This window comes from Paenibacillus sp. GCM10027628 (genome assembly GCF_042676385.1).
GTDB lineage: Bacteria > Bacillota > Bacilli > Paenibacillales > NBRC-103111 > Paenibacillus_E.
Genome location: NZ_JBHTHA010000005.1, coordinates 1 through 57,671, shown reverse-complemented (window position 1 = coordinate 57,671; position 57,671 = coordinate 1). Strand labels below are relative to the sequence as shown.

At 48.5% G+C, this 57,671-nt stretch carries 55 protein-coding genes and 1 other annotated feature (1 of these 56 running past the window's edge); of the genes, 48 read left to right on the top strand and 7 right to left on the bottom strand.

The features are described 5' to 3' along the window. From ACFQZT_RS08445 to ACFQZT_RS08425, 5 genes are all read left to right on the top strand, one after another. On the top strand, window positions 1–356 hold the final stretch of the coding sequence (locus ACFQZT_RS08445; protein ID WP_379298606.1) for a LysM peptidoglycan-binding domain-containing protein. The gene continues 715 nt to the left of window position 1, outside the view; the window shows 356 of its 1,071 coding nt (coding positions 716–1,071); the start codon falls outside the window, past its left edge; its stop codon occupies window positions 354–356. Between the two features lie 598 nt (window positions 357–954). Then, on the top strand, window positions 955–3,624 hold the full coding sequence (locus ACFQZT_RS08440; protein WP_379298604.1) for a valine--tRNA ligase: 2,670 nt from the start codon (window positions 955–957) through the stop codon (window positions 3,622–3,624). Between the two features lie 70 nt (window positions 3,625–3,694). Continuing rightward, window positions 3,695–5,071 (top strand): bifunctional folylpolyglutamate synthase/dihydrofolate synthase, encoded by a 1,377-nt coding sequence (locus tag ACFQZT_RS08435; protein ID WP_379298602.1) that lies wholly within the window; start codon window positions 3,695–3,697, stop codon window positions 5,069–5,071. A gap of 7 nt (window positions 5,072–5,078) precedes the next feature. Further along, a complete protein-coding gene (gene murC / locus ACFQZT_RS08430; RefSeq protein ID WP_379298600.1) occupies window positions 5,079–6,467 on the top strand; it encodes a UDP-N-acetylmuramate--L-alanine ligase in 1,389 nt (462 codons plus the stop codon). 300 nt (window positions 6,468–6,767) lie between these two features. Continuing rightward, a complete protein-coding gene (locus ACFQZT_RS08425) occupies window positions 6,768–8,141 on the top strand; it encodes an SPOR domain-containing protein (RefSeq protein WP_379298598.1) in 1,374 nt (457 codons plus the stop codon). A 99-nt stretch (window positions 8,142–8,240) separates the two neighbouring features. On the opposite strand, the gene ACFQZT_RS08420 is transcribed toward ACFQZT_RS08425, so the two are convergent. Further along, window positions 8,241–9,503 (bottom strand): N-acetylmuramoyl-L-alanine amidase, encoded by a 1,263-nt coding sequence (locus ACFQZT_RS08420; RefSeq protein ID WP_379298596.1) that lies wholly within the window; start codon window positions 9,501–9,503, stop codon window positions 8,241–8,243. A 145-nt stretch (window positions 9,504–9,648) separates the two neighbouring features. Here ACFQZT_RS08420 and ACFQZT_RS08415 point away from each other — a divergent pair, with 145 nt between their 5' ends. The 20 genes from ACFQZT_RS08415 to ACFQZT_RS08320 all read left to right on the top strand — a co-directional run bounded on the left by ACFQZT_RS08415 (window position 9,649) and on the right by ACFQZT_RS08320 (window position 26,937). Beyond that, window positions 9,649–9,891: a DUF4321 domain-containing protein gene (locus ACFQZT_RS08415; RefSeq protein ID WP_379298594.1), complete on the top strand. Its 243-nt coding sequence runs from the start codon at window positions 9,649–9,651 to the stop codon at window positions 9,889–9,891. Window positions 9,892–9,944: 53 nt separating this feature from the next. Next, window positions 9,945–10,547 (top strand): Maf family protein, encoded by a 603-nt coding sequence (locus ACFQZT_RS08410; protein WP_379298592.1) that lies wholly within the window; start codon window positions 9,945–9,947, stop codon window positions 10,545–10,547. Between the two features lie 120 nt (window positions 10,548–10,667). Continuing rightward, window positions 10,668–11,117, top strand: coding sequence for an RrF2 family transcriptional regulator (locus tag ACFQZT_RS08405; RefSeq protein WP_379298590.1), 450 nt, complete (start codon window positions 10,668–10,670; stop codon window positions 11,115–11,117). Window positions 11,118–11,295: 178 nt separating this feature from the next. Continuing rightward, complete coding sequence (radC, locus tag ACFQZT_RS08400) at window positions 11,296–11,985, top strand: RadC family protein (protein WP_379298588.1); 690 nt, start codon at window positions 11,296–11,298, stop codon at window positions 11,983–11,985. A gap of 238 nt (window positions 11,986–12,223) precedes the next feature. Then, entirely contained in the window at window positions 12,224–13,258 is a 1,035-nt protein-coding gene (locus ACFQZT_RS08395) for a rod shape-determining protein (protein ID WP_379298586.1), read from the top strand. Between the two features lie 15 nt (window positions 13,259–13,273). After that, window positions 13,274–14,146: a rod shape-determining protein MreC gene (gene mreC, locus ACFQZT_RS08390; protein WP_379298584.1), complete on the top strand. Its 873-nt coding sequence runs from the start codon at window positions 13,274–13,276 to the stop codon at window positions 14,144–14,146. Between the two features lie 13 nt (window positions 14,147–14,159). Continuing rightward, complete coding sequence (gene mreD / locus ACFQZT_RS08385) at window positions 14,160–14,687, top strand: rod shape-determining protein MreD (RefSeq protein ID WP_379298582.1); 528 nt, start codon at window positions 14,160–14,162, stop codon at window positions 14,685–14,687. A gap of 85 nt (window positions 14,688–14,772) precedes the next feature. Further along, window positions 14,773–15,432 (top strand): septum site-determining protein MinC, encoded by a 660-nt coding sequence (minC, locus tag ACFQZT_RS08380; RefSeq protein ID WP_379298580.1) that lies wholly within the window; start codon window positions 14,773–14,775, stop codon window positions 15,430–15,432. Between the two features lie 40 nt (window positions 15,433–15,472). Further along, window positions 15,473–16,267 carry a septum site-determining protein MinD gene (minD, locus tag ACFQZT_RS08375; RefSeq protein WP_379298578.1) on the top strand — a complete coding sequence of 265 codons (795 nt, stop codon included), beginning with the start codon at window positions 15,473–15,475 and terminating at the stop codon, window positions 16,265–16,267. A 6-nt stretch (window positions 16,268–16,273) separates the two neighbouring features. Further along, complete coding sequence (locus tag ACFQZT_RS08370; protein WP_379298576.1) at window positions 16,274–17,422, top strand: FtsW/RodA/SpoVE family cell cycle protein; 1,149 nt, start codon at window positions 16,274–16,276, stop codon at window positions 17,420–17,422. A 114-nt stretch (window positions 17,423–17,536) separates the two neighbouring features. Further along, a complete protein-coding gene (locus ACFQZT_RS08365; RefSeq protein ID WP_379298574.1) occupies window positions 17,537–18,436 on the top strand; it encodes a peptidoglycan DD-metalloendopeptidase family protein in 900 nt (299 codons plus the stop codon). After that, window positions 18,429–19,304, top strand: coding sequence for a M50 family metallopeptidase (locus ACFQZT_RS08360; RefSeq protein WP_379298572.1), 876 nt, complete (start codon window positions 18,429–18,431; stop codon window positions 19,302–19,304). The genes ACFQZT_RS08365 and ACFQZT_RS08360 overlap by 8 nt, the downstream gene beginning before the upstream one ends. A 21-nt stretch (window positions 19,305–19,325) precedes the next feature. Further along, window positions 19,326–20,489 carry an Rne/Rng family ribonuclease gene (locus ACFQZT_RS08355; RefSeq protein ID WP_379298570.1) on the top strand — a complete coding sequence of 388 codons (1,164 nt, stop codon included), beginning with the start codon at window positions 19,326–19,328 and terminating at the stop codon, window positions 20,487–20,489. Window positions 20,490–20,542: 53 nt separating this feature from the next. Then, window positions 20,543–20,630 (top strand) — a sequence feature (ribosomal protein L21 leader region). A gap of 12 nt (window positions 20,631–20,642) precedes the next feature. Further along, the gene (gene rplU / locus ACFQZT_RS08350) at window positions 20,643–20,954 is read left to right on the top strand and encodes a 50S ribosomal protein L21 (RefSeq protein ID WP_379298568.1); all 312 of its coding nucleotides are present in this window, start codon (window positions 20,643–20,645) and stop codon (window positions 20,952–20,954) included. Window positions 20,955–20,965: 11 nt separating this feature from the next. Next, window positions 20,966–21,319 carry a ribosomal-processing cysteine protease Prp gene (locus ACFQZT_RS08345; protein ID WP_379298566.1) on the top strand — a complete coding sequence of 118 codons (354 nt, stop codon included), beginning with the start codon at window positions 20,966–20,968 and terminating at the stop codon, window positions 21,317–21,319. A gap of 4 nt (window positions 21,320–21,323) precedes the next feature. Next, window positions 21,324–21,635, top strand: a complete 312-nt coding sequence (rpmA, locus tag ACFQZT_RS08340) for a 50S ribosomal protein L27 (RefSeq protein WP_379298564.1) — start codon at window positions 21,324–21,326, stop codon at window positions 21,633–21,635. A 149-nt stretch (window positions 21,636–21,784) separates the two neighbouring features. After that, complete coding sequence (locus tag ACFQZT_RS08335) at window positions 21,785–22,540, top strand: Spo0B domain-containing protein (RefSeq protein ID WP_379298562.1); 756 nt, start codon at window positions 21,785–21,787, stop codon at window positions 22,538–22,540. A gap of 127 nt (window positions 22,541–22,667) precedes the next feature. Then, window positions 22,668–23,969, top strand: coding sequence for a GTPase ObgE (gene obgE / locus ACFQZT_RS08330; protein ID WP_379298560.1), 1,302 nt, complete (start codon window positions 22,668–22,670; stop codon window positions 23,967–23,969). A 587-nt stretch (window positions 23,970–24,556) separates the two neighbouring features. Then, complete coding sequence (locus ACFQZT_RS08325) at window positions 24,557–25,627, top strand: anthranilate phosphoribosyltransferase (protein ID WP_379298558.1); 1,071 nt, start codon at window positions 24,557–24,559, stop codon at window positions 25,625–25,627. Window positions 25,628–25,881: 254 nt separating this feature from the next. Further along, window positions 25,882–26,937 (top strand): C40 family peptidase, encoded by a 1,056-nt coding sequence (locus ACFQZT_RS08320; protein WP_379298556.1) that lies wholly within the window; start codon window positions 25,882–25,884, stop codon window positions 26,935–26,937. 58 nt (window positions 26,938–26,995) lie between these two features. On the opposite strand, the gene ACFQZT_RS08315 is transcribed toward ACFQZT_RS08320, so the two are convergent. Next, the gene (locus ACFQZT_RS08315) at window positions 26,996–27,505 is read right to left on the bottom strand and encodes an NUDIX hydrolase (RefSeq protein WP_379298554.1); all 510 of its coding nucleotides are present in this window, start codon (window positions 27,503–27,505) and stop codon (window positions 26,996–26,998) included. Between the two features lie 166 nt (window positions 27,506–27,671). Here ACFQZT_RS08315 and ACFQZT_RS08310 point away from each other — a divergent pair, with 166 nt between their 5' ends. From ACFQZT_RS08310 to ACFQZT_RS08280, 7 genes are all read left to right on the top strand, one after another. Continuing rightward, on the top strand, window positions 27,672–28,157 hold the full coding sequence (locus ACFQZT_RS08310) for an ACT domain-containing protein (protein ID WP_379298552.1): 486 nt from the start codon (window positions 27,672–27,674) through the stop codon (window positions 28,155–28,157). 63 nt (window positions 28,158–28,220) lie between these two features. Further along, window positions 28,221–29,507, top strand: coding sequence for a homoserine dehydrogenase (locus ACFQZT_RS08305; RefSeq protein WP_379298550.1), 1,287 nt, complete (start codon window positions 28,221–28,223; stop codon window positions 29,505–29,507). Between the two features lie 27 nt (window positions 29,508–29,534). Next, the gene (gene thrC, locus ACFQZT_RS08300) at window positions 29,535–30,599 is read left to right on the top strand and encodes a threonine synthase (protein WP_379298548.1); all 1,065 of its coding nucleotides are present in this window, start codon (window positions 29,535–29,537) and stop codon (window positions 30,597–30,599) included. A gap of 7 nt (window positions 30,600–30,606) precedes the next feature. Continuing rightward, window positions 30,607–31,575, top strand: coding sequence for a homoserine kinase (gene thrB / locus ACFQZT_RS08295; protein WP_379298546.1), 969 nt, complete (start codon window positions 30,607–30,609; stop codon window positions 31,573–31,575). Continuing rightward, window positions 31,572–32,459 carry a prephenate dehydratase gene (pheA, locus tag ACFQZT_RS08290; protein WP_379298544.1) on the top strand — a complete coding sequence of 296 codons (888 nt, stop codon included), beginning with the start codon at window positions 31,572–31,574 and terminating at the stop codon, window positions 32,457–32,459. The genes thrB and pheA overlap by 4 nt, the downstream gene beginning before the upstream one ends. An 8-nt stretch (window positions 32,460–32,467) precedes the next feature. Next, window positions 32,468–33,346 (top strand): branched-chain-amino-acid transaminase, encoded by an 879-nt coding sequence (gene ilvE / locus ACFQZT_RS08285; protein WP_379298542.1) that lies wholly within the window; start codon window positions 32,468–32,470, stop codon window positions 33,344–33,346. Between the two features lie 219 nt (window positions 33,347–33,565). Then, window positions 33,566–35,131 carry a LysM peptidoglycan-binding domain-containing protein gene (locus tag ACFQZT_RS08280; RefSeq protein WP_460871834.1) on the top strand — a complete coding sequence of 522 codons (1,566 nt, stop codon included), beginning with the start codon at window positions 33,566–33,568 and terminating at the stop codon, window positions 35,129–35,131. Between the two features lie 60 nt (window positions 35,132–35,191). Here the strand turns inward: ACFQZT_RS08280 and sigW are convergent, their stop codons facing one another. Both sigW and ACFQZT_RS08270 read right to left on the bottom strand, forming a co-directional pair. After that, a complete protein-coding gene (gene sigW / locus ACFQZT_RS08275; protein ID WP_379298538.1) occupies window positions 35,192–35,803 on the bottom strand; it encodes an RNA polymerase sigma factor SigW in 612 nt (203 codons plus the stop codon). A 144-nt stretch (window positions 35,804–35,947) separates the two neighbouring features. Beyond that, window positions 35,948–36,163 (bottom strand): hypothetical protein, encoded by a 216-nt coding sequence (locus ACFQZT_RS08270; protein WP_379298536.1) that lies wholly within the window; start codon window positions 36,161–36,163, stop codon window positions 35,948–35,950. Window positions 36,164–36,279: 116 nt separating this feature from the next. Between ACFQZT_RS08270 and ACFQZT_RS08265 the strand changes: the two genes are divergently transcribed. From ACFQZT_RS08265 to yajC, 8 genes are all read left to right on the top strand, one after another. Further along, complete coding sequence (locus ACFQZT_RS08265) at window positions 36,280–36,954, top strand: BofC C-terminal domain-containing protein (RefSeq protein WP_379298534.1); 675 nt, start codon at window positions 36,280–36,282, stop codon at window positions 36,952–36,954. A 147-nt stretch (window positions 36,955–37,101) separates the two neighbouring features. Beyond that, on the top strand, window positions 37,102–37,605 hold the full coding sequence (gene ruvC / locus ACFQZT_RS08260) for a crossover junction endodeoxyribonuclease RuvC (protein ID WP_379298864.1): 504 nt from the start codon (window positions 37,102–37,104) through the stop codon (window positions 37,603–37,605). Further along, entirely contained in the window at window positions 37,602–38,231 is a 630-nt protein-coding gene (gene ruvA, locus ACFQZT_RS08255) for a Holliday junction branch migration protein RuvA (protein ID WP_379298532.1), read from the top strand. The genes ruvC and ruvA overlap by 4 nt, the downstream gene beginning before the upstream one ends. 1,050 nt (window positions 38,232–39,281) lie before the next feature. Further along, entirely contained in the window at window positions 39,282–40,289 is a 1,008-nt protein-coding gene (gene ruvB / locus ACFQZT_RS08250) for a Holliday junction branch migration DNA helicase RuvB (RefSeq protein ID WP_379298530.1), read from the top strand. A 135-nt stretch (window positions 40,290–40,424) separates the two neighbouring features. Beyond that, window positions 40,425–42,614, top strand: a complete 2,190-nt coding sequence (locus tag ACFQZT_RS08245; protein ID WP_379298528.1) for a SpoIID/LytB domain-containing protein — start codon at window positions 40,425–40,427, stop codon at window positions 42,612–42,614. 9 nt (window positions 42,615–42,623) lie between these two features. Beyond that, window positions 42,624–43,676, top strand: coding sequence for a tRNA preQ1(34) S-adenosylmethionine ribosyltransferase-isomerase QueA (gene queA / locus ACFQZT_RS08240; protein WP_379298526.1), 1,053 nt, complete (start codon window positions 42,624–42,626; stop codon window positions 43,674–43,676). A 17-nt stretch (window positions 43,677–43,693) separates the two neighbouring features. Next, window positions 43,694–44,833, top strand: coding sequence for a tRNA guanosine(34) transglycosylase Tgt (gene tgt, locus ACFQZT_RS08235; RefSeq protein WP_379298524.1), 1,140 nt, complete (start codon window positions 43,694–43,696; stop codon window positions 44,831–44,833). Between the two features lie 15 nt (window positions 44,834–44,848). After that, complete coding sequence (gene yajC, locus ACFQZT_RS08230) at window positions 44,849–45,163, top strand: preprotein translocase subunit YajC (RefSeq protein WP_379298522.1); 315 nt, start codon at window positions 44,849–44,851, stop codon at window positions 45,161–45,163. A gap of 53 nt (window positions 45,164–45,216) precedes the next feature. On the opposite strand, the gene ACFQZT_RS08225 is transcribed toward yajC, so the two are convergent. After that, window positions 45,217–46,053, bottom strand: coding sequence for a phosphatase PAP2 family protein (locus ACFQZT_RS08225; RefSeq protein ID WP_379298520.1), 837 nt, complete (start codon window positions 46,051–46,053; stop codon window positions 45,217–45,219). 95 nt (window positions 46,054–46,148) lie between these two features. Further along, the gene (locus tag ACFQZT_RS08220) at window positions 46,149–46,538 is read right to left on the bottom strand and encodes a TIGR04086 family membrane protein (protein ID WP_379298518.1); all 390 of its coding nucleotides are present in this window, start codon (window positions 46,536–46,538) and stop codon (window positions 46,149–46,151) included. A gap of 97 nt (window positions 46,539–46,635) precedes the next feature. Here ACFQZT_RS08220 and ACFQZT_RS08215 point away from each other — a divergent pair, with 97 nt between their 5' ends. Together ACFQZT_RS08215 and ACFQZT_RS08210 are read left to right on the top strand one after the other, a co-directional pair. Continuing rightward, a complete protein-coding gene (locus tag ACFQZT_RS08215) occupies window positions 46,636–47,976 on the top strand; it encodes an ArsB/NhaD family transporter (protein ID WP_379298516.1) in 1,341 nt (446 codons plus the stop codon). Between the two features lie 106 nt (window positions 47,977–48,082). Then, entirely contained in the window at window positions 48,083–48,763 is a 681-nt protein-coding gene (locus ACFQZT_RS08210) for a DUF421 domain-containing protein (RefSeq protein WP_379298514.1), read from the top strand. Between the two features lie 3 nt (window positions 48,764–48,766). On the opposite strand, the gene spoVB is transcribed toward ACFQZT_RS08210, so the two are convergent. Beyond that, window positions 48,767–50,332, bottom strand: a complete 1,566-nt coding sequence (spoVB, locus tag ACFQZT_RS08205; RefSeq protein WP_379298862.1) for a stage V sporulation protein B — start codon at window positions 50,330–50,332, stop codon at window positions 48,767–48,769. Window positions 50,333–50,630: 298 nt separating this feature from the next. Between spoVB and ACFQZT_RS08200 the strand changes: the two genes are divergently transcribed. The 6 genes from ACFQZT_RS08200 to ACFQZT_RS08175 all read left to right on the top strand — a co-directional run bounded on the left by ACFQZT_RS08200 (window position 50,631) and on the right by ACFQZT_RS08175 (window position 57,190). Then, window positions 50,631–50,855 (top strand): post-transcriptional regulator, encoded by a 225-nt coding sequence (locus ACFQZT_RS08200; protein WP_379298860.1) that lies wholly within the window; start codon window positions 50,631–50,633, stop codon window positions 50,853–50,855. Window positions 50,856–50,995: 140 nt separating this feature from the next. Next, a complete protein-coding gene (secD, locus tag ACFQZT_RS08195) occupies window positions 50,996–52,228 on the top strand; it encodes a protein translocase subunit SecD (RefSeq protein WP_379298857.1) in 1,233 nt (410 codons plus the stop codon). Continuing rightward, window positions 52,218–53,141 (top strand): protein translocase subunit SecF, encoded by a 924-nt coding sequence (gene secF / locus ACFQZT_RS08190; RefSeq protein WP_379298512.1) that lies wholly within the window; start codon window positions 52,218–52,220, stop codon window positions 53,139–53,141. The genes secD and secF overlap by 11 nt, the downstream gene beginning before the upstream one ends. A 67-nt stretch (window positions 53,142–53,208) precedes the next feature. Beyond that, the gene (locus ACFQZT_RS08185; protein WP_379298510.1) at window positions 53,209–54,162 is read left to right on the top strand and encodes a cation diffusion facilitator family transporter; all 954 of its coding nucleotides are present in this window, start codon (window positions 53,209–53,211) and stop codon (window positions 54,160–54,162) included. A gap of 65 nt (window positions 54,163–54,227) precedes the next feature. Further along, window positions 54,228–56,681, top strand: a complete 2,454-nt coding sequence (gene recJ / locus ACFQZT_RS08180; protein ID WP_379298508.1) for a single-stranded-DNA-specific exonuclease RecJ — start codon at window positions 54,228–54,230, stop codon at window positions 56,679–56,681. Further along, a complete protein-coding gene (locus tag ACFQZT_RS08175) occupies window positions 56,678–57,190 on the top strand; it encodes an adenine phosphoribosyltransferase (protein ID WP_379298506.1) in 513 nt (170 codons plus the stop codon). Before recJ ends, ACFQZT_RS08175 begins: the two co-directional genes overlap by 4 nt. Window positions 57,191–57,671 lie beyond the last annotated feature (481 nt).

The window sequence follows — 57,671 nt, the reverse complement described above, 5'->3', positions numbered from 1 at the left end:
TAGCCTTCGGGAAAAAGGCAAGTGAAGCGGTTGAAATCAGTCCTTACGGCATCAAATCGCTGTTGTCCAAAGCGAGTTCAATACTTCAAGACAAGAAGCGTGAAGAGGCGGAAGCGGAAGCTCAAGCTCAGCTCGCGGAGGAAACGAGAATTGATGCGGTAGAATGGAAACGCCTATTCCTGCAAAATAATTCAACTTCTCAAGAATTCCGCAAATTAAAAATGTGTATTGTACAAAAAGAAGAAACACTGGAATCCATCGCCAAGCGCTATCAAATCAATCCGCGCGAGATTCAGCTGCTGAACCGGCTAAGCGATCAAGAAGTTACGGTAGGTCAAGTGATTTATCTTCCTTAAATCTGTACATAGGCAAAAGCCTCTGGCTGCGTAGAAAGCGGCTGGGGGCTTTTTATGTATGTATAGGCAATTTATCTTAGCATCTTTTCAGTTGAAGCATAATTTACTCATAATCGGTAATAATGGAATGATATATTGACTCTGTTTCAAATGTTCGTTATCATATGATGTAAACCATTTTGAGCAATATTGCCAGTTTGATAAGCCAATATTGGAGACGTTGAAAGGGAGTAGTAGTCGGTAAGCCCTTCAGAGAGTGGAACTGCAGCGCTGAAAGGTTCCATAGGAAGCAGCCGATCGAAGTCGCCCCGGAGTTGTGAGCGTGATAGATGGATGTGAGTATTCATATTGTCTACAGCGTTTGCCGGCCACAGCCGTTATCTGTTTGAGAGCCGCGCGATTCGTGTATATCGAATTGTGTGGAATGAAGGTGGTACCACGGAAGCAAGCCTTTCGTCCTTTGCGGGCGAAGGGCTTTTTGTTTTGTGCGCACGGCCCCTGAAAGCCAAATTGGTTCCTGCTGACCGAAACGACCGAATTGGATGATTCACAGGTTTTCATGCCTGTTTACAGTGATAATAGCGATGGAGGTAATCCTATGACCGAAGCCAATGAAACCAAAGAGCAACTGCAAATGCCAACTACGTATGATCCGAAGGAAGCCGAACGCAAGTGGTACGACTATTGGATCAAGAATGAGTTTTTCAAAGCAGGCACCCGTCCCGATGCCGAGACGTACACGATTGTTATACCGCCTCCGAATGTAACGGGGATGCTGCATATCGGGCACGCGCTCGATTTTACACTGCAGGATATTTTGACGCGCACGAAGCGGATGCAGGGCTTTGACACCCTGTGGCTCCCTGGTTCGGACCACGCCGGTATCGCCACGCAAACGAAAGTGGAGCAGAAGCTTCGCGAGCAAGGCCAAAGCCGATATGATCTCGGCCGCGAGAAATTTTTGGAGAAAGTATGGGAATGGAAAGAGCAATACGCGGATACGATTCGCGAGCAATGGGCCAAAATGGGGTTCTCGCTCGATTATTCACGTGAGCGTTTCACGTTGGACGAAGGTCTTTCGCAAGCGGTTCGTGAAGTATTCGTAACCCTCTACAAAAAAGGTCTGATTTACCGGGGCAACTATATTATTAACTGGGATCCGGCAGCACGTACCGCGTTATCGGACATTGAGGTCGAATATAAAGAAGTGCAAGGCGCGCTTTATCATCTTGAATACAAGACGACAGACGGCACGGGCTCTATTGTTGTAGCGACAACACGTCCGGAAACGATGCTCGGCGATACGGCTGTTGCCGTTCATCCGAAAGATGAGCGCTATCAGCATTTGATCGGCAAAAAACTGCTTTTGCCTATCGTAAACCGCGAGATTCCGGTTATTGCTGACGAGTATGTTGAAAAAGAGTTCGGAAGCGGTGCCGTAAAAATTACGCCTGCTCACGATCCGAACGACTTTGAAGTCGGCAAACGCCATGACCTGCCGCAAATTCTCGTGATGGATGAATCCGGCACGATGAATGCGAACGCGGGTCCTTATCAAGGCAAAGACCGTTTCGAATGCCGCAAACAAATCGTCGCGGATCTTAAGGAACAAGGCGTATTGCTGAAAATTGAGGAGCACGTGCATCAAGTTGGCCATAGTGAGCGCAGCGGCGCTGTCATCGAGCCCTATTTGTCAACGCAATGGTTTGTTAAAATGCAGCCGCTCGCTGATCAAGCGATTGAAGCGCAAAAATCCGGCAAAGGCGTTAATTTTGTACCGGATCGTTTCGAAAAAATTTACCTGCACTGGATCGAGAATGTGCGCGACTGGTGTATTTCCCGCCAGCTCTGGTGGGGACATCGCATTCCGGCGTGGCACTGCGCGGATTGCGGCGGCGTGACCGTCGAACGCCAGGACGCTACGGCCTGCTCGCATTGCCAAAGCAGCAACATCAGTCAGGATAACGACGTACTCGATACGTGGTTCAGCTCGGCGTTATGGCCTTTTTCGACACTGGGCTGGCCTGGCGATACGGACGACATGAAGAGATTCTATCCGACGGATGTCCTTGTAACCGGGTACGATATCATTTATTTCTGGGTAGCCCGCATGATCTTCACTGCGCTGGAATTTACAGACCAAATTCCGTTCAAAGACGTATTGCTCCACGGACTGGTTCGCGACTCGGAAGGCCGCAAAATGTCCAAATCGCTAGGCAACGGAGTCGATCCGCTTGAAGTTATCGAAAAATACGGCGCCGATGCAATGCGTTATATGATATCCACCAGCAGCACGCCAGGACAGGATCTCCGGTTCCGCTGGGAACGTGTTGAGCAAGCGCGCAACTTTGCGAATAAAATTTGGAATGCCTCCCGTTTTGCATTGATGAATTTGGAGGGCGTAACCGCAAAAGATATCGATCTTTCAGGCCCTCTTGGTACAGCTGACCGCTGGATTCTTCACCGCTTAAACGAAACGGTTCGCGATGTTACACGTTTGATAGACAGCTATGAATTTGGGGAAACGGGCCGTTTGTTGTACAATTTTATTTGGGACGATCTCTGCGACTGGTACATCGAGTTCAGCAAATTGAGCTTGTACGGTACGGACGCTGCAGCGAAGAAAACAACGCAATCGGTTCTCGCGTATGTATTAGACCAAACGCAGCGGTTGATTCATCCTTTCATGCCGTTTATCTCCGAAGAGATTTGGCAGCACCTGCCGCATGAGGGTGAAACCATTACATTGGCAGCCTGGCCGAAAGAGAACCCGGCGTTCGAGTCTCCGGATGCTGTACGCGAGATGGAGCTTCTCATGGATGCGATTCGTTCAGTACGTAACATACGTGCGGAAGTGAATGTGCCGATGAGCAAAAAAGTGGAACTGCTCGTGAAGCCGGCGACAACCGATACGCAATCGATTCTTGACCGCAACGAAGAGTATTTGCGCCGCTTCTGCAACACCTCTCTGCTTCAGATTGATGCTGGGATGGCAGCGCCGGAGAAAGCCATGACTGCGGTAATCACAGGTGCAGAACTTTATTTGCCTCTGGCGGGATTGATCGATATCGCGCAAGAATTAGCCCGTCTGGATAAAGAGCTCCAAACCCTTCATGGAGAAGTCGAGCGTATTGAGAAAAAACTGTCCAATGAGGGCTTCGTTGCCAAGGCACCTGCCAAAGTCATCGAGGAAGAAAAAGCGAAGCTTGCCGATTACGCAGATAAACGGGACAAAGTGATTGCTCGATTAGCGGAATTAAAAGGGTAAACGCAAAAAATAAATCGATCGCCTAGTTACTTAGACGTGGTGATTCATATAGTAAATGAGGATGAAATCTATGAGTGGAATACAAGATTCCAATCCGGCCGCTTTTCAGTCGACGAAAGATGCTATAGCCTGGATCGTGGGCCGGATGGAAAAACTCGGAATGAAACCGGGTCTACAGCGCATGAACATGCTTATGGAAAAGCTGGGCCATCCAGAGCGTAAGCTCAAATTCATTCATGTGGCAGGAACGAACGGCAAAGGCTCTACCTGTGCATATTTGACCTCTGTACTGCAGACGTGCGGATACGATGTAGGTACGTTTACTTCTCCCTATCTGGAGAAGTATACGAACCGGATCCAAGTTAACGGTGCAGACATTGAAGATGAAGTACTGCTCCGCCTCGTTAATCAGATTAAGCCCATCGTGGACGAGATTGCGGGTACGGAGGTAGGGCCGCCATCGATGTTTGAAATCTCGACGGCTCTGGCCATTCTCTATTTCGCAACCGTCGCTTATCCGGACTATGTGGTATGGGAAACGGGCCTGGGGGGAAGGCTGGATAGCACGAATATTGTTAATCCCGTCGTCACCATCATTACCAATGTCGGGCATGACCATATGGAGATTCTTGGCGATACGTTGGAGCAGGTTGCCGCTGAGAAAGCGGGTATTATCAAGGCTGGCGTACCCGTTATTACAGCCGTAGAGCCGCACGAAGTATGGAGTGTAATTGAGAAAACGGCCAAGGAGAAGAAGGCGACGCTTTATTCCTTGGGCCAGCAATTCAATTTCTCGACGGTAGCAAGTGAGCTGGATCACCAGACTTTTGATTTTACGGGCCCATTCCGTCAGTTGAAAGAAGTACCGATTTCGCTGAATGGCCGGCATCAGTTAAAGAATGCAGCCGTTGCGGTGATGACGCTTGAAGTGCTTCGGCAGTATTATGCTTGTATCGTAGAAGATGAGGACCTTTACAAAGGACTCAAGGAAACCCGCTGGCCGGGAAGACTGGAGATGGTCTCTAACCATCCCCGTATCCTGCTGGACGGCGCGCACAACCCGGAAGGGGCGGAGACGCTGGCTGCAGCGCTGCAAAGCGTATACAGCTACCGCAAGCTTCATTTTATGGTAGGAATGCTCTCGACGAAGAATCATACGGGCTATCTCAGGCATATACTACCATTGGTGGATACTCTCATCCTTACCGAACCAGACTTTCATAAAAAAGGGGACGCCTCCATGCTAGCCGAACTTGCTCAGGAGCTGCTTCACGATATGGGCCGCAAGGTCGACATTATCGTTGAGCGCGATTGGAAGCGGGCTTTGGACACCCTTACAAGCAGAACTGAGCAGGATGATCTGGCGGTCGTATCTGGCACGCTGTATTTAATCTCCGATGTTCGTTCTTGGATTACCTATCAAACCGATTCTGAAAAAGGATGGTGAGAACGGCGTGAGTCAAGCAGAACACGTACATTTTATCGGTATCGGCGGATACGGAATGAGTGCCATTGCCAAAGTCATGCTTGAAATGGGTTATCGCATTTCCGGTTCCGATTTGGCCCAACAGGAGCTTACAGAAAAGTTGAAAGCCAAAGGAGCTCAGGTTTTTATAGGACATGAAGCACAGAATGTGTCTGGAGCGGATCTGGTTGTCTATTCTACGGCGTTAGCCAAAGATAACGTTGAGATACAAGCAGCCGAGGATTTAAAAATTCCGATTATTCATCGTTCCCAAATGCTGGCGCGTCTCATGAACGAGCGCAAGGGCATTGCGGTAGCGGGAGCGCACGGCAAAACAACGACATCTTCGATGATCGCGCTCGTTATGGAGACATGCGGTCTCGATCCGACATATATAATCGGCGGAGAAATTATGAACGTCGGCAGCAACGCTAAAGCAGGAAATGGTGAATTCGTTGTGGCGGAAGCGGACGAGAGCGATGGCACGTTTCTCCAGTATCATCCGACACTCGCGCTGGTCAACAATATTGAAGCGGATCACCTGGAAAATTATAACGGTGACTTTGAGAATTTGAAAAAAGCGTATGCCCAATTTCTTAGCCAAGTAAGACCTGGCGGGAAAGCAGTGGTTTGCCGGGACGACGCCTTCTTGAATGAAATGATTCCGCAGATTCAAAGTGATGTTATTACGTATGGAATTCATCGTGATGCAGATTTCATGGCTAGCGACATTACCTTAGGCGATCGCAAAGTAACCTTCACGGTCCATCATCAAGGATCAAAGCTTGGCCAGATCGCTCTTTCGGTTCCCGGGAAGCATAATGTTTATAACGCGCTGGCAACGCTTATCACTTGTTTGGAAGCCGGACTTTCCTTTGAGCAGATTGCCGAGGCCATTCAAGATTTTCGCGGGGCCAAGCGGAGATTCCAAGTGCTGGGCGAAGTCGAAAATATTTTGGTTATCGATGATTATGCTCACCACCCGACTGAGATTCAGGCGACGATTTCGGCTGCGAAGGCAACGGGCAAACGCATCGTAGCTGTATTTCAGCCCCAGCGTTATACGCGGACCTATTATTTATTCGAGCAGTTCAGCCGCTCATTTGAAGAGGCCGATGAGGTTATTATTACCGATATCTACTCTCCGGCGGGCGAAAAACGAATTGAAGGTGTGGATTCCGCCAAGCTGGTGGAGCTCATTCGGAGCAACAGCAACCCGAATGTTCAGCATATTCCGACGAGGGATGAAGTGCTCGAATATTTAATTCAGCATGTGGGGCAAGGGGATCTGGTGTTGACAATGGGTGCTGGCGATATCTGGAAGGCTGCTGAAGGCCTGGCCAAAGCGCTGCGCGCTCAGTATGGAACAAGCGTATAGAATGTAAAAGACCGCTGAAAGCCGAGCTAGGCTTACAGTGGTCTTTTTTTTTGCAATTAAAGCAGAGAAGCATGTCGATTGGAGCGCTGGGCGAGCCGTAAAGATGTTCTTCATCGTTGCCGAGGTGGCAGGTCGGCGAAACCGTGTTTATAACGATGTTTTTCATTTTTAACACGAAATCAAAATGGGGGGGATGTTGATAATCCCGAAGAATTTTCCTCGCTTCGTGGGGACTAAAGCATATTTGGATTCTCTCAATCATAATCTAGTAATACCAGATTAGGACAAGGAGATACCCTTATGAACAATAAAGCAAGGATTACATATCGTTTTGATCAAAAAGAGCAGCAAAACCAAAGCCGTAAGGCGGGCTCGGCTCAGGGCAATGAGGATAAGGTGATCCCCCTCTATCAAGAAGAATTCGAAGTCATAGAAACGTCTGCCGGCGAAGCGAACTCGGACCCGGACCCGGTTACGTCAGTGGAGAGAGCGGAGAGGCAGCAAGTAGAAAGTTTGTTCGAACCGCATGGACTGAATACGTTCACGACGGATTTCGGTAATTGGAATCGTTCGATCGAGACGGAAGGCGAGCGTGTGGAGCGCATTATTCGAGAGTCGCAAACGGCTAGAGAGAACCCGCCGGGCCACGAGAGGCCCTCGGATAGAACGATTCCGCCTGCAGAAGATGAACGTGATGTTTGGACAACCTGGACCGCGGGCAAAGGGCCTTGGGTAGAACCGGAGACGGGGGCCAGATATGCCAAGTCGTCTGGAGCACCGTGGATACGCATTGCCACTTCGGTCGCAGGTGCCATAATTACCGGAGTCGCCTTCGGCTTTTTCGTTTTATCGATGTTTACTTCGGAACATGAGTCTGGCTCGACGGCTGGGAAAACTACAGTGACTGTTCCTTCTCCTAGCGTCCAAGCCCAGGCTCCCGGCAAATCTGTGGCGGCAAACACAGGAGCAGCCGTACAAGATCCGCCTAAAGCTGCCGACACGGCGGCTGCGGTCTCATCTTCTACCGCTGGCGTCACACCCGTTCAAATCCCTGCCAAAACATATGCTTTCTTGCAAAATGGCGTGTTCAGTTCTTTGCAAAGCGCTCAAGCAGCGCAAGATGGCTTGAAGAAGAAAGGCTTAGCCTCCGCATTGGACGGTAGTGAAAAGCCGACTGTTTTTGTCGGCTTCGCATCATCCAGGGATGATGCGCTTGCTTTAAGCCAGCAGTTGCAGGTGCAGGATAAATCCTTGGAGGTTTATGTTAAAAATGTGGATATCCCCGCAACTGCAAGTATTCGCTGGAACGGCGCGAAACCGGAAGCCGTCGGGACTTTTATCATTGAGGGCGATAAGCTGGTGAAAACCATCAACGGTTTGTCTGTGGTCCATTTGGCTGAGACGAAACCAACAGCTTTGGCTGATTCTTCCTTGCAGGCCATTCGCACTTCCCATCAATCGATTACGGCAATGTCGTCTTCCGTTAATGAAGGGATCGGCGAGGACGCCAAGCCGCTTGTGCAGAAAATGACTACTGCTCTGAACAGCGCCGTGCAATCGATGGAAGAATACAAGAAATCACCGTCCACCGCTATGCTATGGCAGGCTCAAACTTCGATGATGCAGTACATCTTCGCGCAAAAAGAGCTGCTCAAGAAGATTAGCGTCTCCTAAGAATAAGCCAGCACAACAAATAAGCCCGCATCCGCTTTTTCAGCTGATGATGGGCTTATTTTGCATGATTATGGACTACCGGGCTCCAATTAGGCAGAATTATTTGGAAAGGTAACGATCCAGCATGGCGGCGATTTCCGCACGGGTTATGGATTGTTCCGGCTTAAACTCCGTATCCGTAATGCCATTAATAATGGATTGATTCTTTAACGCATATATCGCCTTTGCGCTCCATAATGAAGCAGGGACATCGCTAAAAGTCGGATTGTTTACAGCGGGTTTTTGGCTCACTGCCGACTGTTTGAGTTGCAGCAGTCGGTCGAAGAGAACCGCCACTTCGCCTCTTGTAATCGGTTTGTCCGGACGGATCGTCCCATCCTGGTACCCCTGTAACAGGTTCAAGGCATTCGCCTTAGTAAAAACATCGCTTGCCCAATGAGTGGCAGGCAGATCTTTGTAAGTTTTGTTTGCCGAAGATGCAGTATCGCTGCTGCAACCGTATACTGCAGTTGTTACAGAGCCCGTATTGCCTGTCCCGCATTGCTCCTTCAGCGTACTGAATGTAAACGTGCGATCCATTAAGGTCAGGAACTCAGCCCTTGTTAATGCGCGCTGGGGTTCATAGCGGTTGCCGATACCTTCGATCAGCCCTTTGCTTTTTAATCGCAGAACAGCATCCCGGGACCAATGTCCGAGCGTATCCGTAAAGACCGGGGGCTTATAGGCTTCGATTCCTCTTTCAATGCCGATAGCCATATTCGTTCGAACCGCATCGGTTGCGAGCTGAGCTGCATCTCCTGGATTGCTCAGGAAAGCTGTTTCTACCAGAATGCTCGGAATCGTTCCCATTCTTGCTACATAGACGGCACTTGGCACGAGACCCTGGTTAGTTGTACCTGCAGCAGAAACAAGCGAGTCCAGCACATGTTGTGCCAGGTCTTTGCTGTAAGGCGTCAGCAGCTTCATCGTATCGCTGGCCGGATAATCCTCCTGTGGGTATGCATCATCGTAGTAAAGTACCATTGAGCCGTTCGCCGCTGAGCTTGAGTGTGAATTGGCGTGGATGGACACGAACAAGTCTGCCTTTTGACTATTCGTCATTTCGACTCGCTCGGCCAGAGACCAAAAGCGGTCATCTGTTCTTGTCATAAAAACATCGTATCCCCTGCGTACGAGCTCGTCCCTCAGCTTCAGGGCGATATCCAGGTTGACGTCTTTTTCGTAGAGGCCGTTAATCCCAACGGCTCCAGAATCCATGCCGCCATGTCCGGGGTCAATAACAACTTTGTAAGCGAATGCTTGATAGGGAAATGCGAAAGTGAGTAAAAATGAAAGAATCAGGAGTTTCTTCAGTAAGTTCATGTGCGGCAGTACCTCCAGTAATTATCTTACTAGGATCAGCTCTCTGTGTAAGCAGGTAAGATACGCCATTTCATCATGTTGGTCATGGTAAATAAAAGCAGATGCAAGTATAATAGGCTTGTACATAATAGAGAGGATGGCAGCAATGAAAAAAGGCACCGTCACATTAGTCATATTTTTAATCGTCGGACTCATAACCGGAATCATCGTTGGCCAATTACTGGCCCCTGTGCCTGCTCTCGCTTTTTTAACCAAGTCCGCACAGATTAGCTGGGAGCCCAAGGCCGATTTACAAGTTTTGAAATATGAATTCCATCTTCAGGTCAAGCTAAACTTGTGCAGCATTCTCGGTTTAGTAGGCACTTACCTTCTGTACCGAAAGCTGTAAACATATGCTTAAGATTGTCCTTCCAGATTACACCATGTTAGGAGCTGTTTGCATTGAACCATACAAATCGTCAAACACTTATTCTTGCTTCTTCTTCGCCGCGGAGGCAGGAGCTGATCCAATCGCTCGGACTTCCCTATATCATTCGAGTCAGTGACGCGGATGAGACCGTCGAAGAGAAAATCACGCCAGCTGAATTAGTAGAGTTGTTATCTTTGCGCAAAGCGTCGACCGTACGCGAGATGCTTTCGGATTCGGAAAAGCAAGGTATTATCGTCGGATCCGATACGGTTGTGGCCTATCAAGGCGAAGTTCTCGGCAAGCCGGCAGACGAAGAGGATTCCTTTCGGATGCTAAAAGCGCTGCAAGGCACCACACATGAGGTTTACAGCGGAGTCGCGTGCGTGGATGCCGACACAGGTAAGCATGTCGTTTCTCATCGTGTGACACGAGTGACGATGAAACCTATGTCGGACGATCAAATTCGCCGATATATCGCAACAGGCGAGCCGAAAGATAAAGCAGGCTCCTATGGGATTCAAGGGCTTGGAGCGACGATTGTCGAGTCGATCGAAGGCGATTATTTTACAGTTGTGGGACTTCCCTTATCATTGCTCAGCGACCTGCTTCTCAACTTTGACATTCAGGTTCTTTAATAAGCTTTGAAAGAATGACGCGCTTCGGAATGTTGGTTACACGTTGACTGTACAATCTGTAACGAGTACAATGACAGTAAGCGACAAGACTTCGCATTCTTCCGGGAGGTCATCACTACCATGAACAGCGAGTTCACGATAGCCGTCCACAGTCTCGTATTTCTGGCTCATTTGCCTGATCATATGGCAACTAGCGAGGAAATTGCAGTGAATGTATCCACACACTCTGCTCGTATTCGCAAAGTCATGGGATTCCTTCGCAAAGCCGGATATGTGTCAACCAAGGAAGGTATTGGCGGCGGTTTTATTCTTAGCTGCGACCCGGATCAAGTGACACTTGGTGAAATATACCGGTTAACGTGTCATGGATCATTGAAGCCTAGCTGGTGCTCCGGCGATGAGAACAAATCCTGTATGATATCATCCAAGATGGATAAACTTATGGGCGTTGTGTTCTTCAATGCGGAGAAGCAGATGGAAATGTACTTTGACCAACATACGATTGGCAGCATGCTCAGACAAATTGTTCAAATCGAATGTCCGCAATTGAATAAAGAGCAACCGTCCTAGAAGCCCTCGGATCTAACAACCGGGGGCTTTATTTCGTTTTTATATGGGGGCTCCCCCAAAAGTAATAGGAATAGGCAACGAAGCTTCTCTTCACTTTTGGGGGAAATGTGGGCTTGTAGGTGATGAATGGGATGGCAGGAAGTAACACAATCTACATACGTATGAAAGAGGGGAATTCATGGAAGCCACAAGCTTAATGATTAAAGAGGTGCCGCAAGAGGAAAGACCAAGAGAGCGTATGCTTCAGTTCGGCGCGGGAGCGCTAAGCAACGCGGAGTTATTAGCTATTTTGCTTCGGACAGGAACCGTCTCGGAATCTGCGATACGTCTTGCAGGCCGAATTTTAAGCGAATGCGGCGGGTTGCGAAGTCTCGTTGACATGAGCAAGGATCAGCTTACTCAGATTAAAGGAATCGGTGATGCGAAGGCGCTGCAAATTCAAGCAGGGATTGAGCTGGGCCGCAGGCTGGCGAAGACATCGCTGACGGAACGAGTGACCATTCGTTCGCCCAAAGATGTATCCGATCTTTTAAGCGAAGATCTTCGTTATTTGCAAAAGGAGCATTTTGTTTGTTTATTTTTGAATACGAAGAATCATGTTCTTGCTCAAGAGACGCTGTCCATGGGCAGCCTCAATGCGTCCATCGTACATCCCCGTGAAGTGTTTCGCGCAGCGATCAAACGAAGCAGCGCTTCCATCGTTTGTGTGCACAATCATCCAAGCGGCGATCCGACGCCTAGTCCGGAAGACATTCAATTGACGAACCGGCTCATCGAAGCAGGCACGATTATTGGCATCGAAGTGCTCGATCATGTCATAATAGGTGATCAGAGATTCATAAGTTTGAAGGAACAAGGCTATATGTAATATAATAATATTTATGCTCGAAATGAAGTTTTAAAAGCCCACTTTGTCCACATCAGAATGATCAAGTCCTATACTGCGTATAGAATGGCATTCTGATTGGCGAATAAACCTTCCACTTATCGCGGTCGCCCATCGTCGAATGACTTCGATTGAGGTTTATCTCATAACGAAAGCGGACTTTTAAAACATGCCCCCAGATCAGACATCGACTAGACGTAACAGGAAAGGAGCAACTGCCATGTTTGGTGGTTTTACAAAAGATTTAGGGATTGATTTAGGTACGGCGAATACGCTTGTTTATGTGAAAGGCAGAGGAATTATCGTGAGGGAGCCTTCGGTGGTAGCCCTGCGTACTGATACAAAAACGATTGAGGCTGTCGGAGACGCCGCCAAAAAAATGATCGGACGCACCCCCGGCAATATTCGGGCGATCCGTCCGATGAAGGATGGCGTAATCGCCGATTTCGAGACGACATCGACGATGATCCGCTACTTCTTGAGACAAGCTCAGAAACAGCGCTGGCTGTTCCAGCGGCATCCCAATGTTATGGTGTGCGTACCATCCGGCATTACAGCGGTCGAGAAGCGCGCAGTGGAAGATGCTACGAAGCAAGCGGGTGCACGTGACGCTTACACGATTGAAGAACCGTTCGCGGCAGCGATCGGCGCCGATCTTCCGGTGTGGGAGCCGACGGGCAGCATGGTTGTCGATATCGGAGGCGGTACGACAGAAGTAGCGGTCATCTCGTTGGGAGGCATCGTGACAAGCCGCTCGATTCGCATTGCCGGCGATGAAATGGACGAAGCAATCATTCAATACATTAAACGAACTTACAATTTGATGATCGGTGAACGTACAGCCGAAACGTTGAAGATGGAAATCGGTTCGGCTTTGCCGACGGAATTGCCCGAATCACTCGAGATTCGCGGGCGCGACCTTGTGTCCGGCTTGCCGAAGACGCTTAGTGTCACTTCACATGAGATCACTGATGCGTTGACGGATACCGTTAATGCTATCGTTGACGCTGTGAAGGTCACGTTGGAAAAATGCCCGCCGGAGCTGTCTGCGGACATTATGGATCGCGGCATTGTACTCACCGGTGGCGGCGGCTTGCTGCGCAACCTGGATCGGCTGCTGGCTAGGGAGACCGGTATGCCGGTACTCGTCGCAGAGAATCCGCTGGATTGCGTAGCGATCGGCACAGGCCGAGCGTTAGAAAATATTCATTTGTTCAAAACAAGATCTGGTCCAACTTCAAGGCATAAGCGTTAAACATTCGTTTAGAAGGTGTTTATTTTGTTTAAATTCATGGGGAACAAAAGGCTGATCTTTCTGATGGTCGGCCTCATCAGCTTTTTTATATTAATGGGTCTTACCATGGGGAATCGGGCCCCGATGACGTGGCCGGAAAAATTTATTAAAGACTCGGTTTCATGGACGCAAGGACTCTTCTACAAGCCCGCTGCTTCCATAGCGGGTTTCTTTCAAGATATTCGCCAGTTGAGAGTTATTTATGAAGAGAACAAGACACTGAAGCTGACGCTAACGCAGTATGCGCGGGACACGCAGCGTCTCAACGAGCTTGAAGCGCAGAACAAGCGCTTAATGGAAGCTCTTGGATTTACGGAGCGTCAGCGCCAAGCCAATGTATACACGTATCGCATTGCAGAGGTCGTAACGATGGATCCGGATCCTTATAATAATACGGTTACGATTAATTTAGGCGATAAAGACGGTATCAAAGAAAATATGGCCGTCATGACGGTCGACGGTTTGGTCGGCAGGATAAGCCAGGTATCCGGTTTCCACTCCAATGTTCAGCTTCTCAAAGCGATTACGGATACCGATAATAATTCTAAGGCTATTGCAGTTACGGTAAAGGGCAACGAAAGCGAGCCATTTGGTATGATCGAGTCTTATGATGCTAACACCGGGGAGCTTGTCATGAACAAAGTCGAACAAGCGGATACGATGAAAGTCGGTGACACGGTGATTACTTCAGGAATGGGACAAGTATTTCCAAAAGGCATTGAAGTAGGTACGATTACGTCCATTGGTCCCGGAGAATTTGGTATCACATACAAAGTTATGGTGAAGCCGAAGGCTTCTTTCAGCCATATTCGCGAAGTGTTTGTGGTCGAAGTTCCGGAAGTGAAATGAGGTGGGGCATAACGTGACTCGGCATCTGCTCTGGCTCATTTTATTAGGTTTATTTGTTCTGCAAGGTTCGATTGTACACTGGCTGATTCCATCCTCGTGGCAGGCACAAGTGTATGTGGCGCCTCATTTCACGCTTGTGTTTATTCTGTTTATCGGACTTTTCCATCATCGTCATACCGCGCTGATTTATGGGTTGTTATTCGGGCTTTTACAAGATTTTAATTATTACAGTTCGATCCTGGGCATCTATTCATTTGGGATGGGCCTCTCCGGTTACTTAGCCGGGCTTACCCAACGGAGGCAGCCGAATCTCATCTTCTATAATCTGCTTATTACCGGTATCGGATTGCTTTCCTTCGAATTGATTAATTACGGTATCAATCGGCTGTTTAAGCTGATCAATATCCAGTTTGAATTTGCGCTTACCCACTATATGCTTCCAAGTGTTCTGTTTAATCTGCTGTTTGCCTTGCTTTGTTACGTGCCCATGCGCAAGCTGCTCGAAGGGAAATTGAGCGCTTCGTCCGGAACGGAAGATTAAAAAAGCCGGAACAAATTCCAGGCCTTAAGCAGGAAAACTCAGGACACGAACCGAAATGTATAGGTTGGGAGGTCGGCACACCATTATGTCCGTTTCAAAGCATCATGTGATGATAAAAGGGGTCAAAGACGGCCTTGTTTTTTTGCTCAACGACGCATGTGAATGGGAGATTTTGCTGCAGGAGCTTCAGCATAAGCTGGAGAAGACGCATCAGCAGATTTTGACGGGTCCTATCATCCATGTGCATGTCAAGTTAGGGAATCGGGAAGTTACCGAGGAACATAAAGAAGAAATTCGTGCGATTATCCGGCAAAAGGGAAATCTGCTTATACAATCGATTGAAAGCGAGCTGCCTTCTATTCAAGATACGGAAGAGCCAGCCGTTTCAATTACTACGCTCAAAGGTATAGTTCGTTCTGGACAAACCCTCCATCATGAGGGTGATTTGCTTTATCTGGGAGATGTGAATCCCGGCGGAACCATTATGTGTACAGGGAACATTTACGTCATGGGATCTCTGCGCGGAATGGCACACGCCGGCGTTGGCGGGGATGAGAACGCCATTATCGCGGCTTCGCATATGCGACCCACGCAGCTGCGAATTGCAGGCATTATTAGCCGTCCGCCTGATGAATGGGGAATCGAAGAGGCGTTTATGGAATTTGCCTATATCAAAGAAGGTAAAATGGAAATTGACAAGCTTCACCAACTCCATCGCATTGTTCCGGAATCTATGATGGGATGAGACTTATACACGGAAAATTAGAGTGTGGGAGTGAGAAAATATGGGAGACGCGATTGTAGTCACTTCGGGAAAAGGCGGCGTCGGGAAAACGACGACTTCAGCTAATCTGGGGACGGCTTTGGCCTTACTGGGCAAAAAAGTTTGCATGGTGGATACCGATATCGGGCTCCGTAATTTGGACGTGGTGATGGGGCTTGAAAACCGCATTATTTACGATCTGGTCGATGTCGTGGAAGGTCGATGCCGTTTACCGCAAGCTTTGATCAAAGATAAGCGGTTTGATGAGCTGTACCTGCTACCGGCTGCCCAAACCAAGGACAAGCATGCCGTATCGCCAGAAGACGTTAAAAATATTGTGTTGGAACTTAAAAAAGATTTCGAATTCGTGATCATTGATTGTCCTGCAGGCATCGAACAAGGCTTCAAAAATGCCGTAGCAGGCGCAGACAAGGCAGTCGTTGTAACGACTCCTGAACATGCAGCCGTACGTGACGCAGACCGGATTATCGGACTGCTCGAAAATGAGAAGATCTCTTCGCCGAAATTGGTCATTAACCGTATTCGGGCGAATATGGTTAAAAAAGGCGAAATGCTGGATATCGATGAAATCTGCTCGGTACTGGCCATTGATTTGCTCGGCATCGTGCCTGACGACGAGTATGTCATTAAGGCCGCCAATTCAGGTGAGCCTACAGTGATGAATCCGTCCTCACGGGCTGCAATTGCCTACCGAAATATTGCTAGACGTATTTTGGGTGATACCGTGCCGCTTATGCCGCTTGATGATAAAACAGGCTGGGTAAAGCGCATGAAAAAGTTTATCGGGATAGGATGATAGTCCTTGCTTGCCAAACTGAAAAACATTGATATTCCTATTGTTGTTATATTGTTCGCTTTTATGGTAATGAGCACCATGATGGTCTATAGTGCATCCATAGATCATCCGACGATTTCAATCAGTATTACCAAAATACTTGTGTTATACGGCGTCGGACTTATTGCCTTTGTCGGGTGCAGTTTATTTGATTACCGAGTGCTTGTAAAAGTAGCGCCTTATCTATACGGGATCGGTATTATTTCATTAATCGCTGTTTATTTATTCGGTGCAAAAATTCATGGCGCGCGCGGTTGGTTTGTGCTGCCGGGAGGCTTGAATTTTCAGCCGGCAGAGCTGGTAAAGCTGATTTTGATCATCTGCCTTACCGCATTGCTCGCGAGACGCGGTGGCGATCTTTTACAATTCAGAAAGGATGTTATTCCAGTAGGCTTGGCAGTTTTATTGCCGTTTATTCTGGTTCTCATCCAGCCTGACCTTGGGAATGCCGTTATTTTTATCATCATTTTGCTCGGCATGATATGGATCGGAAATGTCAAATACACGCATGTATTGTTAAGCATTGTAGTTTTAGCCGGAGCAGGCTTTTTATTTTTGACGCTCTACAAACATTTCCACCAATCCTTGTTTGATTTGTTGAAACAATACGGGTTCAGTCATTGGATGGACCGGATCGATACGTTTTTATATCCGCAAGATGTGTCTGCCGATGATAACTATCAGGTTCGTAATGCCGTTCGGGCTATTGGATCAGGCGGGCTGGAAGGGGAGGGCTATCTTCATGGTACTTCCGTCCATAGTAATTTCATTCCCTTCGCTTATTCGGACTCCATCTTTGTCGTTGTCGGTGAGGAGTTTGGTTTCCGGGGTGCAGCCATTCTGCTGCTGATCTACTTCATGCTGATCTACCGGATGATTCTGATCTCGATTCAGAGTACGCAGCTCAGCGGCGCGTATATTGTTGTTGGCGTTGTCTCGATGTTCGTTTTTCAAATCTTTGAAAATGTCGGTATGATGATCGGCATCATGCCGTTAACCGGGATCACGCTCCCCTTTATCAGTTATGGGGGCACGTCCTTGCTCATCAATATGTTGTCTTTGGGGCTCGTTATGAGCGTCAAACTGCATCAGGAGCGGGAACCGGAATTATTTTAGCGATAAGCAAGTAAAGCCCCTTGATCAGGGGCTTTTTCTTTTGCCAATGGTCAACATAATCTTGTCCCCCCATTCATAGGCTGTACTATGGCATATCTTAGGAGGGGGACTTCCATGGAAGTCAAAGATAAAGTCAAACAGCGCCGAATGGAACGGCTTCGCAAACTTCGCGAAGAGCAGGAAGCGATCTATTTCGGCGGAAGCGCGAACAAGCCTTTTCGAAGCGGCGATAACAGCCCGTTACCTATACGAAGGGATCAAGAGCTACCGCTATATCCGGACTCGGAATGGAAACGGCGCATGGAAGACCCTGAATATGCATGGCGCCATAAGCTCCGCATGGATCCTACCTTAAACGGCCATAGCTATTTGGACGATGAGGAGAAAAGCCTGTTTACTCCGCCTTCTCGACGCTCGATGATAACGAAGTTGTTTATAAGCTGTATGGTTTTCGCTGCAGTTTTTGGAATGTTCCACATCAATCAGCCCTGGGCTAATAAAGGGAAACAGTTTATTACGTCCTCTCTCACGCAATCCTATGATTTTAGCGCACTCTCGGCTTGGTATACAGAGCGGTTCGGCGGTTCGCCATCGTTCATTCCCAGTTTTCATAACCGGGAAGGCGATGAAGCGGTTAAGGTAAGTACATCCAAACGCACCCTTTTTTCGCCAGCTAAAGGGAGCATTATATCCCCTTACGACGGGACAACACATTTGGGTGTCAGGTTGAATACTACCCCTAATGTACCCGTTTATGCGCTCGATACGGGACAAGTTATTTTTGCCGGTACGACAGCGGATTCGGGTTTGACGATCATCATACGCCATGCAAACGGTCTTCAATCCGTTTATGGAGCGCTGGGCGAAGCCAATGTAGAAATGAATGACTGGATCAATCGTGGGGAAGCCGTAGGCAAAGCCTCGAGCGGAGATCCGGGCAAAGGCACTTTTTATTTTGCGGTAACGAAGGACGGGCATCCTATGAACCCAACGGATGTGATCTCATTTGATTAAGTGGGCCGGAACGACCTATCGTTTTCACCCTTTGCTTACACTCATATTCATCGGATCGGCGTTTACCGGTTATTTTCTCGAGGCCGTTACGCTTTTCGGCATCGTGCTTGTTCATGAACTCGGACATTTGGCCGCGGCTAACGGCTTTGGGTGGAGAGTGCGAGAGGTGCAGCTGCTGCCCTTCGGGGGTGTTGTCGTCGTCGATGAACTGGGATCGGTTCCTGCTTGGGAAGAGCTCATTGTTGCTCTTGCGGGCCCGCTGCAGCATGTTTGGATGATTGTGATTGCGCTGCTCATGCAGTGGCTAGGCTTCGGTGCACAGGGATGGTGGAGCTACTTTATAGAAGCGAACCTGATGATCGGCTTGTTCAACCTTTTACCCGTGATGCCGCTTGACGGCGGAAAAGTCATGCAATGTTTGCTAGGGTATGTGATGCCGTTTCATAACACGATTCTGTATACGACATGGATCAGCATGGCACTTAGCGCAGGGGTCATTGTCGCGGCTGTCTATCAATTGATTAACGGCCAGCTGCCGCTGAATTTGCTCGTCATCGGGATATTCCTGCTTTTGTCCAATTGGTATGCTTACAGACAGCTGCCCTATCATTTTTTTCGCTTTCTGATGGCGCGGGGCCAGCGGGTAAGCAGACTGTTGAGCAAAGGGACTTTGGCACAGCCAATCGTAGTTACCAAGCAAAGGACTATGGCCGAGACCGTAAAACTTTTTATGAGAGAGAAGTATCATTTGATCTATGTCATTAACGAAAAAGGGCGGATTCAAGCAGTTCTGCCTGAACAGCAATTGGTCAGCGGTTATTTGGATGGAAAAAAACCGGGGAGTGCAGTTTCCGACCTTTTCATGTAAAATAACTGATGAGGTGAAAGCATGAAGCAGCTCATTATCCACTGCGCACCCGAGCTTACGCAAGCGGCTTTGTTGGAAGACGGCCGACTTGTCGAGTATGATACGCAGTATCCGCTTGATTCCCAAAGAGCAGGCAGCATCTATATGGGCCGCATCATTAATGTACTTCCCGGTATGCAGGCGGCATTCGTCGATATCGGACTAGCTAAGAACGCCTTTTTATATATTGATGATTTGCTTCCTGTCCATTTGGACAAACAACCGAAAATCAAGCCCGCCATCACGGAATTGGTCGTGGCCGGGCAAACCCTCTTAGTGCAAGTGACCAAAGACCCGCAAGGTACCAAAGGCGCAAGAGTTTCGACCCATGTTTCCATTCCAGGCCGCTGGATCGTATACATGCCTGATGCCGATTACATTGCCATATCCCGTAAAATTGATCTTGAAGCCGAAAGACAACGTTTAAAACAGATTGCCGAAGGCATCTTGCTCCCTGGCGAGGGGGTTATTGTTCGTACAGGAGCAGTGGGACAAAGTGAAGAAGCGATCCGAGATGATTTGCAAAATTTGAGAGATCTTTGGAACGCCATCTGTTCCAAAGTGGATGAGGCGCCTGCACCCGCGCAGCTTTATCAAGATCTGGATCTTCTCCCTAGATTGGCAAGGGATGTTATTACGGATGATGTTAAAGAAGTTTGGATGAATGACTCTAGAGTTTATGAAGAAATGAAGCTGCTGCTGCGTAAGCAGAATCCAGGCTGGCGCGGTCGAGTGGCTTATTATGATCGCAAAGTGCCTCTATTCGACCAATTTGGCGTCACGGAGGAACTGAATCGCAGTTTTCGGCGTAAGATTTGGCTGCCAAGTGGCGGCTACCTCGTCATCGATCAGACGGAAGCACTAACCGTTATCGATGTGAATACAGGCAGATATACCGGTTCGATTGACCTGGAGCAAACCGTTTTTGACATCAACCGGGAAGCGGCTGCCGAAATTCCACGGCTGCTTCGTTTACGCAATATACGCGGCATTATTATCGTTGATTTTATTGATATGATTTCCGATATGAATCGTTCGGTCGTTATGGATAACATCTCGCATGCCGCTCGTAAGGATCGATCCAAAACCGTTATCGTCGGCTGGACCAAGCTGGGGCTTCTGGAAATGACGCGAAAACGCAAATAAGACATTGCATAGCGAATTGCTTCTGTGCTATAATACTCAAAGTGTGTTGTTTAGGCATGCTGTAACCGCACGAATCGGGTCGAAGTACGGTGTGGATTTCATCCTGACCGTCACCTGGACAAGGCGAGTCTGAGACATGAGGAGGTAATGAGAATGTACGCAATTATTGAAACAGGCGGCAAACAGTACAAAGTTCAAGAAGGCGATGTTCTGTACATCGAGAAATTGAACGCAGCTGAAGGTGATGTAGTTTCTTTTGATCGTGTGCTTGCGGTTTCCAAAGAGAGCGGTCTGGTTGTAGGTGCTCCATTGGTATCCGGTGCTGCAGTATCTGCGAAAGTGGAGAAACACGGCAAAGGCGCGAAGGTTATCGTATACAAATACAAACCTAAAAAGAACTATCACAAAAAGCAAGGTCATCGTCAACCGTACACGAAAGTGGTCGTTGAGAAAATCCAAGCGTAAGAGGCAGCCTTATGATCTATGTGACCATAGAGCGGCTTTCGCTGGACTCCCCTCAAATCGCATCTTTTGTGGTGGAAGGCCATGCCGAATATGACGTGCCTGGCAAAGACTTAGTCTGTGCGGCAGTATCGGCGGTAACGTTCGGTACTTATAATTCTATAGAATCATTGACAGGGATCATTCCGATCCATGAGATGGAACCGGGTCTTCTGGATGTAACCATTCCAGATATTGCGGTTTCGGATCATGCCAAGAATGCTCAAGTGCAATTGCTATTAGAATCTATGATCGTCATGCTACAAACGATTGAACAAAACTACGGTGACTATATAACGCTTGAAACAATCTATCGCAAAGGAGGATGACACCATGTTGCAATTGAATCTTCAGTTTTTCGCTTCCAAAAAGGGAGTAGGTTCCACAAAGAACGGTCGTGACAGTATCGCGAAACGCCTTGGCGTGAAGCGTGCAGACGGTCAGACAGTTACTGCCGGCAGCATTCTCGTTCGTCAACGCGGAACGAAAATTCACCCAGGTAACAATGTCGGCATCGGTTCGGACGACACATTGTTCGCTTTGGTACAAGGCGTAGTGAAGTTCGAACGTTGGGGTCGCGATCGCAAAAAAGTGAGCGTATACCCAGCTGATGTAGCTCCTGTAGCTGCTACTGTAGAAGTGTAAGATCAATCCCCGGCGAGCGATAAGTTCGCTGGGGTTTTTCTTTGTTTGTACATCCTTTAAGGCAGTTAACTAGGATGGTGAACTTTTCCATATGGCATGCTATACTGGAGAAACGGTTACATAGCAGGCGAGAACGGAGCGAAGCGTCAATGAAGCAAGCGGGCAGTGCACAAGTGTATCTGATAGCAATCGTGCTAATAGGGTTGACCGGATTGATGTTTGTGGAACCTTGGGTAATCAGGGTGGCTCTTTTACTGATTACAGTCCTTTGCGGGTATACGGCTTTCAAATTAGAAGCCAGCAGATTGCATGAAAAATGGAGCCAAGAGCTTCAGCGGCAAGAAAATCAAAACGATTCGAACGTGCTTCAGATCGTGAACCGGCTGCGTCATGATTGGATGAATGATATGCAGCTTCTCTTCGGTTATATTCAACTGAAGAAATTTGATAATTTACAGCCGTATATGGAAAAAATAAAAATGAATATGCAACAGGAAAGCAATCTCTCCAAGCTGGGTATCCCATCGCTGATCGCTTATTTGCTCTTGTTTCGCGTTCAATCGAAATCACTGCAGCTTGAAATTGAACTGGATCAAGAGGTCAATTTGGGACAACTCCCTTTAAGGGAAGGGTTGATTGAGACCATGGTGCGTAAAACGGTGGAATTGTTCAAACAGTACGCGGCATCCGGCGGTGATGAATGCGGTGTGCTCAGTTTGGAGTTCGATGTCCAGGAAGATAGTTTACTGCTTGATTTTGTATATCGAGGGCCGTATGACGGCGTTGGGTTAGAACAAGAAGTTCAAAAAACATTGCAGGTTCAAACGGCGTATCATGATTTGGAGCAATTCGAATTGCAAGAAGAAGAAGTCGTTCTCGCTTTGCGGTTGCCGTTTCGTACATAATATAGGGATCTTTGGCCGGAGGTCAAAGTCTCTCATTTTTAGGGATCTTTGACCGGAGGTCAAAGTCTCTCCATTCTTAAGGGACTGGTGGTTGAAAACCATTGTCCTCCTTACTGAGGTGTAAAGCATGTTTGTAGATAAGGCGAAAATATTTGTAAAAGGCGGAGACGGTGGCGATGGTCTCGTCGCGTTCCGGCGTGAGAAGTACGTACCGGAAGGCGGACCTGCCGGGGGTGATGGCGGTAATGGCGGCGACGTCATTTTCCGGGTCGACGAGGGCTTACGAACGCTGATGGATTTCCGCTATCAGAAGCATTTTAAGGCGGACCGGGGCGAGAAGGGCCGCAATAAATCCCAGCATGGCGCGAATGCCGATGACATGATCGTACGCGTTCCGCCCGGAACGACGGTGGTCGACGATGATACGGAAGAAATCATCGCCGACTTGACGCGCCACGGGCAGGAAGTGGTCGTGGCCAAAGGCGGCCGGGGAGGCCGCGGCAACATTCGCTTCGCAACCACCCAAAATACGGCCCCTGAAATCGCCGAGAACGGCGAAGAGGGCCAGGAACGTTGGGTGACGCTGGAGATGAAGGTGATGGCCGACGTCGGCCTGGTTGGTTTCCCGAGCGTGGGGAAATCCACGCTGCTGTCCGTTGTTTCCGCCGCGAAGCCGAAAATCGCGGCGTATCATTTCACGACCCTTACCCCGAACCTCGGGGTCGTGGATGTTGGCGAGGGCCGCAGCTTCGTTATGGCGGACCTGCCGGGTTTGATCGAAGGCGCCCATGAAGGCGTGGGGCTCGGTCATGAATTTCTGCGTCACGTGGAGCGGACGCGGGTGATTGTGCACGTCGTGGACATGGCCGCTACGGATGGCCGCGATCCTTATGAGGATTTCCTCAAGATCAATGAGGAAATCAAGCTGTACAATGCGAAGCTGGAGCAGCGTCCGCAAATTGTTGTGGCCAACAAGATGGACATGCCGGAAGCGGAGGACAATTTGGTGCTCTTCAAGGAACAGCTCGCGGAAGATGGCCGGGAGTTGTCCATCTATCCCATTTCAGCGATCGCACGGGATGGCGTTCAGGAATTGCTTTACAAGATCGCTGATATCTTGGACAGCATTCCGGATGCACCGGAGGTGGAGGAAGTCGCTGAGGTAGAAGAGCGCAAAGTATACCGCTTCGAGAAGCGCGATGAGCAGGATTTTACGATAACGCGAGAAAACGATGTTTTCGTGGTCGAAAGTCCTTCGATCGAGCGACTGATCAAAAGAACGAACTTCAGTACGCATGATGGCGTTGTGCGGTTTGCGCGAATTCTTCGCAAGATCGGAATTGATAAAGAGCTGCGCAACCGCGGAGCCGTCGACGGTCAGACGATTCGAATTGCCGATTTTGAATTTGAGTTCGTCGAGAAAGAATAACTGACATTTAGAACCTGTCCAGCATATGGGCAGGTTTTTTTGTATGGGGATTTATTTTGAACCTGATGTTCGTGTTTGTATTTGTGTTTGTGTCTGTGTTTGTGTTGGCTGATGCTCCCCCTTGGGAGTCCGTACCAAGTCGCCTCAGTCTGATTCTTCCTATATAGAACAAACGTTCGCTAATAACGTCCGTAGAGTCTCTAAAAGTTGAGAAATCCCCCTTTAGGATGGATTTAACGAACAAACGACCATAAATAACGAATTTGGTTCTTTGATTATGGACTTTTGTTCCATCGAGATCCTTTTGCAACATTTCTTCGATAAAATAGCGTCCAGCAGATGCGTTATCAGCGACTTTATTCTCTAAATTCTGCCGAATCCGGTTAGGTCCCCTAATTCCGGAGAGTTGCCGATGTATTTTCCGCATCCCTTCCAGGGTGATTTTGTCATAGTTTTCAATTAAATTATGTCATATAACTTGACATTTAATTATATTAATAATACGATTTCATTAAATTTTGTTAAATTTATGTTATAATACATAACATGTATGTGGGGTTGTTGTGAATGAAAGGAGGCATACTCTATTGAAACGATGGATCCAGGCGATCGGCGCCAATGCGCAGACTTCGCGTGATTTGTCCTACGAAGAAGCGGTAGAAGCAGCGCAAGAGTTGGCGCGAGGCGATTCCACAGATGCACAGTGTGCGGCATTCTTGATGGCTCTCTGCATGAAGGGGGAAGCGAATGATGAGCTTAATGCGTTTTTAGATGTTTTTCGCAGTTACTCTTTGAACTATCAGCCATTTGCAGATTCACTATGTTGTGCAGGACAGGTGGAAAGGTATTATTTCCCGGTAACCCTGCCTGTAAGTCTGCTTCTGGCATCTGTCGGTTTCTCTCAGGTGCTGCATGGAAGCGATACGCTGCCGCTCAAGCAAGGCGTTGCGATGAAAGAAATTTTGGAGAGTTTCGGAGTAGCCCTGGAAATGCCGTTGGCTGCATGGGAAACGATATTATTTCGTTCGCATATCGGATTTATACGAACCGAACAACTTTGTCCGCCGATCGCCAAACTTCAACAAGTTCGTGAGCAAATCGGGTTTAGAACGGTCATTAATGCCGTTGAAAAAGTGATGAATCCTGTGAGATCAGCGAATCTGATTACCGGGGTAAACGGACGAAAGGCGATGGAGGCTCTAGTACCGATTTCCATTCGGTCAGGTTATCAGAATGTCTATATTATTCAAGGTATTGAGGGCTCGGAAGACCTCCCGATTTATGAGAACAGCACGATTCGAATCGTTACTCCCTGGGGGGATGAGTCTCGGTTGGTCGAGCCTCATAAGTTTGGCTTTGATAGCGATGTCCTCGTGCCCCTTGATAAAGAAGAGCAAGTCTCGATACTTCGCCGCGTTATGGCAGGCGACGATTCTCCAGAAGTGAAACGGGAACGCGATCATGTGATTTTCAACACCGGACTGCGGCTGACCTGGTTCGATAAAGTCGGCAGCTATGAGGAAGGATTCCAATTGGCGGAGTCATTGCTTGAGCGCAAAGAAGCTCAAAAAGTCATGCGGCGATGGGTGGATCAGAGTAATCGCTGGAAGAACCAGGATCAGCTGAAAAACGGCGATTCTTCCGCGCAAATTAGTTGAAAGACTGTCCAAGTTTGCAGTAAGCTGCGCTCAGGATGGTCTTTTTTCCATGGGAGAGGAAGTAATTGCTAGTGAAACTTTTTCTATGGATATGTTACCATCTAGTAGTGGGAGTATTCATAGTTTTCCATAATTGGGTTCATAGACGACCCACACAAACAGCCCTTTTTGTACGAATCATTGTTTGGATAGCCTATCAAATTCGAAGCCGGTTTATTCTGGCGAAAAACCCTCAGGAGGCGAAGATCAACACCATGAAAAAACAACTTCTGACCTTTATGCTTGTTCCTGCACTTGCATTTGGTGCCATTGCGCTTCCAGCGCCACAGCATGCATCGGCAGCGACTGCCGGTGAAATTGTAAGCAGCGTTAGTTTCAGACAAAGTCCAAGTGCGAATTCCGCTCGCATCCGCTATTTGAAAACCGGCGAAAAAGTGACGATTTTGGAGAAGGTGAATAGCTGGTGGTATAAAGTTCAAGACCAGAACGGACAAGTAGGCTACGTATCAACCAGTGATAAATATATTCATGAGAGCAGTCCGGATAACAGCTCCAGTCAGCCTTCAGCCGGAACAGGACGCATTGTGGCAAGTGTGAGTTTCCGCACGGATGCGAACGCGAATGCAAGTCGTATCCGCTATTTAAAAGTTGGCGAGACCGTACAGATTTTGCAAAAAGTAAATGATTATTGGTATAAAGTCAAGGCTTCAGATGGCCGTGTAGGCTACGTCAGTACGAGTAAAACATACATACAGGTTTCAGGCGAGATACCGTCGTCTGGCGGATCACCGGGCGGATCAGGCGGATCAGGCGGATCTGGCGGATCAGGCGGGTCCAATAATGGATCAGTCCCTGCCCAGGGTTCTATAAGTGAAAAAGTGCAAAAAGTTATTGATGCAGGCAAAAAGTACCTTGGCACGCCGTACGAATACGGTTCAAGCCGGAATGATACAAGTACGTTCGATTGCTCCGATTTTGTTCGACAAGCTTTCCTTGACGGCATTGGCTTGAAGCTGCCTGGAGACTCTAGAGGGCAAGGCGCATATGTGAAATCGCTTGGAAACGCCAAAACGAACTGGCACGATCTGAAACCCGGCGATTTGATGTTTTTCATGTCATACAAAGGGACAAGCGCTTCAAACTATAGCGGAATCAACAAGTCAACACAAACAATAACCCATGTAGCGATCTATTTGGGAGATGGCAAAATTTTGTCAACCTACTCGAAAGAGAGCGGCGGGGTTCGGATTGATACATTCGAAGGCAAGCATTGGGAGTATCGTTTCCTTTTTGGAGGAAGCGCACTGTAATAAGCGATGAAAAAAGGACGGACATCGAGAAATCGAGGTCTGTCCTTTTTGTTGTTTATTAGGTTTGCATCGGATCGAGCAATGGATTCCAGTGAATAGTCGGCTCTCCCGTTTCACGTTGCAGACCGGCTGTGCCGACCCAAGGGTGAGTTGTCAGGCCGACAGTGAAATAATGTTCGAGAAGACTACGAAAGATAAAGGGAAGGGGGCGCTCCAGGACTTGATCTCTGTGAATCCAGTGCAGCTCGCCTTCGCTCGTAACGATACGGGGATTAACATCAGTCGCACCTACATAGAAAAATTGCTGACGGATTTCTTGCCCATTCAGCCGCAGCAATACGTATTGCATACGCAGATCATGGATTTCATCATGTTCAATACCGGTTTCTTCCCAAACTTCGCGTAGGCAAGCGGTTCTGGGGTTATTTAGCTCTTGGGGCTCCAAATGTCCGCCCACGGCAGCCCATAGTCCCGGCGACAGCTTACGGGTTAAGGAACGTTTCATCATAAGCAGCTCATCTTTGCTGTTCCATAGGAGTGCTGTGGACATCATGCGCAGGTTAATCAATTTGGGGTCTCCTTCCTACGTTTTTTAAAGCTTATCACAGCAAAGCGCTGCAAAGATAGTATCAGCATTTGACGTTTTCATGAAAATTGCCTATTGCTTCACTGGAATCATTCCGATATAATGTCCACTATAGAGAAACACCAGTCTTTCTAGAGAGGACGATAAAATGGTGCCGGAAAGTAAAGAATTTTTCCCTCCGATCAAGCATACCGGGCCGGAGCGGTACTATTTAATCCGGGAAGATATATTGCCGGAAGGCGTGCTCAAGACGGTACAAGCCAAAGAGCTGCTGGCGCGCGGCGAAGTAAAGACGATTCATGATGCTGTCGAACAAGTCGGTCTTAGCCGGAGCGCTTTTTATAAGTATAAGGATGGCATACATCCGCTCAGCAAGCTTGAACGAGAGCGTATCATAACGATCTCTATGGATCTCGAGCATAAATCCGGCATTTTATCGAGAGTTTTGGCGCTCATCGCGAATTTGGAAGGCAATGTGCTGACCATTCATCAGACGATTCCTTTGCAGGGTATGGCCAATGTTGTCATTTCTGTGGAGACATCTTCGCTCGGCGAGGAAGTTCGTCAATTGCTGGATCGGCTTGGGGCGCAAGAAGGTGTCAAGCGAGCCGTGATCATCGGTCAGGGCAGTTAAGTAGAACAAAGGGAAAGAATTTGAGCAAGCTCAAAGGTCCCCTATATTTAGGAGGTAATTGAAATGAAACCGATCAAAGTAGGTTTACTCGGACTAGGTACTGTAGGTACAGGTGTTGTCCGCATTGTTGAAGGACATCAGGAAGATCTGCAGCGTCAAACTGGTTCCTCAATTGAAATTGCAAAGATTTTGGTTCAAGATAAAGCGAAAAGCCGCAACATCACGGTCGATCCGGACAAGCTGACGGAGAACGCATGGGATGTTATTAATGATAGCGAGATCGACATCATTGTTGAAGTTATGGGCGGTATTGAAACGACCAAAGAGCACATCCTGACCGCTCTGAACAACGGCAAGCATATCGTAACGGCAAACAAAGATCTGATGGCGATGCACGGTCCTGAAATTTTAGCTAAGGCTGCTGAAAAGGGCTGCGATGTCCTTTATGAGGCAAGTGTTGCCGGCGGAATACCGATCATTCGCACACTGGTGGAAGGCTTCTCTTCCGACCGTATCACGAAGATCATGGGCATCGTAAATGGTACAACGAATTATATTTTGACCAAAATGAGCCAAGAGGGCGCGGCTTATGCAGATGTGTTGAAAGAAGCTCAACAGCTTGGCTACGCAGAGGCGGATCCGACTTCCGATGTTGAAGGTCTTGATGCAGCTCGTAAAATGACGATTCTTTCCACGCTCGGATTCCATGCCAATGTTGCACTCGGTGACGTTGAAGTGAAGGGCATTTCGAGTGTATCGAAGGAAGATATCCAATATGGCAAGAAGCTTGGTTACGAAGTGAAGCTGCTTGGTATTGCCGAGAACCATGACGGTCATATTTCTGTCAGCGTGCAGCCGACAATGGTCAAAAACACCCATCCGCTTGCATCTGTCAATGGCGTTTTCAATGCGGTTTACGTATATGGCGAAGCGGTGGGCGAAACGATGTTTTACGGTCCTGGCGCTGGTGAACTGCCGACTGCAACGTCTGTCGTTGCCGACTTGGTAGCCGTTGTCCGCAACCTCAAGCTGGGGGTTAACGGACGTACAGTTCTTGCACCTTATAAGGAGAAGAAGCTAAAGACCGATGAGCAAATCGCTTCCAAAAACTTCATTCTTCTGCACGTTGAAGATAAAGCAGGCGTACTGGCGCAAATCACGCAAATTTTTGCCCAGCATGAAGTCAGCCTGGAATCGGTATTCCAGCATCCGAATGCGAACAACCCAAAAGCGGAAATCATCATCATTACCCATGACGCGAACCAAGCCAGCATGAAAAATGTACTGAGACAGTTCGAATCCATGGATGTTATCCATTCCATCAAAAGCCTCTACCGCGTAGAAGGCTAAATAACCATAGAGAGGCGCTGTACTGTAATGAGATATATGGGCTTATTGCAAACTTACAAAAACTATTTACCTGTAAACGACAACACGCCGCTGCTTACTTTGCAAGAAGGAAATACGCCATTAGTTCGCGCTGAAAAGCTGTCAGACGAGCTGGATCTCGACATTTATTTTAAATATGAAGGCTTGAACCCTACGGGTTCGTTTAAAGACCGAGGCATGGTAATGGCTGTTGCCAAAGCTATGGAAGAAGGCAGCCGCACGATTATGTGCGCATCCACGGGCAACACCTCCGCAGCCGCAGCCGCTTATGCAGCAAGAGGAAACCTGAACTGTATCGTTCTCATTCCTAACAACAATATTGCGCTCGGCAAGCTGGCTCAGGCGATTATTTATGGTGCAAAAGTGATCGCGATAGAAGGCAACTTCGACCGTGCTCTGGAAATTGTGCGTGAAATCACAGCCAAACATCCGATTACGCTGGTGAACTCAGTCAACCCTTACCGCATTGAAGGCCAGAAAACGGCCGCTTTCGAAGTAAGCGACCAACTCGGCAAAGCTCCGGACTTCTTGGCGATTCCAGTTGGCAACGCGGGTAATATTACTGCTTACTGGAAAGGCTTCAAAGAGTATCACGCTCAAGGCAAAATCAGTTCCCTGCCGAAAATGATCGGCTTCGAGGCTGAAGGCGCAATGGCGATTGTGAAAGGCGAACCGATCCGCGATCCGGAAACAGTCGCAACGGCGATTCGCATCGGTAACCCTGCGAGTTGGGACAGTGCGGTAAACGCAGCGAATGAATCCGGCGGACAAATTAACTACGTTACCGACGAGCAAATTCTCCATGCTTATCGTACGATTGCAGCCAAAGAAGGTATTTTCGCTGAACCTGCATCAGCGGCTTCCATTGCCGGCGTGATGAAATTAAAGGCGGAAGGCTATTTCAAAGGCGGGGAAAGCGTTGTTTGCGTTCTCACCGGTCATGGTTTGAAGGATCCTAACATTGCAATTAAGAGCGTAGCCGGCGGAGATCCGCTGGTCGTACAAGACTCCGAGCAAGCGGTTATGGAAGCTATCCGCAAGCTGGAGGGGTGAGTTTTCCATGTCAACGCGGAAAGTGAGAGTGAAAGTTCCGGCAAGTACAGCGAACCTGGGGCCGGGCTTTGACTCTTTGGGGATGGCTTTGAATTTATACGCATGGATCGACATGGCCGTATCGGAGCGGACAACGATACATTTGATCGGCGATCAAATGCAAGGCATTCCGACGGATAAGTCGAACTTGATTTATAAAGTGGCACAGATGGTATTTGATCAGGCGGGCGTGTCTCACCCTGAGCTGGACATCGCCATGTACAGCGATATCCCGTTGACGCGCGGCCTCGGCAGCAGTGCGTCGGCGATTATTGGCGCGCTTGCCGGCGCCAATGCCCTGATCGGGAACAAGCTCACGACGGATGAGCTGTTCCAAATCGCAACCCGCCTGGAGAAGCACCCCGACAACGTGGGGGCGAGCTTATTCGGCGGGATTGTGGTTGCTTTTTGGGATGGACAGCGGGCCGAATCCATTCGGCTGGAGCCCGACCCGAACCTGGAAGTGCTGGTGGCGATACCAGCCTTCCAGCTCTCTACCGAGAAGGCGAGAAGCGTGATGCCGCAGCAGGTGTCGATGAAGGATGCGGTGTTCAACCTCAGCCATTCTTCTTTGCTCGTTGCCGCGCTTAGTACCGGCAACCTCGGTATGATCCGTCATGCCATGAAGGATGCGCTGCATCAGCCTTACCGCGCAGCGCTCATTCCGGGCATGACGACGATCCTTGAGCAAGCCGATCAGCATGGCGCGCTCGGGGTTGCGCTCAGCGGCGCGGGGCCGACGCTGCTTACGCTCGTAGACGCGCGCAGCGGCAGTAAAACGGGGCTGGAATCGTTCCTGAAGGAAACGCTCCTCAAGGAAGGGATTGAAGCACAGACGCTATGGCTGAAGCCAAACGGCGAAGGCGTAACTACTTCGTTCCTAGGAGCAAGCGATGCTGACCTTCAGGCCTATATTCAAGGGGGTGTTCGCGCATGAAAAAAGTCGCGATCCTGGGACCTAACACATTCTCCGAAGAAGCTACCCGGCATTTTTTGGGTAACGAGACCTTTGAATATGTGCCTTTTAAACTCATTTCCGATGTGTTTACAGCAACGGCTTCCGGCGAAACCGAACTAGCTGTTATTCCTGTAGAAAATACGCTGGAAGGCTCTGTGCATCTGCATGTGGATTGGCTCGTGCATGAGGTGGATCTTCCCATTCGGGCTGAATGGGTGTTCCCTATTGATATGAATCTGATCGGATATCCGGATCCTGAGGGGATTCGGGACCCTGAGAACCCATTCGCCCATATTCGCAAAGTACTGTCTCATCACGTCGTGCCTGCGCAGTGCAGCAGATTCATGAAGCAATACCTAAGCGGAGCAGAATTTGAGCAGGTCAGCTCCACAGCCGAAGGCGTGAGAATCGCTTCCGAGCTGCAGGATCCGACTGTTGCGGCTATCGGCACGGCGATAGCTTCAACGAATTATGGAGTCCCAATGCTCCAAAGGGAGATACAGGACCACAAAGATAACATGACTCGGTTTTTGCTTGTAGGGCAAGAGGCATCCGAACTGAGAACATCAGACCAGATGAAAACGACAATTCTTGTCACTCTGCCTGACGACCATCCGGGTGGCTTGCATCAGATGCTGTCCGCTTTTGCATGGCGGAGAATCAATCTTTCGAAGATCGAGTCCAGACCAACGAAGAAGAAGCTGGGGAATTATTATTTTTACATAGATATTGCAGGTTCCATGGATTCCGTCCTGCTCCCTGCCGCTATTCAAGAAATTGAAGCGATAGGCTGCCAGGTCCGCGTATTAGGCTGCTATCCTAGTTATTCGTATCATTCGCAAATCAACATTTCGGAGGTGTAAAAATCAGCATGACACAATGGATTTATTTGGACGGCAATTATGTGTCGAAAGAGGATGCCAAAGTTTCAGTGTATGACCACGGTTTTCTGTATGGCGATGGTATTTTCGAAGGAATTCGGATCTACAATGGCAATATTTTTAAATGCAAAGAACATTTGGACCGATTGTATGATTCCGCTAAATCCATCATGCTGAATATTCCTCTTACTTATAGCGAGATGCAGGAGGCGCTTGTGGAGACGGTCCGTCGCAACGGTCTTCGTGACGGTTATATCCGGCTCGTCGTGTCCCGTGGTGCCGGAGACCTCGGACTTGATCCCCGCCGTTCACCGAAAGCCAGCGTGCTGATTATCGTCGAGCAGCTATCGATTTATCCGGAGGAAGCGTATCTGGGCGGTTTGAAAACCGTGTCGGTCTCGACCCGCCGCAACGTGCCGGACGCGCTGAATCCGAAGATCAAATCGCTGAATTACTTGAACAATATTTTGGTCAAAATTCAAGCGAACCTCGCCGGCGTAGGCGAAGCGATTATGCTTAACTCCCAAGGCTACGTAGCCGAGGGTTCTTCAGACAATATTTTTATCATTAAACGCGGCATTGTGTTCACGCCTCCTTGTTATTGCGGCGCCCTTGAAGGGATAACTCGCGCGGCGATTATCGAGTTATGTGGCAAACTGGGCTATACATTGAAAGAAGAACCTTTTACTTTGCATGATGTCTATGTTGCGGATGAGGTTTTCTTCACGGGAACGGCTGCGGAAGTCATTGCGGTACGTGAAGTGGATGCCCGTATCATTGGTGAAGGCAAGGCGGGACCTATTACGACGCATTTGCTTCAAGAGTTCCGTGGTATCGTTGAAGTAGACGGCGTTAGCGTTTTTGAATAAGAGCTAGTTGAAATCCCTTACGCATGAGGCGTAAGGGATTTTTTTTGTCCGAAAGGAGGTCAAAAGCCTAGGAACGTGCATAAACTGTAATGTCATTGTGAATGGGCTGCCGGATAGGATTCCATTGCAGATTATACTTACATGCAAGTTTTGCTGATGCAGACACTCAGCAAATGCTTACGGAGCCGGTTTTCTAACGAAAACTCTAAGGAGGTATTGGTGTTGAAAATCCATATTGTCAAAAAAGGCGACTCCCTGTACGAGCTGGCAAAAAAATATCATGTCGAGCTGGATCAGATCATCGCTTTAAATCCGCAAATCGCGGACCCGAATGTCTTGAACATCGGTGAGAAGGTGAAAATACCGTCAAAACCGAAACCTGTCGAGCCGCCAGCTTCAGACTATGTGTATAAACACATTGTCCAGCAAGGCGACAGTTTGTGGAAACTGGGCAAAGCTTGGGATGTGCCTTTGCAGGCGATGATTCAAGCGAATCCGCAGCTGAAGAATCCGAATGTTCTCATGACGGGCGAAGTCGTGTACGTGCCAAAAGCGCACGATGGACATGAGCATCATCATCCATTACCGGGTCACCATCACAAAGTATCTACTGCGCCATTCGTTCAGCCGCCTGTTGTTCAACCGCCGGCACTCGGGCAAATCGCTCAGCCGCAAGTCAGCCCCATCGCCGCAGCACCGCCTGTACCGGTTGAGATGCCCGCACCTGCTGGAGAAATGCCGAGCTGGACAATGCCTCCGGTTCAAGCAGCACCAACGGTTCCACCAGCACCAACGGTTCCAACAATGCCAATGATGCCTCAGGCTCCAGCAATGCCAACAATGCCAATGATGCCTCAGGCTCCAGCAATGCCAACAATGCCAATAATGCCTCAGGCTCAAGCATTGCCTACGAGCCCAGCAACGACTACGGTCCCTGCCCCTGAGGCCGAACCAATTGAGCTCAACGAGCCATATCCGCAGGCTGTTCATCCATTTAAACAATTTCACATCTCAGCCACGGAGGTTTTTGCGTATCCGAATGCTGAACAAGCGGAAACTCCTAGCTATCCTTCCTTTACGCCATATCCGCATTTGCCATGGGAGCATGGGCATCATCCTGTGAAAGAAGGTCATCTCCCTGTTAGTAACGGCGGTTGCGGTTGTGGAGAGACGATGATAGAGCCGCCGTGGCAAGCGTTCCCAACAGGAACACCTGCCTTTACAGCGGAAGAGCCATGGCAAGGCTTTCCGCAAAATATGCCGCCAATGCCTGGTTTCTATTCGCAAGCTCCTATGCAAATGGCGTCTCCATACGACATGCAGCAAGCTCCATGCTACCCGATGGGCCCTGAGTTGTATGCTCCGCACACTGGGATGCACCACGGGATGCACTATGACATGCATCATGGCATGCATCATGGCATGCACGATGGCATGCACCACGGGATGCACCCTGACATGAACCATGACATGCATCATGACATGCATCATGGCATGCATCATGGCATGATGTCCCCTTACGGGATGCCGTATCCGACGCCGTACGAGTCTCCAATCTTACCTAAAGTTCAGACGCATGAACTGAAAGAGGCGACCGACACGGAAGAGACGGTTGACATTGATATCCGTTCAAGCAAGAAAAGCGGAAAGACAGTTAGAACAAGCAGCGCTTCCAGAAAAGCCAAATCGTCTGCAGCGGAAACGCTGAATGCTTTCTTGAAAAAACAGCAAAGCGAGCAAGAAAAGTCCGAACCCAAACCTAATTTGCCTTGGATTAACGTTTAAACGGCAAAAAAAGCAACCCAGGCCTTTGAAATCAAAGTTCTGGGTTGCTTTATGTCGTTATTAAGCCAGCATACCGATTGTAAAGAAAACCATGAGGCCGACGACAAAGTTCATCCCCCATTTTTTGCGAAGGAGCTCGCGCCCCCGATGAAGACGGGTTTTGACCGTTGTAATCGGTAAATTCAGTTTATCGCTAATTTCTTGAAGCGACAGCTCCTCCAAGTAGTACAATGTGATCACACTTTTATATTTATCAGCTAATTTGTTAATGGAGGTATGCATGTGCTCTTGAATTTCCGTTTGGAGAACAGCGTGCTCAGGGGAATGATCCTGACTGGCCAGCTTGCTGTAATAGCTGTAATCATCATCGTGATCCGAAAGTTCGGCGTCCAAAGACTGAACCGGACGCTTCTTGCGAAGGAGATCGATCGCGACATTTTTGCCGATTCGATAAATCCAGGTCGAGAAGTTTTGACTTTCATCATAGTGATTTAAATTCAAATAAACACGAATAAAAGTTTCTTGGACGATGTCCTCAGAATCCGGTTTATTGTGAAGCATCCGATAAGCAAGCCTTTGAATTTTATTCCGGTACGACTCCACTAATTCCACGAATGCGTTGCGGTCACCCCGTCGCGATAATTGTATCAACTGAAGCTCTGCCACGTTCATGCTGTTCCCCTCCTTAGAGTTTTCCTTTTGGAAAACTTTCATCGCAAGCATTTAAAAATATATATCTTTTTTCCCTTAATAAGTATGAGAAAAGTTCATCTACTTTGACTATATCATTTCTGTGGCTACAGTCAAATTTTCATGCTATGGCGTACCGATTTTCGGCCCGTTAGTTTCCGGAGTGACGGCCGTATGGCTATTCGTTTGGTTCGTCAATACTTTAGTGGTCGTTGTCGAACGCGGCGTAGACAATCCGGCGTCGCTTCGCTGTAACTCATTCCAAAGGGCGACGGTTCCCCAGAGGAGAATCGCTCCAATGACAAGGAGTGTTGTCCGTCTGATTCGTTTTTTGCCTTTCATCCTTGCATCACCGTCCGTCGAATATGGTTGAAGCTTCTCTTCTTATGGTAAATGATGTATAGCGTCCAGCGCAAATGGAAACAATACGGAAAAACCAAGAATAGAAGGGGATTTCGGTGAATGTACAAAGCTTTTTAAAACATTTGAAAAGAAAGCTTCGTTGGAAACGTAACTGGATAGCATTAGGAACGTTCATCATTGTATGCGCTACTGGGTGGGGACTTTACGCAACAGGTCAGTTACCAGGAGCTACCTCAAGCCTTGAGAAGGCTTCAAAAGCAACATTCGGTAAGTTGACGCCGGAAGAGGATCGGAAGTTCAATGAAGCGATTACGACGCTGAAAGGGATTACGGACAGCAGGCAAACATACTTGCTTAAATCATATTTATGCGGGGAAGAGCGGCAGGAACTGGGCATCCAGACACCTAATCAATTGCTTGAAGAGCAGATGAAGCATCCAGGCTGGAAGCTGAGCTTGGGAGTGAAGGGAGACATCACTTTCATCGAGGAAATCGAAGATTTATCGCCGGAGTGCAAGCTGAAGGCAGTCTTTGGGATCGATGAAGCCGGCAATTTGTCGCTATTTAACGGGACACCGGGCAAAGATAATGTGATTCGTACCTTTTTCCAGTTAAACATTCAACATCTCGAAAGCAGCTTGCCGGTCGAAACCGTGAAACAACTGCATCAAGGAATTCGCGTTTCCGATATGGAGGAATACAATAGTGTGCTTTCGACGTTTAGCGATTATGCGGTAGAAGAGAGCGAACGAGCAATGATGAGGCCGTAATAAAATTAGGAAAACATGAGGTAGACAAGGGATAACCCGAGTCTATCTCTTTTTTTCGTCTTCGAAATACGTCGACAGAAGTTTTTCTCATCTGCTATAATGAAATGACTACATATGTTCGCTTTTTTGGATGGGAGAGAAATGGCTGTGCGCATTCTGGGTATCGATCCGGGGATTGCAATAGTAGGTTTTGGATTTATCGATAAGATTGGCAGCAAGCTCGTTCCCGTGCAATACGGATCTATTCAGACAGAGGCCCATACGGACCCTGCGCTTCGGCTTAAGGATGTCTATGACGCTACGACGCAATTAATAGAGAAATATAAACCGGATGCAATGGCGATTGAAAAATTGTTTTTTAACCGCAATGTGACGACGGCTTTCACGGTCGGGCAAGCGCGCGGCGTCATGATTCTCGCAGGCGTTCAGGCGGGGCTGCCGATTGCCGAATATACGCCGCTTCAAGTGAAGCAGGCCGTTGTCGGATATGGAAAAGCCGAGAAGCATCAGGTACAGGAAATGGTCAAAATCTTTCTCAAGCTGGCCAAAGTGCCTAAGCCTGACGATGTGGCCGATGCGCTGGCGGTTGCAATCTGCCATGCGCACTCTTCCGCTTTACATAATAAGATAAATGAGGTTGTGAAACGATGATAGATTTCTTGAGAGGAAAGGTAGCGCATCGCGAAAGCGAATATGCGGTACTGGATGTTCATGGCGTGGGTTATCGCGTATTTTGCCCAAATCCATATGCGCTGACCCATAAAGACGGCGAGGATGTGACGATGTATATCCATTATCACGTTCGTGAGGATGCTCATTTGTTATTTGGCTTTATGAGCCGCGACGAACAATCGCTGTTCCGATTGCTGCTAGATGTTACCGGGATCGGGCCGAAGGTGGCGCTTGGCATTCTAGCTGCCGGGGGAAGACCGGAAGCCGTGGTTGCGGCGATTAGCCAAGAGAATTTGGCTTTCTTGACGAAGCTGCCGGGAATCGGGAAGAAAACGGCGCAGCGGATTATTTTGGATCTGAAGGATAAGCTGGGTTCTGTTAGCTTGTCGAGTCCGGAAGCCGCTGTAGCGATGAGTATCGTAGGCTCGGCGCAAATCACCGAGGGAGGCAGCGCATGGGCGGAAGCGAAAGAAGCGCTGATGTCCCTCGGCTATACGGAAGCGGAAACCGACCGTGCATGGCTTCAAGTGAAGCCGAAAGCTCAGGCTTCGGATTCTGTCGATGTATTGATGAAGCTTGCGCTGCAGGCTTTATACACGATGTGACACTGCTATTACTTGTATGGCCTTATGAAGATATCAATGAGATGGTTGGAACATTGCGTGAACTGCATGATCTACATTTTGGATTGAAGTTTTCCCCTTATTTGCATTGCAAAATGTAATATGTACATGCAAATATTCCCAAAGTGCTTCATTTTTTACGTTATGATCGAATTTGATGTATGAAATGCATGTTATCCGCGAATTATCGAGGATTTTCTTTTATATAGATGTACATTCTGCATCTTGAGCCATTCCGGTTCAGCTGAAAGTCCCATTTTGGCGCTAGCAGGAGGGTTCCGCTCGCATCAGCGGGCTGAAAGGCCCAAAAAGGGCGCTACGGCTGAGCGCAGCTCAAGGAAACAGATTTCGTCAGCTGAAAGGCCCATTTTGGCGCTAACAGGAGGGTTCCGCTCGCATCAGCGGGCTGAAAGGCCCCAAAAGGGCGCTAGGGCCGTGCGCGGCTCAAGGAAACGAGATTTTGTCAGCTGAAAGGCCCATTTTGGCGCTAACAGGAGGGTTCCGCTCGCATCAGCGGGCTGAAAGGCCCCAAAAGGGCGCTAGGGCCGTGCGCGGCTCAAGGAAACGAGATTTTGTCAGCTGAAAGGCCCATTTTGGCGCTAACAGGAGGGTTCCGCTCGCATCAGCGGGCAGTAAGGCCCAAAAAGGGCGCTAGGGCCGAGCGCGGCTCAAGGAAACGAGATTTTGTCAGCTGAAAGGTCCATTTCGGCGCTAACAGGAGGGATCCGCTCGCATCATCGGGCTGAAAGGCCCCAAAAGGGCGTTACGGCCCGAGCGTAGCTCAAGGAAACGAGATTCTGTCAGCTGAAAGGCCCATTTTGGCGCTAACAGGAGGGATCCGCTCGTATCAGCGGGCAGTAAGGCCCAAAAAGGGCGCTAGGCCCGAGCGCGGCTCAAGGAAACGAGATTTTGTCAGCTGAAAGGCCCCAAAATGGCGCTTCGGCTGAGCGTAGCTCTAAGCGAGTAACGCAAAATTCTGCTTGTGCTTACGAAGAAAGTTTTCCTAACGGAAAACGTTTAGGAGGATACACCATGGATAATGACCGAATTATTTCGGCTAACTTGATGATGGAGGATACAGCGATCGAATATAGCCTGCGTCCCCGTTATTTGGCCGAATACATCGGCCAGAAGCAGGCGAAGGAGAATTTAAAGGTCTATATCGAAGCGGCCAAGATGCGCAAGGAAGCGCTCGACCATGTGCTGCTCTACGGCCCGCCAGGGCTCGGCAAAACGACGCTGTCCAACATCATCGCCAATGAGCTTGGCGTGAATATAAGAACAACCTCAGGCCCCGCTATTGAACGGCCGGGGGATCTGGCTGCCATCCTGACGAATTTGCAGGAGGGCGACGTGCTCTTCATCGACGAGATTCATCGCCTCCACCGGACGGTGGAAGAGGTGCTGTATCCGGCGATGGAGGATTATGCCCTTGACATTATCATCGGCAAGGGGCCGAGCGCCCGCTCGGTTCGCCTGGACTTGCCGGCGTTCACGCTCGTCGGCGCGACGACGCGCGTCGGCCTGCTGTCGGCGCCGCTGCGCGACCGCTTCGGCGTCGTCAGCCGGCTGGAATTCTATACGGTGGACGAGCTCACCTATATCGTCAGCCGGACGGCCGACATTCTGCAGGTCGGCATCGTCGGCGAGGCTGCGCGCGAGATCGGCATGCGCTCGCGCGGAACGCCGCGGATCGCGAACCGCTTGCTGAAGCGGGTACGCGATTTCGCGCAAGTCAAGGGCGATGGCATCATCACCCTTGACATCGCCAAGACCGCGCTGAAGCTTATCCAGGTCGACGACCTCGGCCTGGACGAGATCGACCATAAAATGCTGCGCGCGATCATACAGAGCTTTCAGGGCGGCCCTGTCGGCCTCGAGACGATCGCAGCGACGATCGGGGAAGAAAGTCAGACGATCGAGGACGTCTACGAGCCTTATTTGCTGCAAATCGGATTTTTGCAGCGAACTCCGCGCGGCCGCACGGTAACGCCGCTGGCTTACCAGCATCTTGGCTTACCGATGCCGGAACCGAAATAAAACACGAATCTCTTGCCTTTGCTGTAGGCGGGCAAGAGATTTTTTTGCCTTTTCCAGTTCTATGAAACAAAACTTCTTGATATTCATAGAGTCTAACTAACTAGAAACCTAACGAAAGAAAGGAATTTTTGTCGAATGAAATGGAGAAGACTGCTTAATCCGAAGGCTGTTGTATTACTGGCAACTACGGCGATATCGCTCGCAACACTGCCTGTTCTTCAAAAGGAGGCCCAAGCGGATGGTATTCCGCATGCAGATCAAATTCGAGTAGCTCTTTTCATAGATTCGAATAAGTATAGCCTGCTGGAACCGGTAGTAACTTTTTCTTCTCCCGGTGGACTGGAGATTGGGATAAGGGGTTTAGGATCCGGGGCCGCAGCTCGAACTTGGACATCGGTCACAGACGCTTCGGCCATTCGCGTATCACTTGATCAATACAGTGTGATGATGCTGGAGACGACAGACTTCACAGCTGCCAAGGCATTGTATGCGAAATTGGCAACGATGCAAGCGGATGGCTATATACTTAGTAGGGTGAAGCAAGGAAAAACGGTCTACCAAGTGTGCTACGGCAGTTTCCCGACAAAAGAAGCCGCAGAAGGCGCTAAGCTGCAGGCGCAAAAAGACAGCACCATTGCCGCTTTAACCAAATCAGGCGCACCTGTTTTGACCGGACCGCTACATTGGAGCGCAGGTGTCTTTACCACTGAGGCAGCGGCTCTTCAACAGGTCGGCGTCTACACGCAAGCAGGACTGAACGCAGACCTTGTTCTGCAGGAAGATGCAAACGGAAATCCCGCTTATACCGTGTGGGTTGGCAATGAAGCGACTGCGGAGCAGCTGGACCTGGTGAAGCAGCAAGCGCTTAAAGCGGTTCCCAATGTTCCGTTGCAATCTGCTTCTACGCAAGCTCCCTATTTAATGCGTAGATCGGATGTGACGGCTTCGAGTAACGGAACCGGACCGGTTTTCCAATTTGCAGGTGGAGTCTCACAGAAGACATGGATCCATCCTAAAGGAGCCGGGATCAATGTTAAAGAGCGGGCAGATCGCAGCTATCGCGGAGATATGGAAGTCAGTGCTTTCCATGATAAACTGGCGCTGGTTAACGAACTGCCGCTTGAACAATATTTATATGCCGTTGTTGGCTCTGAGCTCAATTCCGGATGGCCTGCGGAAGCGCTGAAGGCACAGGTTGTTGCAGCCCGTACTTATGCACTCAAACAGGGTAATAAATATGAAATCGCGCAAGTAACCGACTCGACCATGGATCAAGCCTATTACGGCATTCAGCGAGAGTTTGCTGGCGGTATTCAAGCCGTTGACGCGACGCAAGGCGAGGTGCTTACTGATAAAAACGGACTGATTACGCCTTTCTTCTCATCGAATGCAGGAGGTATGACTGCCGATCCCTCTGAAGTCTGGGGAAATCCGGTTCCTTACTTACGCAGTATTTCGAGTCCGGATGATGGCGCTGAAAAAGGAAAAGCAAACTGGTATCGCGTCCAACTGGGCGACGGGAGACTCGCCTATGTCAGCTCGGTCTATTTGAAGGATACGGGAGCCAAAAATAAAGATGGCGCTGCCCTTTATGAAGCAACCGAAGCCGGTGTCAATGCTCGTTTGGCCCCTTATGTGGACAATACCGCTAATCCTTCTGTTTACCAATTCGCTGCGAAAGAACGAGTCGTTGTGTTGGGACAAGAAAAAGAATCCAATGCCTTCTCCTGGGTGCGGGGACCTTATACCGCAAGCGAAATTAAGAGCAAATTGAGCGCGGCAGGCGTTACGATAAACGGTGATTTACAATCACTAGAAATATCGAAACGGGGCCCGTCCGGTCGGGTCATTGAGCTTAAAGCCAACGGTGAGATCGTAAAGGTCCAATATCCGGACGCGTTGCGCACGGCCTTAGGCGGACTTCCCAGTACCCGGTTTGAAATTGAACCGGCAGGAAGTTATACTGGAAGTACTCCCAAATCCTCCGGCCTGGCTGTTGCAGGAGCGGCGGGAGCAGGGACCGCCAACGATACTTCAGACTCGGTCTATGTGCTATCCGCTGGACAGTCGCAATCTGTGGCTGTAAAAAAGACCGAATTGACGGCTTTAGGCTCGTCTGGTTCTTCTTCCTCTAACGCTCAGACCCAGACCCAACCTTCAGGTTCAGGGCTAGTTCAAGGAAATCAGTTCATTTTCCGAGGAACCGGATACGGACACGGACTTGGCATGTCGCAGTGGGGAGCCAGAGGCTACGCGGAATTAGGCTATAACTATCAGAAAATACTTCAGGCATACTACGCTGGAGTCAACATAACTAAGGAATGAATGCGCATAATGGATGTACAAGCTTTTGATTTCGAACTGCCTGAGTCATTAATTGCCCAGACGCCATTGTTAGATCGTACGGCATCTAGGCTGCTTACGTTAAATAAACAAACGGGTGCCATTGCTCATCAGAAATTTGAACAATTGGCTGATTATTTGGAAGCCGGGGACTTGCTCGTGATGAATGATACGCGAGTCATTCCAGCCCGGCTTTTTGGTGTGAAAAAGGATACGGGCGCCAAAGTGGAAATCCTACTTTTGAAGCCTGTTGGCGATGACCGGTGGGAAGCGCTGGTCAAACCGGGCAAGCGGATGAAACAAGGTGCGGTTATCGTATTCGGCGCCCAAGCCGAGGCGAATACGGAACCCTTGCTGTCTGCGGAAGTGGTGGAAGAGGGCGAGATGGGAGCCCGCGTGCTGCAATTCAGCTACAGCGGTATTTTCAACGAAATTCTGGATAAGCTGGGGACCATGCCGCTTCCGCCATATATCAAGGAGCAGCTTCCCGAGAAGGAACGCTATCAGACGGTCTATGCCAAGCATGAAGGGTCTGCGGCTGCGCCAACGGCAGGACTTCACTTTACGGAAGCGTATTTAGAACGGCTTCGCGATAAAGGCGTACAGATTGCATTTGTCACTCTGCATGTAGGATTAGGCACGTTCCGTCCGGTTTCGGTGGACAAAGTCGAGGAACATCAAATGCATGCGGAATATTATGAGTTGTCTCCTGAAACCGCAGCACGCATCAATGCAACGAAAGCAAGCGGCAAGCGTGTTATCGCTGTCGGAACAACGTCTGCACGTACACTGGAAACGGCGGCCAAACTTAGCAACGAAGTTGAAATACAACCGTCATCAGGTTGGACAAGCATTTTCATATATCCGGGATATGCGTTCCAAGTGGTTGACGCCCTGCTTACGAACTTTCATTTGCCGAAATCGACGCTCCTTATGCTAATTAGTGCGTTAGCAGGTAAAGATTTCGTGATGGAAGCGTATCGTCAAGCGGTAGAAGAAGAGTATCGATTCTTCAGTTTTGGAGACGCCATGTTTATTTATTAGAATAGGAAGTGGACATATTGGCAGCAGCAGTAACTTACGAACCAATTAAAACGTGTAAACAATCGGGAGCTCGTCTGGGCCGCGTTCATACGCCGCATGGCGTCATTGAAACTCCCGCTTTTATGCCGGTTGGTACTCAAGCAACCGTAAAAACAATGAGCCCAGAGGAATTAAAGACGATGGATGCTCATATTATTTTGAGTAACACGTACCATCTCTTTTTGCGGCCAGGTCATGAACTTGTTAAAGCGGCTGGCGGACTGCATAAATTCATGAATTGGGATCGTCCGATTTTGACGGACAGCGGCGGCTTTCAAGTTTTCAGTTTAAGCGATATCCGTAAAATTACCGAAGAAGGCGTGCAGTTCAAATCGCATTTGAACGGGGACAAGCTGTTTCTTTCACCGGAAAAAGCGATGGAAATTCAAAATGCCCTTGGCTCCGACATTATGATGGCTTTTGACGAATGCCCTCCATATCCGGCCGAGTACGATTATCTGAAGAAATCATTAGAACGAACTTCACGTTGGGCGGAGCGCTGTTTGCAAAGTCATGCACGGCCAGAGGAGCAGGGATTGTTTGCCATCGTCCAGGGCGGCATGCACGAGGACCTGCGCCGCTTAAGCGCAGAACAGTTGACTTCCATGGATTTCCCGGGGTATGCTATTGGTGGACTGAGTGTAGGCGAACCTAAACACTTGATGTATGAGGTTCTTGATTATACGACGCCTCTGCTTCCAGCGAACAAGCCCCGTTATTTGATGGGGGTTGGCTCTCCTGACGCTCTAATTGAAGGCGCTATCCGAGGTATCGATATGTTCGATTGCGTACTTCCGACGCGTATCGCCCGTAATGGGACATGCATGACAAGCGCAGGCAGACTTGTCGTACGGAACGCCAAATATGCAGAAGATTTTGGTCCACTTGATCCGAAATGCTCGTGCTACACGTGCCAAAATTACAGCAGAGCTTACATTCGGCACTTAATTAAAGCGGATGAAACCTTTGGGATCAGACTGACCACTTATCATAACCTTCACTTTCTATTACAGCTTATGCGCGATGTGAGACAAGCCATTATGGAGGATCGATTGCTCGATTTCCGCGATGCTTTTTTCGAATCGTATGGGCTGAATGATAATGAAAGAGGATTTTAAGAAAGGAGGATACCCATGTTTCTATTAGCTGATACTGCTGCTACGAATACTGGCGCGGTAGGATATTTGTATACATACGGGCCGCTCGTGCTCATGTTTGTCGTGCTTTACTTCTTACTTATTCGTCCGCAGCAAAAAAGACAAAAAACCCGCAATCAAATGCTGGGGGCATTGAAAAAAGGGGACAAGGTCGTTACGATTGGTGGACTTCATGGCACGATCATGGAAATCACAGACGACACTTGCGTTCTTCGCGTCAATGACGCAACGAAAATGACGTTTGATCGTTCCGCAATTAACTCCGTTACGCAGAGTGCTGCTAAGGAATAGTTTTCGAAAACGAACAAAAAGCGAGAACCTTCAATCAGGCTCTCGCTTTTTGTTTAGGTTTCGTTTTTCTTAAGCCGCTGCAGCAGTGCCCGTTCGCCAAGCACCAAACGGCCTTCGGCAATTCGAAGTGCAAGTCTGGCCGCTACGACGCCAAGCACAATGCCCGCGCACATATCCGATAACCAGTGAATGCCGAGGTAGAAGATCGTAAAGATAATGAATGCCGCCGAGCAAGGTACGAATATTTTCCAAAAAGTATTCCGGCTTTTCACTGCGATAACTGCCATGGAAACAGAGATCGAGGTGTGCAAGCTAGGGAAGCAATTATCCAATCCGGACAACGGACGATAGTCCTTTTCAAACGTCGGGAATACATCCAGGATGAGAAGTTTCACATTCGGATGAAACGACCACACTTCATTGACCGGAAAAAATAGATAAAACGGGATCGCGATCATATAGTTAAACATTAAAGCATAACAGATGGCGTAAAAAAGCTTGTGGTTTTTCTGATAGGTGTAGAGCCCGATAGAAGCTATCATGATGGCAGGAAAAACGACGACGTAAAAATAGCTACTTACAAATGTAAGGATGTCTTGATGAAAAAAATGCTGAATCGACGCAACGAAGTTGCCTTCAATCCGGTAAATGGATCCGGTGAAATCGGCTTTGAAATCAATTTTTTTTTCGACCCACATCTCTACTTTGTTAAAAAATAGAATGGTCATCAGAGCAAGGAAATGCAGAAGATACTTACGCGAAGCGAATATCTCTTGAACGAAGCTGCCGGCTATAGCAAACGGATTGGCTCGTGTCGCTAACGTCAGGAAAACGAAGATGGTAATGACGATATAGACGGTTGCATGCGTCATAGACCCAAAGGGACTCAAGGTGTATTCCCCCTAAAAATGGAAATAAATTACGTCAAGAACTATGACATTATACCACATTCGGAGGGGGAAGGTGATATTTTCACGCAAACGACTTATTTGCGTGTGTTTACGCCAAGCATGCCCCCTAGAGCGCCAGATATGAACAAAATGGCAAGAAGCTGAAGGGATTGCAAGTTGAGTCCGGCATCAAAGGCAAGGAAGCCTACTAAGAAAATAAGAATAAAGTACACGAGACCAAGCATTCCTCCGTAGTACCAGCCCCGGCTGCCCGCTCTTTTGCCTGCCACCCAGCCGCCTATAAACAAAGAAACGGCGTGGATGATTGTTGTTAACGTATGCAAAGAACTCTCTTGTGTGCTTGTCAGCAATAAAAATAACGATGTTACTACTGTTCCGATTGTCATCATGATTAATGAATATACAAGCCCGGAAAATATTGGAGATGTAATTCGAACCTGGGTTACCGTTTTCATAGGGTTCATAAGCACCTTTCCTTTCTTATATTCGATGTTTCCGTTAACATCATTGTATGGGGGGGCACATAGAATTAGTACAAACTGTTTGAAGGGAAGTGAGCATATGACTGAGTTTTCTCAAGGCCCAGCGATGTGGCAAGCCATCGTGGCCATCCTTATTTTTGCCGCAGCCTATGTCAGTTTGTTAATAGAAAAATGGAACCGGACTTACACCGTCCTGGGCGGCGCGCTGCTCATGGTTTTACTGGGTATTCTGCCAATAGGCAAAGCTTTTACCGTTTACGCAAACTGGCATGCACTTATCCTTATAGCCAGCTTATTCATCATCTCCGGAATCTTTCAAAAAACCGGTCTTATCGCATATACGGCAAGCGCGATTATTCACAAGTTCCGGCTTCAGCCGTTTACGATTTTACTAGGTTTCTCTATTCTTGCTGCGCTAACTTCTGCGCTGTTGGATGCTTTAATTGCAGTTGCAGTTATCGTTCCTGTTGTGCTCAAGATCACAAAGATGATGAAGCTTTCCCCTGTTCCGTTTCTAATCTCTTTTGTGATATCCGCCAATATTGGGGGGGCGGCAACACTTCTAGGGAATATACCGAACCGAATGGTAGGTGCTGTCGCGCATGTAACGATGGGGCACTTTCTTATAGCGCTTGCGCCTTTAGTCGTCATCATGCTTGGAATTTTGTATGTTGGAATGTGGCTGCTCTATGGCAAACATATGGTGATAGCGGATTCCTATAAAAAAGAACCTATCAACCAGTCCCCGGCTTCCTATTTAACGAACGACCGAGTTTTGCTGCTCGGAGGCAGCTTGGTCGCCGTACTTACACTGGTTGCATTTGTGCTGCAAGGTTGGCTTGGCTGGAATGCTTCCTATATTGGAGCGGGAGGCGCTGTTGCTCTGCTGGCATTGGACTATAAGGGGATCGTTAGTTTGGCGAAAGACAAAGACTACCGGACAGTTCTTCAAAGTTTTATGGATTCCCAGATCTTATATTTCTTTGGTTTATTTATGATGGTTGGGGGACTTGCTTACGCCGGCGTTAGCGGTTTTATAGCTGCGAGGGGACTTGAACTCAGCCAAGGCAGTGTTTCTTTCCTATCGATGTTGGTGTTATGGTTGACAAGTTTCGGATCGGCCATGATGGATAACATTCCTTACATCGCAGCGATGATTCCAGTTATTGGTCATGCGGGCGAAATGTTATCAAGCGTAAGTCAGGTTCCGATAACGCCTCTATGGTGGTCATTATTGATTGGATCCGCTATAGGTGGCAGCGCAACATGGGTAGGTTCAACAACGGGAATGTTTGCCGCGGGCCTTGCTGAGCAGGAGGGGGTCCGGGTGTCTCAACGTGATTATATAATCGTAGCTGCGCCGTTTTCATTTCTACTGCTTATCGTTGCGACAATTTACTTCCGTGTATTTTTGCTGTAATTGCCAACAATTGAATACGTAAAATCTGCATGATGAAGTACGTCAGCGGTCAGAATACCATTGAACTCCGGTAAGCTCAAGCTTAAGATCAGGGAGGCTCAATTCGATGGATATTCTGACCATTTTTTTACGCACCGTGCTGATCTATTTCGTTGTATTTCTCATGCTTCGCATTATGGGGAAGCGGGAAATCGGCAAGCTTTCGCTGTTTGATTTGGTGATTTCCATTATGATTGCCGAAATCGCCGTATTCGTTCTCGAAGATTCCCGCAAACCGTTAATGGACGGGCTTGTTCCTATGGCGACGCTTGTCCTGATCCAGATCGTGATCGCTTATATTACCTTGAAGAGCAGATCGATTCGCGTTTTATTCGATGGGAAGCCGAGCGTTTTAATTGAGAATGGGACGATTAACCGGGAGGAAATGAAGAAGCATCGCTACAACCTGGATGATTTGATGCTGCAGCTAAGACAGAACAAGATTATGAATGTGGCTGACGTTGAATTTGCCGTCTTGGAGCCTTCGGGAAAGTTGAGTGTCGTGGAAAAAGAGGTGAAAGAGACAGCTGCCGCCGAAGACGTGCCGAAAGGAACGATTCGATATGAAGGCCTTCCGCTGCCCCTTATTATGGACGGTAAAGTACAAGATGAGAATCTCGAAAAAATCGGCAAGACGCGGTTCTGGCTCAAAAATCAGCTTCAAGCCAAGGGAACAAACGATTTTAAAGAAGTGTTTTACTGCTCGATCGATCACCGCGGCCGATTATTTTTGGACAGGAAAAGATGAGAGTTAGCGTATGAACTTCTTGCCCATCTTAACCAATCGGGCGACATCATTTTGACTAATAAGGCGAAACAGAACGATAAATACGAGGTACGTAATTAAACCGATCAGGCAGGAAACAGTGAAGCGAAGCCAACCTAATGACGACCAATGCGTATACATCACCCCATAACTGCAAAAACCCGACAAGGCCATAGCCGCGGCAATTTTAATGAAATCCGTGCCTTCCATGCGGAATTTCAACAGCCTTACAACACTATTCCAGTGGAGCAGGGTAACCAGGACGATGTTCACATTAATGGCGAATACGGCTCCGCGTATCCCCATACTCGGGTTGCTGGCCAGCCAGTAAATAAGGACAAGCTTGATAGTTGAGCCGATAAATGTATTGATTAATGCGGCACCAGGCTTGTTCAATGCTTGAAGAGCCGATTGCAGGGGCGCCTGGAAATAAATGAACAAGGCGATGGGAGCCATCATTTTGAGCATGACGCCTACATCCGGTTGATTGTACATATAGGTACAAATAGGCTCGGCCAGTACGAACATCAGAACGGCAAAAGGTGCTCCAGTGACTAAAGCAAGCCTAAGCGATTGATGCAACCGCATATGAATGGTCTTCATATCTTTGCGCGCGAGAGCTTCACTGAGCGAAGGAACAAGCGAGACCGATAATGACATGGTGAGTGCGCTTGGCAGCAAAATAATAGGAATAATCATGCCCTGCAATGCGCCATACTGCGCCGTAGCCAAAGGGGTAGAGATCCCCGCGATGGCAAGACTTTGAGCAATGAGAATCGACTCAAACAGATAGGAGCCCGCACCGATCAGTTTGCTTCCCGTTACTGGGATGGATATCCGGAGTATACGACGCAAGTTGGACATCCTGCCGCCTGTTTTGTTGGAGCCGATTTGCGCTTTAGCCGGTGCAGGCGCCGACTTCTTGCTTTGTGCAAAATGAATGGCGAGCACGAGGAACCCTCCGATTTCACCAGCCAATACGCCAACCATCGCTCCTGCAGCGGCGAATTCAATTCCATAAGGTAGCATGATATAAGAGCATACGAGGACCATGACTATACGAATGAGCGTTTCAACGATTTGCGATGTTGCTGTAGGAATCATATTCTGTCTGCCCTGGAAATATCCGCGATACACTGCGGAGATGCCGATAATCGGAATCATCGGACTCATGCAGAGAAAAGTATAATACACCCTTGAATCAGTAAGCAGATGGCTGGTGATCCATGATGCGCCGATCACACATACCGCCGTGAACAGAAGGCTTAGACTCAAAGTCAAAAATGCTGAAATTCTTAGAATGCTGCGAACACGATTCTCGTTTCCCTCGGCTTCGGCCTCCGCGATCAGCTTAGCTATGGCAATAGGAATTCCGCCCGTAACAATCGTTAATATGACGGATAGGAAAGGCCAACCCATATGATAAAGCCCGATGCCTTCTGCGCCGATGACGCGCGGCAGTGTAATGCGCGGTATGAAGCCGAGAATACGGTTCAAAATACCGGCGGCTAACAGAATCATCGTACCCCGGATAAACGACTGCTTCGTCAATGCCATTCCCTCTTCCCATGCGAATATATACTATGAATATGCGAGGATTGGCCAAGCTCATGCTAACATTTTGTGGACAGTCTTTAGTTCCGGCAGGAAAAAGGCGAATGGGTATCGAATAACTGCATACGATGCAAGTTTTCCTGACGGAAAACTTTTAGGAGGACCTCCCATGAACGGAGAAAATAATGATCAAGTACAGCCTGATCCCGAGGACCAGGTGAGTGAACAGTCCGAAGAAGCGGTTACAGAAACTAGCGAAGCGGATAACCATGAACCAACTCTATCCGAATTTGAGCTGAATGAGGTCATCGAGAGTTTATGCTTAAGCAAAGTCGACGAATTCATTATGCTCGGCTATGAGCATGTCAGCGGCAAAGATATATGGGATTGCGTCAGTGACAAATACCGGAAAACGGGTGTCCCTCCGCTGCATCAGATCGTCAACGATATACTTTCGCTCAAATCCACGCAGTTTATGAACTGGATGACATTAAGCGTATATAAAGGAGCCCAATTCTAAGAATTGGGCTTTATTGGTTTACATGCACGGGCTCCGAAGGATTTCTTCACTTTTTGGGGATACTTGTCGTAAATTGACTCGATTTTCGCACCTGAGTATAATAGGAATATTGAGTATGGAAGGGAGACAAGCAAGAGATGCTGGATTGGAAAAGAATTTCGTTCTTTTTTTTAACGATCGTTGTTGTGCTCGGCAGTATTGCGGCAACGAGTCCGACACTTGTAGAACGAATTAAGCTTGGCTTGGATTTAAAAGGCGGGTTTGAAATTTTGTATACGGCAGAGCCTTTAGCCGCAGGACAACCTCTTACGAAGGAAACGCTTACGCAAGCGGCGGACAGTCTTGCCAAACGTGCGGACAGCCTTGGTGTTGCTGAGCCGGAGGTGAGTACGGAGGGAACGGACCGGATTCGCGTTCGTTTAGCCGGCGTATCGAATGAAGAAGAAGTCAGAGGGCTAATGTCTAAACCGGCTGTGCTGACCTTCAGAGGACCGGACGGGACCGTATACTTAAACGGAACGGATTTCGTCGAGAATGCGGCGAAGTTGAGCTATGATCCCAATACGAAACAACCGATCGTGGAGATTAAATTGAAAGACAGACAAAAGTTCAAGGAAGTCACAACTAAACTTACTGGAAGCACACTTTCCATATATTTAGATGATGCCTTGCAATCCTCTGCTTCTGTAAATTATCCGATCGATAGCGATTCAGCGATCATCAGCCAGACGAGTGTGACAGAAGCGACCAAAACGGTGAAGCTGATCAATTTGGGAGCCATGCCATTAAAATTGACTGAGAAATATATTCAGCGTGTCGACGCTACGTTAGGTACAGCATCCTTGCATCAAACGGCAAGAGCGGGACTGATTGCTTCGATTTTGATTTTCTTGTTTATGGTACTCTACTACCGTGTTCCGGGATTAGTGGCTGCATTTACACTAATTACATACATATGGGTACTTTTAGCCGTATTTGACTTTATGAATGCAACTTTGACTTTGCCGGGTATCGCGGCTCTCGTATTGGGAGCAGGGATGGCTGTCGACGCGAACATCATTACGTACGAAAGAATCCGCGAGGAAATTCGCGCAGGCAAAAGCGTGCTGTCATCCTTAAAAGCAGGCTCCAAGCACTCGTTCCGTACGATTATGGATGCGAACGTGACCAACTTGATTTCCGGTATTGTTCTGTATTACGTGGGTAATGGCGCGATTCGCGGATTTGCGGTCATTACGATGATGAGTATTATTATCAGTATCCTGACGAACGTGATCTTGTCCCGATGGCTGCTGCATCTGATCATTCGAGGCAACTTGCTGAAAAAGCCAAGTTATTTTGGTGTGAAGGAGGCAGACATTCGTGGGCTTTAAGAAACAATTCGATTTTGTAAAGAATCGTAATAAATTTTATGGTGTATCAATTATTATTTTAATTGTAGGGCTGGCTGTAATGCTTTTTTCCGGGATGAATTTCGGCGTCGATTTTAAGGCGGGAACGAATATTGATCTCGTTGTAGGCAAACAGTTGGATAAGGCAAAGGTTGACGAGATTATGAAACAACTTTCGTCCAGCGGAGATATCAAATCACGATATGCCGAACCGACGATTGGCGGCAACAACAGCGACCGTGTATCGATTCGTTTTGATGACGTTTTGCCCGATGATGCGGTGAATAAAATCCAAAACGCATTTGCCACGGCTTATAGTGCTCAGGTATCGAAAGAAGTAAATACCGTTGATCCTCAGCTGGCGAAAGAATTGCTGCTCAAGGCGGTTTATGCCGTCGGCATTGCCAGCGTATTGATTTGTGTGTATGTGAGCATTCGTTTTGAATGGCGGTTTGCTTTGGCAGCGATTATTGCGATTTTGCATGATGCTTTTATGGTTATCGCCGTTTTCGCGATCTTCCGCCTCGAAGTCAATTTGCCTTTTCTCGCGGCTGTGCTGACAACCATCGGTTATTCCATTAACGATAAAATCGTTATTTTTGACCGGATCCGTGAAAACCTGAGATTTGCCAAGCTGAAAACGGATGAAGATCTCGTCAAGCTTGTGAACGATAGTATCTGGCAAACGATGGCACGGAATATCAATACGGTTCTCGTCGTATTGCTAGCTGCCGGATGTCTTTATATTTTCGGAAGCGAGTCCATTAAGCTGTTCGCGCTTGCCAAGCTGATCGGATTAACGAGCGGAGCTTATTCCTCCATCTTTATCGCTTGTTCGCTCTGGTATTTGTTCAAACGTAAATCTTTAGGTTCTAAAAAGAAAGCTGCAGCGTAATAACCATAATAACCGGCCGCGTGATGCTAACGCGGCCTTTGTATCGGTTCAGGGGGAGTGGCAATACGTGAATGACGAGCGTTTTCAAAAGGCCGAATTCGCTGCCTGGGTAGGTATTGTTGGTAACGTGGTCCTTGCCCTTCTCAAGGGCGTTGTCGGTTTCATGGCACAAAGTAAAGCGCTGCTTGCGGATGCGGCCCATTCAGCTTCAGACGTTGCAGGTTCCTTCGCGGTACTGATCGGGCTTCGCGCAGCAAAGAAACCGCCCGACGAGGATCACCCTTACGGGCATGGGAAAGCGGAGTCCATTGCGTCTATCATAGTCTCTGTACTTTTACTGGTTGTTGGTGTAGAAATCGGAATTTCAGCGATCAAATCAATGTTGCATGGAGTTCAAGAAGCTCCCAAGGTGTATGCACTTATCGCTATAGGTATTTCTTTAGTCGTAAAAGAGGCGATGTTCCAGTATAAATACAGGCTGGGCAAACGATTAAACTCGCAGGCACTTATTACCAATGCATGGGAGCACCGTTCCGATGTATACTCTTCTATTGCGGCTCTAGTCGGTGTGTTTGGGGCTGTTTTGGGTCAACACTTTGACCTGAAATTGCTTTATTATATGGATCCTCTCGCAGGCTTGTTCGTTTCGCTTCTCGTATTGAAGATGGCCTACACCTTAGTCAAGGAAGCCATCCATACGACGATGGATCATGTCCTCCACCATGAGGATGCGGCCGACCTTGTTACGACCGTACAGACCATTAAGGGCGTTATCACGGTGGATGATTTGCGGGCTAGAGAACATGGTCATTATGTCATTGTAGATATTAAAATTAGCGTTAATCCGAGAATTTCGGTACTTGAAGGACACGACATCGCCAGAACTGTAAAACAGGTGCTGATGAAGCGATTCCATCATGTTTCAGACGTTTTTGTTCATGTGAATCCTTACGATGCCGGATATCCGTACAAAAATAATACGGATATGGAGCTGAGTGATTATCCGAATATTTTTCATTGATTGTCAGAGCATATGCTTACGAAGTTAGTTTTCCATACGGAAAACTTTAAGGAGGACAACAACAGGTGCTAGCCCCAAAGGCAAGATGGAGCATTGGCGAAACGGATGAGGCACTCGTCCAGACGTTTGTCCGCGACTTACAGCTCAATCCGCTCGTCGCCAAAATGCTCGTTCTCCGAGATATTCATACTGTTGCAGAAGCAGAGCAATTTCTACATGGCGGTGCGGGTGATTTTCACGATCCGTATTTAATGGATGGCATGATTCCGGCTGTGGCAAGAATCCGCAGAGCCTTAGAACAAAATGAGCAAATTCGCGTTTATGGCGATTATGATGCTGATGGCGTCAGCAGCACTTCGCTGATGACGCATTTGCTGCGTGGTCTCGAAGCACGCTTCGATACATATATTCCACATCGGATTCGCGAAGGCTACGGGCTGAATCGTACAGCAATTGAGCTGGCGAAAGAGCAGGGTGTATCGCTGATCATTACCGTCGATACGGGCATTAGCGCGGTCGACGAAGTCCAGTATATTCAGGAGCTCGGCATGGATGTGATCGTGACTGACCATCACGAACCGCCGGCCATCTTGCCTGATGCTTTGGCTGTCATCAATCCGAAGAAGCCCGGCTGCCCATATCCGTATAAACATCTAGCAGGCGTCGGCGTAGCACTGAAGCTCGCACATGCGCTATTGGGTCGGCTCCCTGAAGAGCTGCTGGAATTTGCCGCGCTTGGTACTGTAGCCGATCTTATGCCGCTAACAGGCGAGAACCGCCTCATCGTGAAGCAGGGATTAGTACGCATGCAAGCATCCGCCTATCCCGGTTTTCGCTCACTAATCGGTGTATCGGGCATCGAACGTAAAGAAGTAACAGCTTCCCACATCGGATTCTCGCTTGCTCCTCGCATTAATGCGAGCGGACGGTTGGAGTGTGCGGACGATGCAGTTAAACTTCTAACAACAACTGACGAGCAAGAAGCGGAGCGGATTGCGTACGAGTTGGATATGCTGAATAAAGAGCGGCAGCGCATCGTTGAAGAGATGGCGAAGGAAGCTTTGGAGATGGCGGAACAGCAGCGAGAATTAGGCATGGATAAAGTAATCGTCGTAGCGAAGGAAGATTGGAACGTTGGCGTTGTCGGTATTGTTGCTTCCAAAATTGTGGAGAAGTTTTACCGGCCTACCCTGGTGCTTAGTATCGATCCCAAGACGGGCATCGCCAAAGGATCGGCGCGGTCCATTGCCGGATTCGATTTGTATAAAGCATTAACGGAATGCAAAGAATGGCTTGATCACTATGGCGGTCATCAGGCGGCAGCCGGCATGAGCCTCGACCGCAGCCATCTGGATGCCTTCAGGTTCAAGTTGAATGAAATTGCCGCTGCGCTACTAACGGAGCAGGATTTCATTCCGCTACTGAAGGCGGATGCGGCTTGCAGCTTGCAGGCTGTGCCGATTTCAGCGATCGAGCAGCTCGAAAAGCTGGCGCCGTTCGGCATGGGGAACCCGGCGCCGAGGTTTGTATTTACGGATTTGTCGCTAGGCGAAATCCGGACGATGGGCAAAGAGAAGCAGCATCTGAAACTGGCGCTTTCCGAGACGCGCGAAGAGATTAGCTGCTCCGTGGAGGCACTAGGCTTCGGCAAAGGCAGCCTCGCCGGTTTCATTGCGCCGGCTTCGCGCCTTGATGTGCTCGGCGAGCTCTCCATCAACGAATGGAACGGCGTGCGAAAGCCGCAAATCGTTATGCAGGATTTGCGCATTACCCATGTACAGCTTTTCGACTGGCGTGGCATCCCTCAGCTGGACGCAAAGCTTACAGGCCTGAAGGAAGCTTTAGCTTCAGGAGTAGCGGGTGCGAGCCAGAGCCAGGTTCCAGCTGTCGTGCTTTTTCATGAGGCAGATGTTCCCGCATTTGCATCTACGTCCTTTCAGCACGGTGAATCTCTGGCTTACTGGGTTCTTCAGGAATCCGGCCACTTCAAGCCAGGCAATGAGCTAGCTAGCGTGCTCGATTTGGCCAGTTTGCAGGATGTCATCTTATACTCGGCTCCACGCAGTGTGCACGGCTTGCAGAGCTTACTTCTGCAGGCACGCGGCATGATGCGCTGTTATGCGGTTTTTGCAGAATTGGGGTCGGCTAGTGACGTGACGATGCCATCACGTGATATGTTTAAACTTTTGTACGGAACCTTGCAAAAAGAAGGGTCTCTGAATTTGCAGGACCAGCGCTTCATGCAAACATTAAGCAGACGTTCTGGTCTTTCCCCGGCTATGATACAATTTATCATATCGGTTTTTGAAGAATTGGGTTTTATTGAACGGCTTGAGGCGGTTGTCAAATTGCAAGCAGCTCCGGCGAAAAGAGATTTATCGACGTCGCGCTTGTATCAAGACAGATTACGCAGGCAGGAAGTCGAATCGATAGTGATGTACTCTTCAGCCAAAGAGCTGGAGCAATGGATTGCAGAACAAATTAAAATACAAAATAAAGCCATGGAGGAAATTGTATGAATTTTAAAGATTATATCCGCGTCATCCCGGACTTTCCACAGCCTGGAATCCGTTTTAAGGATATTACAACTCTGCTTCAAAACGGTGCCGTATACAAAGAAACGATTGACCAATTGAAAGAGATGGTCAAAGAAAAGCAAATCGACGTGATTGCCGGTCCTGAAGCCCGCGGCTTCGTTGTTGGCGCGCCGTTAGCTTACTCCCTGGGAGTTGGCTTCGTGCCGATCCGTAAAAGCGGCAAACTGCCGGGCGATACGATTGAAGCGGATTATGCGCTTGAATACGGCAAAGATAAATTAGCCATGCATAGAGACGCCATTAAACCAGGTCAAAAGGTTTTGATTGCCGATGATCTGCTGGCGACCGGAGGCACGATTCAGACCTCCATCGACCTGATCAATCAGCTTGGCGGCGATATTGTCGGTGCGGCATTCTTGATCGAATTATCCTACCTCGACGGCCGGGAGAAGCTTGGCGGCATTGACGTTGTTTCGTTAGTCCAATATTAATACACAAAAGCACCTCAACTTTGCCGTGCAGGCAAGGATGGGGTGCTTTCTTATCACCTAGCAATACCCTTTCTAAAAAAATGGGGTATGGTAAAAAATGGAGATAAGCGTGCTGGAAAGCTTATTCTTGGATCATGGGTTCGCTTTGTTCGAACAAAATATGGAGTGAGTTAGAGCTTTGAAGCATGTGAAGGAGAAATGCGCCCAATATAAGGGGCTAGCCACCATGAAAGTTGCAAAGGGTATATCAACAAACAGCAAGTGCACAGCTGCAGAGGTATTTTTCATCGTTGCAGCGGGCGAGGCGAAATGAAGTCGAGTCTCTAACGATGTTTTGAATGCTTACAGACGAGAAAAAAAAGCAGTTGTGTACGCTGAGCGAAGCTGAAAAGATGTTTCTCATCGTAACGGCGATGTGGGGATGTTGCAATCGTGTCTCTAAACATTCCTGTTAATGCTAAGAAATTGCCTTAGACAAAAA

Excerpts from the sequence above, each read along its gene's own strand:
- ilvE (WP_379298542.1), top strand. The coding sequence starts at position 32,468 with ATGACACAATGGATTTATTTGGACGGCAATTATGTGTCGAAAGAGGAT.
- thrB (WP_379298546.1), top strand. The coding sequence starts at position 30,607 with ATGTCAACGCGGAAAGTGAGAGTGAAAGTTCCGGCAAGTACAGCGAAC.
- ACFQZT_RS08395 (WP_379298586.1), top strand. The coding sequence starts at position 12,224 with ATGTTTGGTGGTTTTACAAAAGATTTAGGGATTGATTTAGGTACGGCG.
- ACFQZT_RS08420 (WP_379298596.1), bottom strand. The coding sequence starts at position 9,503 with ATGAACTTACTGAAGAAACTCCTGATTCTTTCATTTTTACTCACTTTC.
- ACFQZT_RS08245 (WP_379298528.1), top strand. The coding sequence starts at position 40,425 with ATGAAATGGAGAAGACTGCTTAATCCGAAGGCTGTTGTATTACTGGCA.
- ruvA (WP_379298532.1), top strand. The coding sequence starts at position 37,602 with ATGATAGATTTCTTGAGAGGAAAGGTAGCGCATCGCGAAAGCGAATAT.
- ACFQZT_RS08320 (WP_379298556.1), top strand. The coding sequence starts at position 25,882 with ATGAAAAAACAACTTCTGACCTTTATGCTTGTTCCTGCACTTGCATTT.
- yajC (WP_379298522.1), top strand. The coding sequence starts at position 44,849 with ATGTTTCTATTAGCTGATACTGCTGCTACGAATACTGGCGCGGTAGGA.
- ACFQZT_RS08435 (WP_379298602.1), top strand. The coding sequence starts at position 3,695 with ATGAGTGGAATACAAGATTCCAATCCGGCCGCTTTTCAGTCGACGAAA.
- ACFQZT_RS08270 (WP_379298536.1), bottom strand. The coding sequence starts at position 36,163 with ATGAAAGGCAAAAAACGAATCAGACGGACAACACTCCTTGTCATTGGA.
- ACFQZT_RS08335 (WP_379298562.1), top strand. The coding sequence starts at position 21,785 with ATGAAGCAAGCGGGCAGTGCACAAGTGTATCTGATAGCAATCGTGCTA.
- queA (WP_379298526.1), top strand. The coding sequence starts at position 42,624 with ATGGATGTACAAGCTTTTGATTTCGAACTGCCTGAGTCATTAATTGCC.
- ACFQZT_RS08345 (WP_379298566.1), top strand. The coding sequence starts at position 20,966 with ATGATCTATGTGACCATAGAGCGGCTTTCGCTGGACTCCCCTCAAATC.
- ACFQZT_RS08175 (WP_379298506.1), top strand. The coding sequence starts at position 56,678 with ATGAATTTTAAAGATTATATCCGCGTCATCCCGGACTTTCCACAGCCT.
- ACFQZT_RS08305 (WP_379298550.1), top strand. The coding sequence starts at position 28,221 with ATGAAACCGATCAAAGTAGGTTTACTCGGACTAGGTACTGTAGGTACA.
- ACFQZT_RS08405 (WP_379298590.1), top strand. The coding sequence starts at position 10,668 with ATGAACAGCGAGTTCACGATAGCCGTCCACAGTCTCGTATTTCTGGCT.
- obgE (WP_379298560.1), top strand. The coding sequence starts at position 22,668 with ATGTTTGTAGATAAGGCGAAAATATTTGTAAAAGGCGGAGACGGTGGC.
- ACFQZT_RS08425 (WP_379298598.1), top strand. The coding sequence starts at position 6,768 with ATGAACAATAAAGCAAGGATTACATATCGTTTTGATCAAAAAGAGCAG.
- radC (WP_379298588.1), top strand. The coding sequence starts at position 11,296 with ATGGAAGCCACAAGCTTAATGATTAAAGAGGTGCCGCAAGAGGAAAGA.
- minD (WP_379298578.1), top strand. The coding sequence starts at position 15,473 with ATGGGAGACGCGATTGTAGTCACTTCGGGAAAAGGCGGCGTCGGGAAA.
- ruvB (WP_379298530.1), top strand. The coding sequence starts at position 39,282 with ATGGATAATGACCGAATTATTTCGGCTAACTTGATGATGGAGGATACA.
- ACFQZT_RS08415 (WP_379298594.1), top strand. The coding sequence starts at position 9,649 with ATGAAAAAAGGCACCGTCACATTAGTCATATTTTTAATCGTCGGACTC.
- ACFQZT_RS08365 (WP_379298574.1), top strand. The coding sequence starts at position 17,537 with ATGGAAGTCAAAGATAAAGTCAAACAGCGCCGAATGGAACGGCTTCGC.
- ACFQZT_RS08210 (WP_379298514.1), top strand. The coding sequence starts at position 48,083 with ATGGATATTCTGACCATTTTTTTACGCACCGTGCTGATCTATTTCGTT.
- ACFQZT_RS08310 (WP_379298552.1), top strand. The coding sequence starts at position 27,672 with ATGGTGCCGGAAAGTAAAGAATTTTTCCCTCCGATCAAGCATACCGGG.
- sigW (WP_379298538.1), bottom strand. The coding sequence starts at position 35,803 with ATGAACGTGGCAGAGCTTCAGTTGATACAATTATCGCGACGGGGTGAC.
- ACFQZT_RS08215 (WP_379298516.1), top strand. The coding sequence starts at position 46,636 with ATGACTGAGTTTTCTCAAGGCCCAGCGATGTGGCAAGCCATCGTGGCC.
- thrC (WP_379298548.1), top strand. The coding sequence starts at position 29,535 with ATGAGATATATGGGCTTATTGCAAACTTACAAAAACTATTTACCTGTA.
- pheA (WP_379298544.1), top strand. The coding sequence starts at position 31,572 with ATGAAAAAAGTCGCGATCCTGGGACCTAACACATTCTCCGAAGAAGCT.
- minC (WP_379298580.1), top strand. The coding sequence starts at position 14,773 with ATGTCCGTTTCAAAGCATCATGTGATGATAAAAGGGGTCAAAGACGGC.
- ACFQZT_RS08440 (WP_379298604.1), top strand. The coding sequence starts at position 955 with ATGACCGAAGCCAATGAAACCAAAGAGCAACTGCAAATGCCAACTACG.
- ACFQZT_RS08355 (WP_379298570.1), top strand. The coding sequence starts at position 19,326 with ATGAAGCAGCTCATTATCCACTGCGCACCCGAGCTTACGCAAGCGGCT.
- rplU (WP_379298568.1), top strand. The coding sequence starts at position 20,643 with ATGTACGCAATTATTGAAACAGGCGGCAAACAGTACAAAGTTCAAGAA.
- ACFQZT_RS08220 (WP_379298518.1), bottom strand. The coding sequence starts at position 46,538 with ATGAACCCTATGAAAACGGTAACCCAGGTTCGAATTACATCTCCAATA.
- rpmA (WP_379298564.1), top strand. The coding sequence starts at position 21,324 with ATGTTGCAATTGAATCTTCAGTTTTTCGCTTCCAAAAAGGGAGTAGGT.